General features: G+C 65.2%; 42 protein-coding genes (1 of these 42 running past the window's edge). 26 read left to right on the top strand and 16 right to left on the bottom strand.

Translation table 11 applies throughout. The features are described from left to right. The first annotated feature begins 104 nt into the window (after positions 1-104). Positions 105-815: an SDR family NAD(P)-dependent oxidoreductase gene (locus AAGA11_10585; protein MEM9603300.1), complete on the top strand. Its 711-nt coding sequence runs from the start codon at positions 105-107 to the stop codon at positions 813-815. Positions 816-920: 105 nt separating this feature from the next. Beyond that, complete coding sequence (locus AAGA11_10590) at positions 921-1337, top strand: YidB family protein (protein ID MEM9603301.1); 417 nt, start codon at positions 921-923, stop codon at positions 1335-1337. Positions 1338-1418: 81 nt separating this feature from the next. On the opposite strand, the gene AAGA11_10595 is transcribed toward AAGA11_10590, so the two are convergent. Further along, on the bottom strand, positions 1419-3794 hold the full coding sequence (locus AAGA11_10595) for a hypothetical protein (GenBank protein MEM9603302.1): 2376 nt from the start codon (positions 3792-3794) through the stop codon (positions 1419-1421). A 386-nt stretch (positions 3795-4180) separates the two neighbouring features. Here AAGA11_10595 and AAGA11_10600 point away from each other — a divergent pair, with 386 nt between their 5' ends. Genes AAGA11_10600 through AAGA11_10610 form a run of 3 tightly spaced genes read left to right on the top strand, consistent with a single transcriptional unit; the run spans position 4181 to position 8474 of the window. Then, the gene (locus AAGA11_10600; protein ID MEM9603303.1) at positions 4181-6769 is read left to right on the top strand and encodes an ABC transporter transmembrane domain-containing protein; all 2589 of its coding nucleotides are present in this window, start codon (positions 4181-4183) and stop codon (positions 6767-6769) included. Further along, positions 6766-7215, top strand: a complete 450-nt coding sequence (locus AAGA11_10605; GenBank protein ID MEM9603304.1) for a cyclic nucleotide-binding domain-containing protein — start codon at positions 6766-6768, stop codon at positions 7213-7215. Before AAGA11_10600 ends, AAGA11_10605 begins: the two co-directional genes overlap by 4 nt. Beyond that, positions 7212-8474: an MFS transporter gene (locus tag AAGA11_10610; protein ID MEM9603305.1), complete on the top strand. Its 1263-nt coding sequence runs from the start codon at positions 7212-7214 to the stop codon at positions 8472-8474. Before AAGA11_10605 ends, AAGA11_10610 begins: the two co-directional genes overlap by 4 nt. Here the strand turns inward: AAGA11_10610 and AAGA11_10615 are convergent. Further along, positions 8463-9209 carry a glycerophosphodiester phosphodiesterase gene (locus tag AAGA11_10615; GenBank protein MEM9603306.1) on the bottom strand — a complete coding sequence of 249 codons (747 nt, stop codon included), beginning with the start codon at positions 9207-9209 and terminating at the stop codon, positions 8463-8465. The two genes, AAGA11_10610 and AAGA11_10615, sit on opposite strands and share 12 nt — an antisense overlap. A gap of 113 nt (positions 9210-9322) precedes the next feature. On the opposite strand from AAGA11_10615, the gene AAGA11_10620 reads away from it, so the two are divergent. After that, positions 9323-9604: a hypothetical protein gene (locus tag AAGA11_10620; GenBank protein ID MEM9603307.1), complete on the top strand. Its 282-nt coding sequence runs from the start codon at positions 9323-9325 to the stop codon at positions 9602-9604. A 17-nt stretch (positions 9605-9621) separates the two neighbouring features. On the opposite strand, the gene AAGA11_10625 is transcribed toward AAGA11_10620, so the two are convergent. Continuing rightward, positions 9622-10464, bottom strand: coding sequence for a methylenetetrahydrofolate reductase (locus AAGA11_10625; GenBank protein ID MEM9603308.1), 843 nt, complete (start codon positions 10462-10464; stop codon positions 9622-9624). A gap of 97 nt (positions 10465-10561) precedes the next feature. On the opposite strand from AAGA11_10625, the gene AAGA11_10630 reads away from it, so the two are divergent. The 7 genes from AAGA11_10630 (at position 10562) to AAGA11_10660 (ending at position 19822) form a co-directional block, all read left to right on the top strand. Beyond that, complete coding sequence (locus AAGA11_10630; GenBank protein ID MEM9603309.1) at positions 10562-11500, top strand: LysR substrate-binding domain-containing protein; 939 nt, start codon at positions 10562-10564, stop codon at positions 11498-11500. Between the two features lie 362 nt (positions 11501-11862). Then, the gene (locus tag AAGA11_10635; protein MEM9603310.1) at positions 11863-13530 is read left to right on the top strand and encodes an ABC transporter substrate-binding protein; all 1668 of its coding nucleotides are present in this window, start codon (positions 11863-11865) and stop codon (positions 13528-13530) included. A gap of 157 nt (positions 13531-13687) precedes the next feature. Beyond that, entirely contained in the window at positions 13688-14638 is a 951-nt protein-coding gene (locus AAGA11_10640) for an ABC transporter permease (GenBank protein MEM9603311.1), read from the top strand. A 12-nt stretch (positions 14639-14650) separates the two neighbouring features. After that, complete coding sequence (locus AAGA11_10645) at positions 14651-15802, top strand: ABC transporter permease (GenBank protein ID MEM9603312.1); 1152 nt, start codon at positions 14651-14653, stop codon at positions 15800-15802. A gap of 133 nt (positions 15803-15935) precedes the next feature. Continuing rightward, positions 15936-17594: an ABC transporter ATP-binding protein gene (locus tag AAGA11_10650; protein MEM9603313.1), complete on the top strand. Its 1659-nt coding sequence runs from the start codon at positions 15936-15938 to the stop codon at positions 17592-17594. A 318-nt stretch (positions 17595-17912) separates the two neighbouring features. After that, entirely contained in the window at positions 17913-18839 is a 927-nt protein-coding gene (locus tag AAGA11_10655) for a DMT family transporter (GenBank protein MEM9603314.1), read from the top strand. Between the two features lie 170 nt (positions 18840-19009). Continuing rightward, positions 19010-19822, top strand: coding sequence for a 4'-phosphopantetheinyl transferase superfamily protein (locus AAGA11_10660; GenBank protein MEM9603315.1), 813 nt, complete (start codon positions 19010-19012; stop codon positions 19820-19822). Between the two features lie 112 nt (positions 19823-19934). Here AAGA11_10660 and AAGA11_10665 read toward each other — a convergent pair whose 3' ends face one another. The 6 genes from AAGA11_10665 to AAGA11_10690 all read right to left on the bottom strand — a co-directional run bounded on the left by AAGA11_10665 (position 19935) and on the right by AAGA11_10690 (position 32201). After that, positions 19935-21272, bottom strand: a complete 1338-nt coding sequence (locus AAGA11_10665) for a condensation domain-containing protein (GenBank protein ID MEM9603316.1) — start codon at positions 21270-21272, stop codon at positions 19935-19937. Further along, positions 21269-25948: an amino acid adenylation domain-containing protein gene (locus tag AAGA11_10670; protein MEM9603317.1), complete on the bottom strand. Its 4680-nt coding sequence runs from the start codon at positions 25946-25948 to the stop codon at positions 21269-21271. The genes AAGA11_10665 and AAGA11_10670 overlap by 4 nt, the downstream gene beginning before the upstream one ends. A gap of 123 nt (positions 25949-26071) precedes the next feature. Then, on the bottom strand, positions 26072-27934 hold the full coding sequence (locus tag AAGA11_10675; protein ID MEM9603318.1) for a condensation domain-containing protein: 1863 nt from the start codon (positions 27932-27934) through the stop codon (positions 26072-26074). Next, positions 27927-28724, bottom strand: coding sequence for a class I SAM-dependent methyltransferase (locus AAGA11_10680; protein MEM9603319.1), 798 nt, complete (start codon positions 28722-28724; stop codon positions 27927-27929). Before AAGA11_10680 ends, AAGA11_10675 begins: the two co-directional genes overlap by 8 nt. Before the next feature lie 22 nt (positions 28725-28746). Next, the gene (locus tag AAGA11_10685; protein ID MEM9603320.1) at positions 28747-31053 is read right to left on the bottom strand and encodes an amino acid adenylation domain-containing protein; all 2307 of its coding nucleotides are present in this window, start codon (positions 31051-31053) and stop codon (positions 28747-28749) included. Further along, positions 31053-32201, bottom strand: a complete 1149-nt coding sequence (locus tag AAGA11_10690) for a HupE/UreJ family protein (GenBank protein MEM9603321.1) — start codon at positions 32199-32201, stop codon at positions 31053-31055. The genes AAGA11_10685 and AAGA11_10690 overlap by 1 nt, the downstream gene beginning before the upstream one ends. A 732-nt stretch (positions 32202-32933) precedes the next feature. Here AAGA11_10690 and AAGA11_10695 point away from each other — a divergent pair. From AAGA11_10695 to AAGA11_10725, 7 genes are all read left to right on the top strand, one after another. After that, positions 32934-34079 carry an acyl-CoA dehydrogenase family protein gene (locus AAGA11_10695; protein MEM9603322.1) on the top strand — a complete coding sequence of 382 codons (1146 nt, stop codon included), beginning with the start codon at positions 32934-32936 and terminating at the stop codon, positions 34077-34079. A gap of 22 nt (positions 34080-34101) precedes the next feature. Continuing rightward, complete coding sequence (locus AAGA11_10700; protein ID MEM9603323.1) at positions 34102-35679, top strand: amino acid adenylation domain-containing protein; 1578 nt, start codon at positions 34102-34104, stop codon at positions 35677-35679. Then, the gene (locus AAGA11_10705) at positions 35676-35942 is read left to right on the top strand and encodes an acyl carrier protein (protein MEM9603324.1); all 267 of its coding nucleotides are present in this window, start codon (positions 35676-35678) and stop codon (positions 35940-35942) included. The genes AAGA11_10700 and AAGA11_10705 overlap by 4 nt, the downstream gene beginning before the upstream one ends. A gap of 86 nt (positions 35943-36028) precedes the next feature. Continuing rightward, positions 36029-38497, top strand: a complete 2469-nt coding sequence (locus tag AAGA11_10710; GenBank protein MEM9603325.1) for an alpha/beta fold hydrolase — start codon at positions 36029-36031, stop codon at positions 38495-38497. Positions 38498-38715: 218 nt separating this feature from the next. Next, on the top strand, positions 38716-39756 hold the full coding sequence (gene argC / locus AAGA11_10715) for an N-acetyl-gamma-glutamyl-phosphate reductase (protein ID MEM9603326.1): 1041 nt from the start codon (positions 38716-38718) through the stop codon (positions 39754-39756). Positions 39757-39806: 50 nt separating this feature from the next. Next, a complete protein-coding gene (locus AAGA11_10720; protein MEM9603327.1) occupies positions 39807-40628 on the top strand; it encodes an ion transporter in 822 nt (273 codons plus the stop codon). A 41-nt stretch (positions 40629-40669) separates the two neighbouring features. Continuing rightward, positions 40670-41608: an AEC family transporter gene (locus AAGA11_10725; GenBank protein MEM9603328.1), complete on the top strand. Its 939-nt coding sequence runs from the start codon at positions 40670-40672 to the stop codon at positions 41606-41608. Between the two features lie 40 nt (positions 41609-41648). Here AAGA11_10725 and AAGA11_10730 read toward each other — a convergent pair whose 3' ends face one another. Genes AAGA11_10730 through mnmH form a run of 3 tightly spaced genes read right to left on the bottom strand, consistent with a single transcriptional unit; the run spans position 41649 to position 46143 of the window. Continuing rightward, positions 41649-42890 carry an MFS transporter gene (locus AAGA11_10730; protein ID MEM9603329.1) on the bottom strand — a complete coding sequence of 414 codons (1242 nt, stop codon included), beginning with the start codon at positions 42888-42890 and terminating at the stop codon, positions 41649-41651. A 5-nt stretch (positions 42891-42895) separates the two neighbouring features. Continuing rightward, on the bottom strand, positions 42896-45055 hold the full coding sequence (gene selD, locus AAGA11_10735) for a selenide, water dikinase SelD (protein MEM9603330.1): 2160 nt from the start codon (positions 45053-45055) through the stop codon (positions 42896-42898). After that, positions 45052-46143, bottom strand: coding sequence for a tRNA 2-selenouridine(34) synthase MnmH (gene mnmH, locus AAGA11_10740; GenBank protein ID MEM9603331.1), 1092 nt, complete (start codon positions 46141-46143; stop codon positions 45052-45054). The genes selD and mnmH overlap by 4 nt, the downstream gene beginning before the upstream one ends. Before the next feature lie 82 nt (positions 46144-46225). Between mnmH and AAGA11_10745 the strand changes: the two genes are divergently transcribed. Next, a complete protein-coding gene (locus AAGA11_10745) occupies positions 46226-47416 on the top strand; it encodes a serine hydrolase (GenBank protein MEM9603332.1) in 1191 nt (396 codons plus the stop codon). A 39-nt stretch (positions 47417-47455) separates the two neighbouring features. Here the strand turns inward: AAGA11_10745 and AAGA11_10750 are convergent, their stop codons facing one another. From AAGA11_10750 to AAGA11_10760, 3 genes are read right to left on the bottom strand one after another with little or no spacing between them, the layout of a single operon-like run. Beyond that, complete coding sequence (locus AAGA11_10750) at positions 47456-49702, bottom strand: mechanosensitive ion channel family protein (GenBank protein MEM9603333.1); 2247 nt, start codon at positions 49700-49702, stop codon at positions 47456-47458. Next, positions 49699-50796 carry a 2Fe-2S iron-sulfur cluster-binding protein gene (locus AAGA11_10755; GenBank protein ID MEM9603334.1) on the bottom strand — a complete coding sequence of 366 codons (1098 nt, stop codon included), beginning with the start codon at positions 50794-50796 and terminating at the stop codon, positions 49699-49701. Before AAGA11_10755 ends, AAGA11_10750 begins: the two co-directional genes overlap by 4 nt. A gap of 29 nt (positions 50797-50825) precedes the next feature. After that, entirely contained in the window at positions 50826-52328 is a 1503-nt protein-coding gene (locus AAGA11_10760; GenBank protein MEM9603335.1) for an AMP nucleosidase, read from the bottom strand. An 81-nt stretch (positions 52329-52409) separates the two neighbouring features. Here AAGA11_10760 and AAGA11_10765 point away from each other — a divergent pair, with 81 nt between their 5' ends. The 5 genes from AAGA11_10765 (at position 52410) to AAGA11_10785 (ending at position 56432) form a co-directional block, all read left to right on the top strand. Then, positions 52410-53492 (top strand): nitronate monooxygenase family protein, encoded by a 1083-nt coding sequence (locus AAGA11_10765; protein MEM9603336.1) that lies wholly within the window; start codon positions 52410-52412, stop codon positions 53490-53492. A 16-nt stretch (positions 53493-53508) separates the two neighbouring features. Then, complete coding sequence (locus AAGA11_10770; GenBank protein MEM9603337.1) at positions 53509-54057, top strand: hypothetical protein; 549 nt, start codon at positions 53509-53511, stop codon at positions 54055-54057. 137 nt (positions 54058-54194) lie between these two features. Next, the gene (locus AAGA11_10775; protein MEM9603338.1) at positions 54195-54902 is read left to right on the top strand and encodes an ABC transporter permease; all 708 of its coding nucleotides are present in this window, start codon (positions 54195-54197) and stop codon (positions 54900-54902) included. Further along, positions 54895-55614, top strand: coding sequence for an ABC transporter ATP-binding protein (locus AAGA11_10780; protein ID MEM9603339.1), 720 nt, complete (start codon positions 54895-54897; stop codon positions 55612-55614). Before AAGA11_10775 ends, AAGA11_10780 begins: the two co-directional genes overlap by 8 nt. A gap of 5 nt (positions 55615-55619) precedes the next feature. Further along, positions 55620-56432 carry a substrate-binding domain-containing protein gene (locus AAGA11_10785; GenBank protein ID MEM9603340.1) on the top strand — a complete coding sequence of 271 codons (813 nt, stop codon included), beginning with the start codon at positions 55620-55622 and terminating at the stop codon, positions 56430-56432. A gap of 30 nt (positions 56433-56462) precedes the next feature. Here AAGA11_10785 and AAGA11_10790 read toward each other — a convergent pair whose 3' ends face one another. Beyond that, positions 56463-57671 carry the 3' portion of a CocE/NonD family hydrolase gene (locus tag AAGA11_10790; GenBank protein MEM9603341.1) on the bottom strand. The gene runs 762 nt beyond the window's last position, so 1209 of the gene's 1971 nt are visible here — the last part of the coding sequence; its start codon lies off the right edge, out of view; the stop codon is at positions 56463-56465.

Below are 57671 nucleotides of genomic sequence, written 5' to 3' on the forward strand. Positions count from 1 at the left end.
CGGGCGCGGGCCCCCCCGCCGCACCCCCCCCTTCCTGGCGCTCACCTCTGGCTTACATCCCAATTCGGCGCGGGGTGGGCCCGGGTGCGCCCCGCGGGCGGGCCGTGGGTTGGGCGCGCCCACGCCCCGAGGCGGGGGCCAAGGTTGCCGTGTTTGACCGCGACAGTGAGCGTGGCCAACAGGTCGCCGAGGACATCGGCGGTGCCTTTTTCGAGGTTGATGTCGCCGACGCCGAGAGCGTTGCGGCCGGTCTCGCCGCGGCCCGGGTTGCCCACGGCCAGGAGCGCGTCACCGTCAACTGCGCGGGGATCGCGATCGCGAGCAAGACGGTCGGGCGCGAGGGGCCGCACCCGCCCGACGCCTATGCGCGCGTGATCGGTGTCAACCTGATCGGCAGCTTCACCGTTGCGAGTCAGAGTGCCGCTGGCATGTGCACCGCAGACCCGGTCGGTGAAGACGGCGAACGGGGCGTGATCGTCAACACCGCCTCGGTGGCCGCGTTCGACGGCCAGATCGGCCAGGTTGCCTACGCCGCATCCAAGGGCGGGGTGGCGGCGATGACCCTGCCGATGGCGCGTGACCTCTCGCGCAGCGGCGTGCGGGTGCTTGCCATCGCCCCGGGGCTGTTCGGCACGCCGATGCTCCGCGGTATGCCCGAGGACGTGCAGGCGGCACTCGCGCAACAGGTGCCGTTCCCCCAACGCCTCGGCACCGCGGAGGAGTACGCCGCTCTGATGATGCACATGGTCCACAACGCCATGCTCAACGGCGAAGTGGTCCGCCTCGACGGTGCGATTCGGATGGCGCCACGCTGACCGACGCCGCTCCGGCCAGAGTCGGCTTGACCATTTCGTCACACTCCGGGTGCAGGGCTGCGTGATAGGCTAGCCGGGTCAGAACAGTTGCCTGGGAGGGCACACATGGATCTCTTGAAATTGGGCACGGATCTCCTGATGTCGAAACTCGGCGGCGCCAACGCGAGCGCCGACGGCGTGCAGTCGGTGCTGGCGGGTTTGATCGGCGACGGTGACCAGATGGACATCGCCGGTTTGATCGGCCAGTTGCAGGGCCAGGGCGGCGGTATCACCGACCTGCTCGGCAGTTGGCTGGGTGACGGTGAGAATTCGCCCGTGTCGGCAGACCAGGTGCGCGACATGCTCGGTGGCGACAAGATCGCAGCTGCGGCACAGCAGCTCGGCACCGACGAGGGCTCTCTGCTCTCGGGCTTGCAGGATGCGTTGCCCGAGATGGTCAACCAGGCCAGCAGCGGTGGCAGCCTGCTCGACGCGGTCGGCGGCCTGGGTGGCCTCGGCGACATGGCGAAGAAATTTTTGTAGCCTGAGACACATGGCTGCGCTTCGCGCAGCCATGCTGTCAGTGAACGCCCCGGCATTGGCTCGGGGCGTTTTTGTTGGTGCTCACGCCCAATCGACAAGCCGGAACCCGACCGTGTCGTGCATGCGCTGCCAGACGTATGGGTCGGTGAAGTAGCCTGGATGACCACCGGCAGGCACCATCAGATTGTATTTCGACGTGTGCAGCGGCACTCTGCGTTCCGTTTGGTCAGCGCTGGGGGTGCCCGCGTTGATCTCATCCAGGCACTCGATGTGAGTACCCACGAAATCGTCGGTGCGCCCGATGTTGTACCAGGTGATATCCGGAAACTCGCCTGGCCTCACGCTGAAGTCCCGCGGGAAGTACTGTTGGTAGAGGTGGGTGACAGGTGACCCCATCGTCACCAACGTGATCTTGGCCTCGCCAAAGTACGCGCGTCTGTCCTCGAGCATTCGTTTGATTGTGCGACTCGCAACGACCGTCCCCTGCGAATGTGCGATGACCACGATCTCCTTCGGTTTGATGTGATCCACCAGCACCTCGCACACCTGCTCGAAGCGTTTTTCGATCCGTTCCCGCAAGGGGAAATTGGCGTTGTTTTGTGTGGGGTCCAATCGATCGTTGTTGGCATAGACAACGACATCGCGGAACGCCCCGAGACCCCCTGCGACCAGGTCTCTGAGGGAGTAGACGATCAGGCCCAGGCCAATCAGTACAATGGGGACGTAGCTCAACAGATCTGGAACTTGATCCGACAATTCTTTTAGTTCTTTCCATGCCTTTTCTGGAAGCCGATCCTGAAGCCATGCGAGCGGATCGTCCGCGATGCCGTGGAAAAGAATCACACCCAGAAAGCCAAGTGTGGATAAAGCGAACACGAGCTGGAACAGGTAGTTTAGCAGCACCCTCGCGTACGACGGCGACGTCGCCCCGAGGTACGCCAGCTTGGCCTTGTTCAACCGCCGCTGAACAAACACGTAGATTCCAACTACCAACAGCGCAAACAAGCTCGCCACGGCTACCGCCATGGTGTATGAACTGGCGTCAATAAACGATTGAAACAGGTCTAAGAACACACCATCAGACCCGTGACAGTGCGCGTCTTGCAATGGGGGTATCGTGGCGTTAGAACAGTGCCCGCTCGCGAGCGGTTGTGTTCGATGCTGTTTACCGAGCAGGCCTGTGATCAGCCAGATCGACGACGCGACCAGCATCCACAACATCAGCAGGGCAGAGCAAATGGGTGCGTATATCCGCGTTTGGTCGGTGTCGTCAGACCTGTCTTCTGCCACCCGGTCCAAACCCCACGCAGCGTAGACAAGCAGGCAAACCAGAACGGCGCTTGCCCAGATGTACTGCATCGTCGTGGTCAGAAGATTGCTGAACAGCACGATTTCTTGCTCCTTCGAGGGAACGCGTTCTGGGTCGGTGATAAACGGTATCAGCGCCAATGACAAAAATCCCCACACTGCAGCGCCGCAACTGAAAATGCGCCACAGGCTCAGATGCCAACGGGTACGGCCAATGAACAAGGCAAAGGTGATTGTCAGGAACGCAGTCGCTGCCAGTACCTTCTCCGATCCCGACAACCAGAACACCGTGAGGAAGAACGTGGTGGCCAGTGTTGCCGAGGATGCGAGCACAAACGGCGTCCACGAATGCGTTGAGCCGGCGAACCTGTTCAGCGCAAACGTCAATGCGCCTACCAGCAAGGTGATAGCGGCCGCCACTGCTATGAGCGCTTCCATCCAGTAGGCAGACCGCGTGTTATTGGCGTCGATGGAAAAAAAGGTACCTTCCGAAAGCAGGACAAGGGCACCGAACAAGAGCGAGGCGTTGAGCGCGACAACGCCACCGATCAACAGAAACAGAAACACGCTGACAGCACGGTACGCGCGGACCGACCCGACGTTTGCCGCGTTGTCGAGCGCGAGGTAACCGACGGACATCACCACTTTGATCAGGTCGAAGATTGTCGCAAATGCGCCCTTGGGCTCCTTGGACAGATCCGCCCAGAAGACCTCCGCCATGACGGTTTCAACGCGCGTTTCGCGCTGCCTGCGCAGGGTCTTGATGTGCACGGGAAACTTCGCTTGTGTGCCTTCCCGCTTGGGTTGTTTCCCATCCGAGTGGGTGTGGACTACGGTGTCGAATTCCTCCAGTTCGCCAGCGTCGTCGACGATGCCCGGAACGGTGATGCGTTTGGGCTGCTGCAGGCCTTCGTAGGCTGTGAACGGCTCGTCGAAGAGGAAAGTGCTGGCGTCGTTGGCGATCAACGGTGGGGCACCGGCGTGGCGGTCGTGCTCGGCGAGCGCGCCGCTCATGACATTCTCGATCGTCTCACCCGGTGCCTGATTGCCAATGCCGTGAACGCACAGCACCATTCGCGTGGGGCGCTTCTCCTGTTCCTCAGTGTTCGGGGATGGCGTGTTCGTTGCGGTGTTTGCAGGGTCCTCCATTGCTGCCTCCATTAGACTGCGGTGACGCGGGCGGTCGGCGAAAGCAAGCGGACGCGCGTAATAAAAACAGGCCTGACCACACCAAGAGTGACAGTCAAGGTCGTGGCCCACGAGGTGCGGTGACCGGTGCGAGACAGCTAACGCCATCGCGCCCCCGGTGTAAATGACCCATATGTGTCAGCGTGCATTCCGACGCGGTGTGTTTCGCGCCGATGTGGGTGGGGCCAGACCCACCCCACCGGGCCGTTGTTGTTGTATTACATGAGCGCACTCTCTGCGCCCGAGCCAACGAAGCAAGCTCGCGGCGATCAGTCGTGTCAGGTTCGGTCTTCGGCTACAGTGGATAAACTGGATCATCACATCGCGAACAGTTCAGGACCTACGCCGTGCCGCCGAGTCTTTTCAAGTTCGTCCTCCGCTTCAGCCTGCGTGACCAACTTCTGCTGCTGCTTCTGACCGCTTGCTCGCTGCCGTTCGTCTATTTCGCCCTCGATGTGCCGAAGCTCATCATCAACGACGTGCTCGGGCAGGGGCCGCTGCCCGAACAGCTGTACGGCATCCCGCTCGGCATCGACCACACGGCGCTGCTGATTGTGTTGAGTGCAGCCTTTCTGCTGTTGGTCTGCGTCAACGGTGGTTTCAAGTACGTGTTGAACGTCTACCGTGGCGTGGTCGCCGAACGCATGCTGCGACGCTTGCGGTTCACGTTGTTCAGCAACCTGATGCGGTTTCCGACCGCGAAGGCGGAACAGCTGTCACCGGCGGAGACCGTGCCGCTGATCACCGCGGAGACCGAACCCCTCGGCGGCTACATCGGTGACGCGTTGGCGCTGCCGGCGTTCCAGGGCGGGTTGCTGGCGACCTATGTCTTTTTCATCATGGTGCAGGACCCGGTCCTCGGTTGCATCTCGCTCCTGACCCTGCCGATCCAGGCCTATGTCACGCCGCGCATGCAAAAACGGGTGAACCGCCTGGCACGCCGCCGCGTGCTCGCCACGCGGCGCCTGTCGGCCGACATCGGTGACGCGATGGGCGGTGTGGCAGCGATTCACGCCGAGAGCAACGGCCTCTACCACCGAGCCCGTATCGCCGCACGACTCGGCACCCTGTATGGCTTGCGTTTCGACATCTACCGACGCAAGTTCGCGATCAAGTTCGTCAACAGTTTCCTCAACCATGTCACCCCGTTCTTCTTCTACCTCTTCGGTGGCTGGCTGGTGCTGCAAGGGGAGCTCACCATCGGTGCGCTGGTCGCCGCACTCGCCGCGTTCCGGGAAATGGCGCCGCCCTGGAGGGAACTGTTGAAGTTCTACCAGACTTCCCAGGACGCCCAGGTCAAATACGAGCAGATCATCGAGCAGTTCGAGCCGGCGGACCTCCTGGCCGAGACGGCGTCGGAGGCCGACGCGTCTCCGTCGGTCAGCGAAGGGCAAGCTGTGGTGTTCAGCAGCGTCAGCGCGGTCGAGGAATCGGGCCGCGGGTTGGCCCCACTCGATTTCAGTCTCGATGCCGGTGCGCGGGTAGCGGTCACGGACGAGCCCGAGTGCGGTGCCGACGAACTGTGTCGGGTGCTCGCCCAGCAGCGCCAGCCGGACACCGGCCGCGTGCGCTTCGGCAGCCGCGACTGGCTCGCCCTCGGGCCCGGGTTTCGCGGTCGACACGTCGCCTACGTCGGCAAGGACCCGTGGCTGTTTGACATGAGCCTGCGTGACAACCTGCACTATGGCTGCGTTGAAACGCCCAAACAGGTCGAACCTGACGCGGAGCGCGAGCTCGCCGAGCGCGCGGGCAACACACCGCTCCGGCCCGAGGACAGCTGGGTTGAATCCTCGAGCGCAACCTACGCCCGCCTGCACAGGGCGCTGGGCGCGACCGGTGCGACCGACGAGTTGATCGACATGGGCATGCGCATGCCCTTGGCCGCGTCCGACGACCACGCGTTTCAACAGGCGGTGTTGTCGCAGCGAGCGGCGGTAACCGCTGCGCTCGAGGCCGAGGGACTGGACGTGCACGTGCAGCGCTACGATCCGCAGGCGTTCATCGACGGCTTTTCGATCGGCGAGAACCTGCTGTTTGCCGCGGCAACCGACGCGCGGGAATGGGCCGACGACGACGCGGCGCGGTTGTGGATCACGTCCTTGCGCAGCGCCGGCTTGTTGGACGAATTGCTCGAGATCGGTGTGAAGGTGAACCGCGAACTCGTCGAGATGTTTGTCGATCTGCCGGACAACCACCCGTTCTTTGCCGATCTCGGCTTGGTCGACGCCCGCGAACTTCCGGCCATGCAGCGGGTTGCGCAGCGCGTTGACCGGGCCGGCACCACGCGGTGGTCGCGCGCCGACCGCTGGCTGATCCTGTCGCGTGTGCTGGCGTTGAAGCCGGCTCGGCACCGCATTGTGGACCTCGATGACGCTTTCAAGGCACGGGCCGTACAAGCCCGCAGCGCGCTGAGCCACCTGGTCGGCCAACCCGGATTCGACGCCCTGGAGCCGCTGGACCCGGGTGCCTGTGCCGACGGCTTGAGTGTGTTGCAGAACGCGCTCTTCGGCATGCTCAGCGGTCAGGATCAGCGCGCGCACCGGCAGGTGCGTGAGACGGTGCTGGGGGTGTTGCGCGAGGCCGGTCTCGAAGGCCGTATCGTCGACCACGCGTTGGCCACCCAACCCGGCCCGGGCGGGCGCAGCTTGCGGCCGGCGCTGCGCCAACGTCTGGCGCTGGCCCGAGCGCTGGTCAAGCCCGGTACCTGGTTGATCGTCAACCGTGCGCTCGACGCGCTGGACGCCGATTCGGAGGCCGATGTCATCGACCGTGTGCTCGCGCTCACCGACGACACCAGCGTGCTCTGGTCGCCCGTGCACGCGAAGAACGCCGCGCGCTTCCCGGTGCACCTGCACCTCGGCGCCGGAGGCTCACACTCAGTCAACGTCAAGGGACATGACGTGCCTGAACTTGCCAAGGAGGTAAGCCCCGAATGAGTCTTGATGAGGAAGTGGCCCTGCTGCGCAGCGCCCCGCTGTTTTCCGAGGTTGCCACAGCGCAACTCAAACTGCTGGCCTTTGCGAGCGATCGACAGCAATTCGCTGCCGGCAGCACACTGTGCGTCGCGGGTGAGTCCGGCAACGAATGCTGGTTGCTGCTCGACGGCGAAGTCGCGATCGACATCCCGCAAGGCGAGGGCACCCGTTCACTCGGGACTCGCGGCCGCGGCACGGTGATCGGCGAGACAGCCGTGTTGTGCCGCTTGCCGCGTACGGCGACCGTGCGCGCCGTCAGCGACACCGACACCTTGTGCATCCGGGGTGACACCTTCACCGACCTGCTGCGCGGCTCACCCGAGACCTGCCTGAAAGTGATCGAGCAGCTCGGTCAGTACCTCTACCGCCAGTCGGTGCAGACCGGTGCAGGGCAAGCACCATCGTGACATCCGGGTCACCCAAACGCGCGGTCTGGGCCTGGAGTCTGTACGACTGGGCAAACTCGGCGTTTTCCACCACGGTCATGGCCGGCTTCTTCCCGGTGTTTTTCAAGCAGTACTGGAGCGGGGATGCCTCGGCGACCACCAGCACCTTCTACCTCGGCCTCGGCAACTCGCTGGCGAGCCTGCTCGTGGTGTTGCTCGCCCCGCTGCTCGGCGCACTGGCGGATCGGGGCAGCCTGCGCAAACGCATGCTGTGCTCGTTTGCGAGCCTTGGCGCCTTTGCCACCGCGGGTCTCTTTCTCGTCGGTCAGGGCCAGTGGGTCGCGGCGGTGTGCCTCTACGTGTTGGGTGCGCTGTGTTTTGCCGGGGCCAATGTGTTCTACGACGCGCTGCTCGTGGCGGTCTCCACCGAAGACGACCGCCACCGGGTCTCGGCACTTGGCTACGCGCTTGGCTACCTCGGCGGGGGGCTGCTGTTTGCGGTGAACGTGATGATGACCCTTCAGCCGCAGTGGTTCGGGCTGGCTGACCCCGCCGAGGGCGTGCGCTGGTCTTTTCTCAGTGTCGCAGTCTGGTGGATGGTCTTCACGGTGCCCCTGGTGTTGTTTGTCGATGAGCCTGCGTCGCGCGGGGACAAGGCACCGGGCATCCGCGCAGCCTTTGCCTCGCTGGCGCAGACGGCACGGAACGTTCGCGAGTACCCGCAGGTGTGGTGGTTTCTGATCGCTTTCTGGTTCTACATCGACGGCGTGCACACCGCAATTGCGATGGCTGCCGACTACGGTCTCGCCATCGGCCTGCCGCAGGAAACGCTGATCACGGCGTTGCTGCTGGTGCAGTTCATCGGCTTTCCGGCGGCACTCGCCTGGGGACGACTGGCGGACCGGATCGGCGCGCTCAGGAGCATCCACATCACGATCTGGGTGTACATGGCCGTCACCGTTGCCGCCGTCATGATGGACTCGTCGCTCGAGTTCTACCTGATTGCTGCCGTTGTCGGCCTGGTCCAGGGCGGCGTGCAGTCGGTCAGCCGCTCGGTCTTCAGCCAACTGATCCCGACCGAAAAAGCGGCGGAGTTCTTCGGCTTCTACAACATGACCGGCAAGGCCGCCGCCGTGATCGGACCGCTGTTGGTCGGCGTCACCGCCGCGACCACCGGCAATTCGCGGCTCGGTCTGTTGAGCATTCTCGTGTTGTTCGTGCTCGGTCTGCTGGTGCTCACGCGGGTGCGTAACCCGGCTGCACGCGGCTCAATGCCATAGCCCTCGGTCCTCGAGCACCGCTTTAAGTCGTGCGGGGTGGTCGGTCATGATGCCGTCGACGCCGAGGTCGATCAGGCGGTGCATCTCGGATGCCTCGTTGACGGTCCAGACGTGGGTCTCCCGGCCGTGCCGGTGCTGGCATTCGATGAACGCAGCGTCCACCAGCCGAATGCCCCACTGCGAGCAGGGCACCTGCGCGCAGTGCGCCACGATGCCGGGGGTGGGCAGGCCAAGGCTCTGCAGCCGTGCCCAGGTGGTCTCGAGCGGGCCCATCGAGGTGCAGACCTCGGGCAACGCAGCGCGCACCTGGTCGATGCGCTGACCGGAAAAGGAACCGACGCAGACACGGTGGACGCTGCGTGTGTGGCGGATCAGCTCGATGAGTGGCGCCACGGCGGCATACGACTTCGGCTCGATGTTGAAGTGCACGTCGGGAAACGCCTCGAGCAATTCCGCCATGACCGGGATACGCTCGACCTCGCCGACGTGCGCGCGCCGAATCTGAGCTGCGTCGAGTTCGCTCAAGCGGCCGCGGCTGTCCGTGACCCGATCGAGCTCGTTGTCGTGAAAGGCAAACAGCTCGCCGTCCCGGCTGAGGTGCACGTCGGTTTCGAGGTAGCGGTACCCCATCGCGACGGCGCTGCTGAATGCGGTAAACGTGTTCTCCGGCGCCGCGTCATGGTCGCCTCGGTGGGCAAAGGCCTTGAACCCGGTCGGGGCGAGATAGGGGTGCACGCGGTATCCTGTGAGGCCGAACACGGGTGCCCGCGAGCCGGCAAAATCCGGCCGATGAGGTAAACCTCGGCCGGCCGCTGCCGCTAGCTCGTGTGACACCAGAGGGTCAGACTATGACACGTACGCACTCCACCGCCGCGGTTTTCGCGCTCAGCCTGTTCGCCGCGGGCACCGCCCAGGCCGCCATCATCGCGATGCCCGACGGAAGCTTCCGCGCGCAACAGGTCGACGGTGCGCCGAAGCGGGGCATCACCAAGGCCGATGTGCTCAGCAAACTCGGCGAACCCGAACAGCGTATCGGCGAGGTCGGCGACCCGCCGATTTCCAGTTGGCGGTACAACGGCTTTCAGGTGTACTTCGAACACGACCGCGTGCTGCACACCGTCGGCCTCTAGCCGCTCGGGTCAGGCGCTCAGGCCGCGGCGTGCAGCGCCGTGGCAGGCGCGGGCGCGTGCACGCGCTGCATCAGCGCCGTGGCGACCCCCGGCGTGTTGAGCGCGTAGACGTGGAGCCCGTCCACACCCTCGCGAACCAGCCGCTCGCAGAGCGCCGCGGCGAAGTCCAATCCCAGTTGCCACTGCACGTCGCGACGTCCGTCGGTGCCTTCAAAGGCGCGGTGATAGACCGCAGGCAGCGCCACGCCACACCGTCTCGCGAGGCGATCCGCCGCCTCGAAGTCCACCACCGGCAACACGCCCGCGTGCAGCGGCACCGACACACCGTGTTGCACGGCGCGGTCTCGAAACCGCAAGAAAGCATCAGCGTCAAACACCATCTGCGACACCGCCCGATCGGCGCCGGCGGCGCACTTTGCCTGCAGGCAGTCGAGGTCCGTGCGTGCTGAGCGCGCACGCGGGTGGGAATCCGGGTAGCACGCCACGGCGATGTCGATCGGCAGACGTTGCCTGACCCGATCGACGAAATGCGCCACGGCGTTCGGCGGCAAGGCCGATCCGCCGTCGCCGCGCAGCAGCATGACGCGCCGCAGCCCCGCGCCGTGCAGAGCCTGCACCGCGTCGAGTCCGGCGCCCTCGGGAAAGCCGGTCAGGGTCACGTGGGCACAGGTCGGCAGGCGTGTGCCGGAGTGGACGGCCCGAACCGTGTCGAAGGCCCCGTCACGCGACGCGCCGAGTGCACCGCACGTGATCGACACGAAGGCCGGCGACTGCGTCTCCAGTTGGCCGATGCACCGCCAGAAACGCTCGGCACGCTGGCGGGGCGGGAACAGTTCGACGGACCAGAGGGGCGATGGCATCGGGTGATCTCCGTGTCAGGGGCGTGGGTGGAGTATCGGCAGTGCATCAAGTACAATCAATTTCAATTATCGGCCTATTTGAATGAGAAATATTCAAATGAAAGTGCAGCGTAAGCACCTCGAACTGGTCGCGGCTGTCAACGGCGCGGCGTCGCTCGCCGATGTGGCAACCCAGCTCAACCTCACGCCCTCGGCCCTGTCTCACCAGCTGCGCGACATCGAGGCCCGCCTCGGGGCCGAAGTCGTGCAGCGCAAGCACAAGCCGATCAGCCTCACGGCTGTCGGACAGCGGCTGTTGACTGCAGCCGATGAGGTGTTGCCGCGGCTCGCTGCCCTTGAAGATGCGCTGGCCCGCATGTCGACCGGTGATACCGGTCGCTTGCACCTCGCAATCGAGTGTCACAGCTGCTACCTCTGGCTGATGCCGACCTTCGAGGCCTACCGGGGCGCCTGGCCGGACGTGGAGCTCGACATCATCAGCGGCCTGAGTTTCGAGGGCATGGCGGCGCTCGTCGCCGGCGACCTGGACCTGGTGATTACCGCTGATCCCGAACCGCTGGCGGGCGTCACCTACGTGCCGCTGTTCGAGTACGAGTCCGTGCTCGCGATGAGCCCGAGTCACCCCTTGGCGCACGCAACGCACATCGAACCCGGCGATCTCGCCGGCGAAACCGTGATCACCTACCCGGTGCCACGTCAGAAGCTCGATCTCTTTCGCTTGTTCCTGCAACCCGCAGGCGTGCAGCCCAAACGCGTGCGCACCAGCGAGCTGACCGTGATGATGATGGCCCTCGTGGCGTCGGGCAGGGGGGTGTGCCCGCTGCCGAACTGGGCGGCGACTGAGTACACGGAGCGGGGCTCGGTGGTCACGCGCCGGCTTGGCGCGGGCGTCTTCAATACGCTCTGCGCCGCCGTGCGCGACGACGCGATTGAATTCGCCTACATGCAGGACTTTCTGCTCATGGCGAAAGACACCCCGTTTTCGAACCTCGAGGGCATTGCCCGGCCGGTGGGTGGCGCCGCCGCGATCGCCTGAACCGCGATCAGGCTGCTCTCCGCTTTGTCACGCGGCAGGTTGGGGCGCACGGCAAGCGGGTCGGTGAAGCCGGGACGCCCGTGCTCGGGCGCCGACGGCGCGGCTGTCGAGTGGGTCGCACTTTGACCCCAAACTGTCCCCCATGCGACTACCTTTGGCACTATGGTGCAGTCTACGTACTGCCAGAACGGGCATCTGTTGATAGGATACGGCCCAAACAGGTCACCGCGCTGCAATCGGTACGCGGGCGTGGCAATCTTGTGGACACCGTCGGGCGCCGCACTGCCGTGCCGTCCGTCAACGCCGCGGCAGTCCGTCGACGGCGAAAAACCGAAACCAAAATGATCCAATCGGAGAAGGCGATGACTTTTTTTCGACGTGATGGCAAACCCATGCCCGAGCACGTGGTGCAGATGGCCGCATCTGCCAAGCAGTCCGGCGACGGCGTAAACCGCCGCGAGTTCCTGGCGATCGCGAGCGTCTTCGGCGCGAGCGCGGCAACGGCATACGGCATGCTCGGCCTGACGGCACCCACCGTCGCCGAAGCGGCAGGCCACGAGAAGATGGGCGGCACCCTGCGCATGCAGATGGAAGTCCGTCGCGTGCCGGACCCCCGCGTCTTCGACTGGTCACAAATGGCGACCGTCGCACGTGGTTTCCTCGAGAACCTCGTGCGCTACGAGCGCGACGGCACCTTCACGCCGTACCTGCTCGAGAGCTGGGACGTCAACGCCGACGCCACCGTGTACACCCTGAACGTACGCCCGGGTGTCATGTGGTCCAACGGCGACGCCTTCAACGCTGACGACGTGGTGTTCAACCTGACCCGCTGGTGCGACAAGTCGGCCGAGGGCAACTCCATGGCGGGCCGCATGGCGTCGATGATCGACGAAGCGACCGGCCAGGTGGGCGAGGGTGTGATCACCAAGGTCGACGACATGACGGTCACGATCACCCTGCCGAAGCCCGACATCTCGATCATCCCCGGCATGTGCGACTACCCCGCACTGATCGTCCACCGCGACTACGCAGGTGGCGACCTGACTGACGGCGTGCCCGGTACCGGCCCGTTCGAGATCGAGACGCACGAAGTCGGCGTCAAAACCGTCATGCGCAAGCGTGCGGCAGGTTCCTGGTGGGGCGGCGAGGCCTACCTCGACAAGGTCGAATTCATCGATTACGGCACCGAGAGTTCAGCCTTTGTCGCTGCATACGAAGCCGAAGAAATCGACATGAACTGGGAGTCGAACGGCGAGTTTGTCGAGATCTTCGACTCGATCGGCATGACCAAGTCGGAAGCCGTGACCGCGGCGACGATCGTTATCCGGACCAACCAGGAAGCCGAAGTCAACGGTACGAAGCCGTACGCTGACGCACGCGTGCGTCGTGCGCTGGCGCTGGCTGTGGACAACGCCAGCATCCTCGAACTGGGCGTGGCCGGTCTCGGCACGCCGGCCGAGAACCACCACGTCTGCCCGATCCACCCGGAGTACGCCGAACTGCCCGCGATCGCGCGCGATCCCGACGCCGCCGTGGCTCTCATGAAAGAGGCAGGCATGGAAGACTACGAGCACGAGCTGCTCTCGATCGACGACGACTGGCGCCGTGCCACAACCGACGCGGTTGCGGGCCAGCTGCGTGACGCCGGCATTGCCGTCAAGCGGACCATTCTGCCCGGTTCGACCTTCTGGAACGACTGGGCGAAGTACCCGTTTTCCTCGACCAACTGGAACATGCGCCCGCTCGGCGTTCAGGTGCTGGCCTTGGCGTACCGCACTGGCGAAGCCTGGAACGAGTCGGCCTTCAGCAACATCGAGTTCGACGAGCTGCTGAGCCAGGCGCTGTCAATTGCCGACGCGGACCAGCGCCGTGTGGTGATGAAGCGGATCCAGGAGATCATGCAGGAAGAGGGCGTGATCATTCAGCCGTACTGGCGTTCGATCTACCGCCACCACCGTGACTACGTCATGAACGCAGATATGCACCCGACGTACGAACTGCACTACGAGAAGATCTGGCTCGACGTCTGAGCGGATCACTGAAAAGCCGGGAGGGCGCGAGTTCTCCCGGTTTTTTTTTGGGTAGCGGAGACGGGGCGCGCCCGACCGTTTCACTCACCGCCGCAATGCAACGCCCTCATCGCGTGTTGCAGCACACCCGCCCTCCCGATTCCACCAGGGAAAGTCCATGGCACTGTTCATTCTGAAACGACTCGGCGTGATGATTTTGACGGCAATCTGCCTGACGTTTGTTGTTTTCGCGTTGACCAACCTCGAACCCAACCTCAAAAAGCTCGCCAAGGAGCAGAACAACATGCGCATGACCGATGCGCAGGTGGAAAGCTGGCTCGAGAAGAACGGTTACCGCGAACCCATGGTCGCGCGCTACGTCGGTTGGCTCGGCGGCTTCGTTGTCGGTGACTGGGGTGACTCGACGCGGTTCCGTGAGCCGGTCGAGAACATCATCGGAAAACGCCTGTACTACACCGGCAAGCTGATGTTCTGGGTGATGGCCATCATGGTGCCGATGGCGCTCGTCGTCGGCGTGCTCGCGGGCATGCGGGAGGGGTCGGGCACGGATCGAAGTCTGTCGACCTTTTCCATTGCGACCACGGCCACGCCCGAGTACGTGTCCGGCGTCATCTTCACTGTCATCTTCGCCTCCAGTGCCGTGGGCTTGAAGTGGATGAAAGGCGTCGCGACGTCCGCTACCGACGGCATCACCTTCGAGAATTTCGCGCTGCCGGTCATGACCATGGCCCTCTACGGCATGGGCTACATCGCGCGCATGACGCGCGCGTCGATGGCTGAGGTCATGACCGCGCAGTACATCCGCACGGCCCGTCTCAAGGGTGTGAGCTTTCCGATGATCGTGGTGCGACACGCGCTGCGCAATGCGTTGATCGCCCCGTTCACCGTCATCATGCTGCAGTTCCCGTGGTTGCTGACCGGGGTTGTCATTGTCGAGACCCTGTTCAACTACAAGGGATTCGGATGGGTTCTCGTCGAAGCCGCTGGCAACAACGACATTGAATTGCTGCTCGGCTGTTCGGTGGTCGCCGTCGCCGTGGTACTCGTGACGCAACTGATATCCGATATCGGCTACGTCTTTCTCAACCCACGCATTCGCATCCAGTAAGGGGACGGGACGATGGACAGACTCGGCTGGGGCGAGATTTTCATTCAAGCGGTGGGGCATTTCTGGTCTGTGTGGCTGTGCTTGGCCGTCGTGTTTGCCGTCTCCTGGGTATACCGGGAGCGGCTCGGCCTGTACGGCAAGCTCTACGAAAACTGGGTCGGCGTGACAGGCCTGATGCTGGTGTTGTTCTGGGTGTTTACGGCGGTTTTCGCAGACGTGATCGCGCCCTACGAATCGCTGGATCAGATTGCCAGCATGAAAAACAAAAAACCCGGTTGGCCGCTGAGCGATGGTTCGGGACACTACCTGCTAGGCGGTGACCGATTGGGGCGGGATGTGTTCTCGCGCATGGTGTACGGCAGCCGCACCGTGATGTCGATCGCCCCGGCAGCGACCTTGTTCGCGTTCATGGTGGGCGTCACGCTCGGGCTGCCCGCGGGCTACCTCAGTGGCCGGTTTGACACGGCGCTCAGCTTCGTCGCAAACCTGGTCCTTGCTTTCCCGGTGATCCTGCTGTTCTACCTGTTGGTCACGCCTGAGATTCGCCAGACCATCCTCCCGACAGTGCTCGCCGGGGTGTTGTTCGCCTTTCCGATCATTTTCTTCCTCGTCTTGTTTTACTCACGGTTCGAGCAACAACAGGAAAAACTGTGGGCCTACCTCGCGGTGACACTCATCGTGGGTCTCTGGGCCTATTCCGGGCTTGCCTTCAACGCCGACCCCTTTGGCGTGTTCTACATGGACCCGAACCTGTTGAACATTTTTGTGTCGGTGGTGTTCGTCAACTCACCCACGGTTTTCCGAATCGTGCGCGGCTTGACGATGGACATTCAGACACGCGACTACGTGGCCGCCGCGCAAACGCGAGGGGAGCGCCCGTGGTACATCATGCTGTGGGAAATCCTGCCCAACGCCCGGGGCCCGTTGCTGGTCGATTTCTGCCTGCGCATCGGTTACACCACGATCCTGCTAGGCACCCTTGGCTTTTTCGGCCTCGGCGTGAGCCCCGAGAGCCCCGACTGGGGCATGACGATCAACGAAGGCCGCAAGCTGCTGTCGATCTATCCTCACCCGGCGCTGCCACCCGCGCTTGCGCTGATGTCATTGGTGCTCGGACTGAACCTGCTCGCTGACGGTCTGCGCGAGCAGAGTCTCAAGGACTAGGGAGAGGACGCATGCAAACACACTGCGATTGCACCTGCGCACTCTGTGAGTCACACAGGTACCACACCCCTTTAACCAGCGAAGACACCGACACGCGTCTGGCGCGGTTGGCGACCCGCGTGCGAGGTGCACAATGACAACCCAATCGAACGAAATCCTGCGTGTCGAGAACCTGTCGATCACCTTGCCCAAGGGCGCCGACCGCAAGTACGCCGTCGAGGACGTCAACTTCACGCTCAACCGCGGGGAAATTCTCTGCGTGGTCGGCGAAAGCGGCTCGGGCAAGTCGGTCATGACCAGCGCGATCATGAACGACGTCGCGCCAAGACTGGGCATAGAAACCGGCAGGATTGTCTTTGACGGCACGGACGTGCTGACACTGTCGCAAGCCGAACTCAATGAGCTGCGCGGCGCGCGGATTGCCATGATCTACCAGGAACCCATGGCCGCGCTGAACCCCTCGATAAAGATTGGTGCCCAGGTTGACGAGGTCTTCAAGCTTCACCGACCCGAAATTTCTGCCGTTGAGCGCAAGCATGAAACGCTCAAACTCTTCGAGCAGATGAAACTGCCAACGCCTGAGCGGATCTACGCAAGCTACCCGCACCAGGTCTCTGGCGGGCAGTGCCAACGGATCGTGATTTCAATGGCGCTCGCCTGCAAACCCGACATCCTGATCGCCGATGAGCCGACAACGGCGCTCGACGTGACCACACAAAAGGAAATCCTTAACCTCATCAACGAGCTGAAGGATGTCTATGACAACGCCACGATATTCATCACCCACGACTTCGGCGTTGTCGCCGATGTCGCCGACAGGGTGGCGGTCATGTGTTGGGGCAAGATCATCGAGCAAGGCCCCAAGGAAGACATCCTCATGCGTCCACAGGAGGATTACACCAAGCTTCTGGTCGATGCGATGCCATTGCTGGAGACGGCACGGACACCGGAGATCGGGCGAAACGACGATCCGGTTGTCACGGTTGAACAGCTCAACAAGATTTACAAGACAGGTCCACAGTCCATCCATGCCCTGAACGATGCCAATTTCCAATTACGCTCTGGTGAAACCCTCGGCGTTGTGGGAGAGAGTGGTTCAGGCAAATCGACCCTGGCCAAGGCGCTGATTCGTCTGATCGAGCCGAGTTCGGGTTCAGTGGTGATCAAAAGTGAAGACTTCCTCGCGCTTGACGGCACGGATCTCGTTCAGGCGCGAAAGAACATCCAGATGATCTTCCAGGATCCGTTTGGTTCGCTGAATCCGTCGCAGACGGTGGGCTACATGGTCACGCGCGGGCTGATCCTGCAGGGTATGGACGCAGCAGCGGCCGACGAGCGCGCACTGGAGTTGATCGAGCAGGTCGGCTTGAGCAAGGAAGCGTTGCACCGCTACCCGCGCAACTTCTCTGGCGGGCAACGACAGCGCATCGGCATCGCGCGGGCGCTGGCGATGCAGCCTGACGTGGTGATTGCGGATGAGAGCGTCTCGGCACTGGACCTGTCGATCCAGAAGCAGGTGCTGCGCTTGCTGAACCAGCTGCAGGAACGCTACCAGATGGCGATCGTGTTCATCACCCACGATCTCCGGGTCGCGGCCCAGATCTCGGACTACATCACCGTGATGGAAAAGGGCGTGATGGTTGAATTCGGGACGGCGGACAATGTCTTCAACAACCCGCAGCACGAGTACACCAAAAAGCTGCTCGACGCAGCTCCGGGTCGGGATTGGCACCCGCCGAGGCTAACGGCAGAGGAGGCCGATCGGATCGCCGCCGCAATCGTGCGCGAGTGAACGCGGCGCCACTCGGGTGGCGACGCGCGCTTGTATTCCTCCGTGCTCTGTTCCCGAGTGGCCCGACGATCGACCGTTGGCCGCGCGTGGCCGAATCGCGCACGGCCTGCCGCGCCGTGTGCAGCCTGCGCCGCGTCGTAGCCGAGCCCGATGTGCGTCGCGTCACCGGGCCAGCGTGCACGTAATCATGTCGAGATGCATCGGAATCGGTTGCGGCTGATCTGCCGTCCGTGCTGGTACGGGCTTTCGGTCGACGGTCTGTGTCGCCCTATCACAATGAGAGACTGAGGAGCGACCTCTGTGTCACAGTGCAACACGGTGAACGCAGACGCCGGCAACACGGTAGCTGGAATCGGTCTGCTGATCCTTGGCTTGTTCGTGTTTTCCGTTCAAGACGTGATCATGAAATTTTTCAGCGATCGCATGGCCGTCCAGGAAGTCATCTTTGCACGCGGTGTCGTCAGCCTCTGTTTGGTTGGCATTGCGCTCTACAGCACGCAAGGGGCCAAGGGTTTCTCAACCAAACGACCGGCGCTGAACTGTCTGCGCGGGCTCTGCTCGTTTGTCTGTTTTTCCACGTTTTCGATGGCGCTGGCGGTGTTGCCCTTGGCTGATGCCATGCCGCTGTACTACACGGCCCCGCTTTTCGTCGTCATCTTCGCGGGACCGTTTCTCGGGGAAAGAGTCGGGTTACCCGTGTGGGCGGCTATCGTCGTGTTTCTGGTCGCCAGACCGAATGCCGGTAGGGTCGAGCCGGCAATGCTTCTGGCAATCGTGTCCGCGATCGCCTACAGCGCTCAGATTCTCCTCACGAGCCGCCTTGGTTCCTCCGAGAGCGCCTTGGGCATGACCTTTTACCTGACGCTGATGTTCGTGTTGCTCAGCGGCGTGACTGGCGTGGTTTTCGGATCGGGTTGGATGGACCAATTTGCTCATCCAAGTGCGACCTATCTCTTTCGCGCCTGGAATATGCCCAGCCTGTTTCAAACAGCTCTCTTTCTCGCGCTCGGATTGACAGGCACAGTCGGTTTTTACTGCATCAGCCAGGCTTATCGCCTGGCCAAGGCAAACGAGATGGCACCCTTCGAGTACAGCTCCCTCCCGTTTGCCGTGCTGTGGGGATGGCTGTTTTGGGGCGCACTGCCCGCCGTGACGACGGTGCTCGGCAGTGTGTTGATCGTCGCCGGAGGGCTCTTCATCGTGTACTCGAAACTCGGATTCTCACACCCGCGGCGCCGCCGTTGAACCCGCGCTCGTTCGGCGAGCCGACAGCATCGAATGCTCGCTCGTGCACATGAATCGGTGGACAGGCGTGTGGCGTGACCGGCAACCCGAGGCAGAGACCAGCGGCATGAGCGCAGGCCACTACACTTGGACCACGAGGTCGTGTGTGATGCACGGCGCAGGTCTGAGCCATGACAGAATCACGTTCACCGTTGCCCACAGCCACGCCGAGCACACTGACCACCGACATCATGGCGCGGTCAAGCGGGTTCCTGGTCGACCTGCGGTTTCGAGAATGGACATCGGGTGCATCACTGTTGCTTGAAGGCCGGTACGACGTCTCACGTTTTCACGATGCGCTGTTCGCGTGTTTGGAGATCGACCTGCCAGAGCCCATCGTGGCCAGCGTGACCAGCCGACGCGCGGAGTTCCTGGCGGGCAGGGCTCTGGCCCGGACCGCGATGCGCCTCGCCGGCGTCTGCGCCGGCCCAACTCAGGGACAGGTGCCGATCGCCGCTGACCGCTCACCCGTCTGGCCGCCGGGCGTCAATGGCGCCATCAGCCACTCACACGGTCGGTGTGTGGTTGCCGTGTCGACCAACCCACACACGTATGTCGGTGTCGACACGGAGCGGTTGGCGCACGACGACGCGCTGGACGCCATCGTGAAACACGCCCTGGTGCCTGAGGAGCGCAAACAGATGGACCGCAACGCCGCGTATTCGGCGTCCCAATGGGCCACCCTGGTGTTCTCGGCAAAGGAGACGCTCTACAAACTGCTCTACCCGACGGTCCGGCAGTTCTTCGGCTTCGATGCAGCGTGTGTCACTGGCAGTGTGGACGGAGGTGAACTGTCGCTGCGTCTGCTGTGCGACCTCCCGGGCGGCCATGCGTGCGGCAGCCCGTTTACGGTGTCCTTCGAGCTGGATGCGGAGCACGTGACCACCTGGGCAGCGGCTGGTCTGGCGCCGACACCTCGGCAGGGCGGGCAAGCGGAGCGCTAGGCACGCGAAACTGCAAGCGCCCCAGTCGTTTTCATGTCACTCGACACGTCACACGGCGACCGCCACGGCGCTCGGCCGCGATCGGGGACTTTTCACCGTAACCGCGCGCCGGCTAGGTCGCCGGAATGGCCATCTGCTGCAACGACTGAAGCGTCGCGTCGGGCTCTTCTGCAATGGCCTCGAACAGCTGTTCGAGCTGGTTCAGCAGGTCTGCCAAACGCCCTTGATCGTAGTGTTGCCCGGTCCCCAGCAGGATCAATTCGAGGGTGGCGCCCGGCACCGCGAGGAGGGCCAGTGGGTAGTGGCTCTGCTCGTTGAAACGGGTTTCCGTTTGCTCGAACCCCACCGACACACGCGGTGCCTGGGGGTAGTTCTCGAACACCACGATACTCTCGAAGAGTGGCACACCCCGCGGTACGTCGCTGCACCGTTGAATCGTACTGAGCGGCGTGAGGTGGTGGTCGTTCAACGCGAGAAAGCGCCGCTGAAGGGCCTGAAGCCAGGGCACGAGGGTTTCTTGAGGGGGCACCGTGGTCTGCACGGGCAGGGTGTTGATAAGCGGGCCGACAATGCGTTCGACGCCCGGGATGCCAGCCTGTCGGCCTGACAACACCGAGCCGTGCACCACCCGGTCTTCGCCGCTGTGTGCGCTCAGCAGCATCGCCCAGGCGGCCTGGACGACCGTGTTGACGGTGACCTGGGCGTAGCGTGCCAGTGCCGTGAGCCGTGCCGTGCGGTCCTCCGGCAACGCGTGCGTGACCTGCACACCCTCGGTGCCAACCGTGCCGTCGTGACCCTGAGGTTGCGCCAGAGGCAGCGGTGTCGGCGTTGTGAACCCGGTCAGTTCGGCACGCCAGAACGGCTCTGCAGCCTGCAGGTCCTGGTGTTGCAACCAGGCGATGTAGTCTCGGTAGGGCCGGGCCGGCTCGAGCTCGACCGGCTGCGCAGTTTGCAAGGCGTGGTACTGCCGAAGCACGTCCTCCCAGAGGATCGGCAACGACCACCCGTCGCACACCATGTGGTGCACGCTCAGCACCAGCTGAAACGCCGTGTCGTCGCGTGTGATCAGTGCAACGCGCAGGAGCGGTGCACGGCTGAGATCAAAGCCGCGTTGGCGATCCTCCGACAGGTAATCGGCGAGGAAGGCAGCCTGCTCCTCGTGCGTGAAACCACGCCAGTCCGCGGTGTCCCAGGGGAGTGCAACCGTCGAGCGCACCACCTGCAGCGGCTCGTCCAGGCCTTCCCACAACACCGCCGTGCGCAACACCGGGTGACGCTGAACGGTGTTTTCGATGGCCGTCCGCAGATGGTCTTGGTCCAGCTGCCCGCGCAGTTGGCAGGTGTACTGCACGACGTATACACCGTCGTTCTCTGACGCCAGCGCGTGAAAGAGCAAACCCGACTGAAGCGGTGACAGCGGGTAGATGTCGGCTACGTTGTCCAGCGTCATGTCGACGCGCCGCCTGCCTTGTCCGCGCTGCTCAGGAGCGACCTCAGCTTTTTGAAAGACTGATCGTCGAGTTGCACCAACTCGAAGTCGGTGGCGGTTTTGCCACCGACATCGGCTTCGCTGCAGTGCACGATGAGGTCGCGGAGTGCGTGTGCAAAGGCATCCGCCAGGCGCTGCACGTCGCCGATGAGCTCAGTCGGGCTGCGGAAGCGGATCTCCAGCTGGTTGTCGACCACGATCCCGCTCACGTCAATCGGATGTGCCAGGGTCTGCGACGGGTGCCGTGACAACCCCAACGCCTGGTCAAACCGAAAGCGGGACTCGCCTGGCAGCAGCCGATCCAGGTCGCCGAGGTAGTTGAACAACAGGGGTGCTGCGGTGTCCGGGTTCGGCATCGATTCGGGGTCACGGCGCTGCAGGATGCCGTAGCCGATGCCGTTACGAGGCACGCGTCGCAGCGTGTCCTTGATCTGTCCGATGGTCGCCCCGGGCCCGTCGTCGGTCGGCACGCTGAGTGTCACCGGGAAGAGGCTCGTGAACCAGCCGACAGACCTGAGCAGACTCAAGCCCGGCACCAGGCCCTCTTCCCGCCCGTGACCCTCGAGGTCGACGCGCAGTGTGGTCTGCCCGGTGACGTCACGCCAGGCCTGCGCCAGCGCCGTCAGCAGGATGTCCGGCGTTTTCGTGTGGTACGCCTGCGGCACCGTGTGCAGCAGCGTTTCGGTCTCCGTTGCGGTCAAGGTGACATCCACATGCTCGAGCTGCGCGACGGTGTAGGGGTGTTGCCGGGCGGAGGCGAGAAAGGCCGGCAGGGCCGGTACGACGTCAGCCGACGATTCACGCCAGTACGCACGCTCAGCCGCCGGGATGTCGGCGTGCCGCATGCCTTCCGACCACGCCTTGAACGAGGCCGTCTTCGGTGGCAGCGAAGGCGCACGGCCGGCCCGCGCCGCACGGTACAGTGTGTCGAGGTCCTCGAGCAGGATGAGCCACGAGACGCCGTCCACGACGAGGTGGTGCACGACGAGGGCGAGACGAACGGCATCGGTCTCGTCTCCGGTGAACGCAACCGCCCGCACGAGCTCGCCGGTGGCGAGATCCAGCTCGCTCTGCACTGACGCCGTGGTCGACTCGACGATGCGTTGCCGATCCTCTTCGCGGTGACCTGACACGTCCACCCGCGTGATGGCAACCGGCCGGGGGGCATCGCGGTACGCCTGTCGCCACCCGGCGTCGGTCTGCTCATAGTGCAGTCGGAACGCATCGTGGTGGGCCAGCAGTGTACCCAACGCCGCCTCGAGTGTGTCGATGCAGGTGTCAGCTGGCATCCGCAGCACGCACCACTGGTTGTAGTGATCAGCCTGACCAGGGTGTTGAGTCAGGAACCGGTGTTGTATCGGTGACAGCGGGACGGCCCCTTCCGCGGTGTCCTCGGCCGTGGCGCGGGGAGCCGTTGGCTGCACCACGGCCGCGAGATCGTCCAGCGTGGGCGTCTGGAACACCTGGTTCGGTGTCATCTCGAACCCCTGTTCAGCCAGACGGGCTGCGATCTGGATGGCCATGATCGAGTCGCCACCGAGGTCGAAAAAGTTATCCTGCAGTCCGATGGGCTCGACACGAAGCACCGATTGCCAGATCGACACCAGCGTGCGTTGCAGTGACGTGGTGGGTGCTTCAAAGTCGGGTTCAGCCTCGGGCCGAATTTCATCCGCTTCGGTTTCGGCCAGCGCCTTGCGGTCGATCTTTCCATTCGGTGTCAGCGGCAAGCGATCGAGTTGCACGAAGTGGGTGGGAATCATGTAGTCCGGCAAGTGCCGCCGCAGGTGATTCCGCAGCTCCTTGAAGGCCAGCGGCCGATCGGCGACCACGTAACCCCACAGTGCCGCGCGGTCCGTGTGCGCATGGCGCAGCGTGACAGCCGCGTCGGTGACTGTCTTGGCATAAGCGCTGAACGGGGCACGGTAGCGGAGCAGCTGGAACTCCACCTCCTGAAGCTCGATGCGGTAGCCCCTGAGCTTGACCTGGTGATTTCGTCGTCCAAGAAACACCACGTGCCCGTCGTCGCGGAACTGGGCCATGTCGCCCGTGCGGTATACCGTACGTTCGGATTCAAAGGGGTCGGGTATGAACGCCGCCTCGGTCAGGTCCGGTCGTTGCCAGTAGCCATTGCCCACGCAATCACCGCCCAGACACAATTCGCCCGACACGCCAAGCGGCTGCAGTTGCCGCGCTTCGTTCACGATGTACAGGTGCTGGTCCGGCAAGGGTTTGCCGATTGGCAGGGTGTCGGTGCCGACGAGGTCGGATGCGGCAATGCGGTAGTAGGTGGATGCAACCGTGCACTCGGCGACACCGTAGATGTTGGTGATGTCAGGCGGCGTCGGCAGTGCGTTCAGAAACTGCGTGACAACGTCCCGTGGCAGTACATCGCCCGCGATGATCAGGTGCTTGACCGGAAACCGCTCGGGGTCTTCGGCGACCACGGGCTGCAGCAGTTTCAGGTGGACTGGTGTGCCGTCCGTGACGTCGATGCGGTTTTGCGACAAGAAGCCGAAGAGTGCAGCGCCGTCGAAGCGGGTGTGGTCCGGCGCGGGGTAGAGCGTGTGTCCTTGCAACAGGGCACTGAAAATCTGTTTCACCGAGATGTCGAAAATGACCGGAGCCACCCACGCGATGTTGAGCGGCTCCCGCGTGTCCATGTCGGCGAATATACTGGTGTGCAACCCGCCCATGAGGCTCATCACATTGCCGTGGTTGACCGTGACACCTTTGGGCTGTCCGGTGGAACCGGAGGTGTAGAGCACATAGGCGAGGTCGTTCGGCATCACCCGGTGACGCGGTGCCGTGGTCGCGTGCCGGGCGATGGCGTCGTGTTCGACGTCGAGGTCGATCACGTCGGTCGAGCCGCGTGGCAGTCGATCCGACAGGGCGCCCACGGTGATGATCGCCGGCGCCTGGGCGTCGGCCAGAATGAACGCGGTGCGCTCTTTCGGGTAAGCCGGGTCGAACGGCAGGTAGGCGGCACCGGCCTTGAGGATGCCCAGGATCGCGACGACCTGGTCCACGGAACGCTCAAGGAAGACGCCGACGATCGAGCCGCCCGGAATGCCCCGTGTCATCAGATAGGACGCGATCTGGTTGGATCGCAGGTCGAGGTCTCGGTAGCTGATGGATTGGTCCGCGTAGCACACGGCGAGCCGATTCGGGTGGGCGACAACCTGTGTCTGAAACTGCTCCACGATCGTGGGCTGCCACAGTGCCGAATCGGCGACGGTGTCGGCACGCGCGAACGCCGTCAGAAGCAGCGCTTTCTCGTCTGCGTCGACGATCGGGATCGCGTCGATCGGTTGCTGCGGGTCGTCGAGCACACCCTCGAGCAGGTTGCAGAAGTGTGTCGGAATCCACCGGCGCTGGCGCTCGGAGAACAGATCGCAGTTCAGGTCGAAGTCCAGCGAAAGCCTGCCTGTGTCATCGAGGTCATGCACCTCGAGACGGAGGTGGTGGTTCGCGTCGCCAAAGCCCGAGTGCACCCAGGTCGTCGACGTCGGGTGCCCGTCGAAGGCCGAGAGCTCGGCGTTGATGTAATTCAAAAACACGTTCAGGTCGCGGTGCCGTGCGGCACTGACGAGACCGGGCTCGGCGTGTTTCAGCGCATTGGCCGTTTCCGAACGCACCTTCCGGTACAACGTCGCAAAGGTGTCGTCCGGGTCGATGTGGATGTCGAGCGGCAGGACGTCGATAAACACGCCAAGCGTGTCTCTGAAGTCCGGTGTGGTGCGGTTGTGGGTGGGTGTGCCGATCGAGAGGCCAGTCTGACCGCTGACGCGGTGCAGGTAGGCAAACAGGGCTGTTGCGAGCAGGTTGAACACCGTCGTGTGGGCCGACAGCCCCCGGTACAGCGGTTCACCCGCGCGCTGTTGCAAGCGCGCCATGGTCGTCAGGCTCAGCGTGCGCGACACGCGCTCGGTTCGGGCACCGGGCCGCGCGCTGCCGTCGGCGCCAAACGGCGCGTTGTAGAGGTTGACGCTGTGCGTTGGCTTGGCGTCCCAATACGCGGCACGGGGCGTCGTGTTGCCGCGCTCACGCAGTCGCCGCTCCTGGTCCGCGTACCGTTCGAAGGCGGGCCACGCTGCGGGTTCCATCGGCTGTCCGCGCACCAGCTCGCCGTAGCCCTCCGAGACGCGTCGGTAGGCGAGCGTCATGGACCAGGCGTCGGCGATCAGGTGGTGTTGATTCAGGTACCAGATGTACGTCGAGGGACCCAGGCAGATCAAGGCTGAATCGAACAGCTTGGCGTGCAACTCGAAACGGCACTGGCTGGCGCGCTTCACCCACGCGTGCGCGGCGATCTCCGGCTGCGCTGCATCGCTGAGGTCGACAATCGGCAACGGAGCGCCCGTGCTCGGGCGTTGCCGGCGCTGCGGAATCCCGTCAACTTCGGTGAACACCGTGTTGAACGCATCGCTGCGATCAACGAGTGCGCTGAAAGCGCGCTGAAACGCGTCGTGGTCGAGTGCGGCTTCGATCCGAAAGCACAGCGTCATGTTGTACAGCGGTGTGTCCGCGTGAAGCTTCTGGCCGAGCCACAGCGTCAGTTGGGTGGCCGTCAGGTTCGACTGCTGCAAGACCGCCTGAAACCGGCTATCGGACGATGTGAGGGTGTCGCTGTGTGTCATCGCTGGGGTCTCACACCGTCAGACAAGCGGGTGGCGCCGGGGCACACTGTCTGCCAGCGACTACGCGGGTGACGCCTGCGGTGCTGTTGGTGTGTTGGGCAGTCGGGCGCATCACGTCGGGTATCAGTCGTCGAGGCTGTCGAGGAAATCGTCGAGCTCGTCCTGACTCAGGTCGACGTCCGGGTAGTCCAGCGGCGTCGTGGTGCCCGTGAGCTCAGTGGCCGAACCCGACACGGCCTGTTTGACGCTGTCGAGCAGCGCCTGCACTGTGGCAGTCGACACCCGTGCAGGCGGGAATCGACAGACAATCTCCAGCCCCTCGGCAGACTGACTGGCGTTGAACTCGAGGTCGTGCGCGCGCACGTTCTGTGGGTCGCGCAGGCTCTGCCAGTGTTGGAAGCGGTGTTGCCAGTCCGACGTCTCGGCAGCGCGCGCACCCGTGAAGTTGAACAGGATGCTCGGCTGGTGCGCGTTCGCGTCACCGTTGTGGTGGCCAACCCGGTCGAGCAGATGGTGTTTCAGTGCCGCATTCGCGCTCGGCTTGGCGTCCGCCAGTCGCTGCAGTTGCGCCGCCAAGGGTTCGTGCGCGGGCATGTCGAACACATGGGGGTAGAAACTCGTGAACCAGCCAACGCTGGCTGCGGTATCGACATCGCTGCCGAGCTGATCTCGGCCGTGCGTCTCGACATCGACAACCAACGTGTCGACGTCGAATGTCTGACGCAGCGCGTTGCCCAGACACAACAGCACGAGGTCGTTCACTGTGATGCCGTTGTCAGATCCGGTGTCAGCCCCGAGGTCGTCGAGCATCACCCTGGCGGTGTCGCAGTCGATTTCTCTCGGTCGCTGTTGCGTCGTCGCGGCACCGTTGGCCACAGCGGGTGCCGCCGAACCGCCTGCAGTGCGGTCCTTGCGCAGTTGCGCCAGACGCAGTGCCCAGTCGCGGTAACTGACGCTGGTCTGTACCAGTGGTGCCCCGCTGCCGGCGTAGTGGCGCCGAATCGCCGACATCAGCGGCTCCATCGACACGTGGTCGATGACCAGGTGGTGCGCCACCCAGACGAGCGACGACCCGTCTGCGAGCAGGCCAAAGCGGATCAGCCAACCGGCTTCCAGGTTGAACGTCTGCTGGAGCGCGTTGACCACGGCCTCGGCGTCCGCGCTGTCGTGTTGGCTGAACACCGTCGGCGGCGGCGTGCTCGGTACGAGCGCACGCCACCCGGCGTCGGATGATCTGAAGGCGGTGCCCAACACGGGCAACTCGGTGACGGCGGCGTCCACCGCCCGCGCCAGCCGGTCGGGATCCATGCCATCCGGCAAGTCGACGACACCGGCCAGGTTCCAGTGCTGAGGCGCCGGGTGGGATTGCGCGAAGAACCAGTCCTGAATCGGTGTCAGCGGGCTGAGGCCGGTGGCTTTGTGCACGTGCGTGACACCCTTGGGTGTCTCCGCCCGGGTCGACGCGACGATTTCGGCCACCGTGCCCGCGCCCGTGACGGCCTTGATGCCCACGTTCAGCCCGGCCTCACGGCAGCGGGAGACCAGCTTGATGGCCGTGATCGAATCACCGCCGAGTTCGAAGAAATTGTCGTCCGGGTGGATGAGATCCACACCCAGCAGGTCGGCGAGCAATGCCGCAAACTGCACAAAGGTGGCGTCCTCTGGCGCAGCGGGTGTCTCCCGTTCTCTGAGCAGCAGGGGTGTCGGCAAACGCCGGGTGTCGAGCTTGCCGTTCGGCAGGGCCGGGAGCGCGTCCACTTCCACGAACACGGTGGGCGTCATGTACGGCGGCAGTGCAGCCGCAGCCCGGCGCTTCAGCGCCGCGGGCGACACCGCGGCACGGCCTGTCGTCGTGTAGTAGGCCGTGAGTTGCGGTCGGGGCGGTTCATCGCGCGCTTCGCGCCGAACCGCCTCGCCGAGGCAGTGCAGTTGCTCGACAGTCAGTGCGCTCAACTGCCGCCTGAGGTCGTCGGTCTGGCTAGGCATGCTTGCGGGCCACCACGTGCACGATCTCGCGGGACCACACGGCGTCGCGGGTGTCGTCCGGTATGTCGAGATCGGTCAGGAGGGTGAGGGAAACAGTGTCAAAGTGCGCGAACAGGGCGCGCTGGTGGGCTCGACTCAGTGAATCGATTTCACTGCTGAGGTAGGTGAACGCACCGCCCGGTCGCAAGAGCGCCGCCGCCGTGCTGAAAAAGTGCTCGGCAAAGGTTGCACTGTTGACCACCTGGTCGACAAAGTCTTCTTCGGTGAGCGGGTAGGTGTGGAACAGAATGCCGTCGTAGGTCTGGTAGTGTTCCTGGCAGTCTTGCCACATCGCATGCAGGAAGCGGATGTCGCGGCCGGGGTACTTCGCCACCCAGGTCGGAAATTGCCGGGCGATATCGTCGTTGCATTCGACCAGGGTGTGCGACCGGGGACCGCGTTGCTGCACGAAATCGGCCGCCACACCGCGGCCCATGCCGATTTCAAGGACGTCGGCGTCCGCGTGTGCAACGCTCGCTGCCATCGCCTGCATCACGGGTATCTGCCAATCCTCCATGATGTCCTCCGCGTTCAGCTGCTGCTGCGCGCGGTCCAACTCGATGGTGACGTCACTGCCCGCAATGAAATGCGGTGCCACGCGGTCGAGGTGGTTCAGTTCCTCGCCCGTCTCCCGCATCAGCCGATTCAACAGCCAGTTCCGCTGGCTGTCGCGTGGCGGCCGGATGAACTGCTCGTCGTTGAGGGTGAGGTGCAGCTCGTACGCTGTTGTGCGCTTTACACGTTTGGTCATGATCGGGGGCACTGCGGTACTGTCATGGCGATTCACTGTGGGCTTGTGCCACGGTTGCGCTTGCGGCCTGTTCGAGCAGGCGCGCCTGTTGCGTCGGCGCCAGCGCGGCCAGCGCCGGCAGCAGGGTGTCCACCAGTGCGGCGTGTTGGGCGGGTCGAGCAGCCACGGGTTCGGCGAGTTGCACGACAACCGTCCCGACGCCGTCCTCTTGCTCGAGGCACGATTCAATTTCAGCGGGTTCGATGCGGTAGCCGCGCACTTTGAGCTGGCGGTCGCTGCGGCCCGAGAAGCGGAACGCCCCGTCCTCACCCAGGTAGCCCACGTCGCCGCTGTGGTACGCCGTGGTGATGCCGTCCAGGTCTGCGACCAGGGCTCGCGCCACGGGGTGCAGGGCCTTGAAACGCTGTCCCGTCTGCTCGCCGTGGTTCAGGTAACCCGCGCTGAGGCCCGGGCCGGCAATGGCGAGCTCGCCTTCGATGCCGGGCAGACACGGCCGCCCGGCGGGGTCCATGGCGAACAGTAGCGTGCCGGCGATCGGCTTGCCGATGGGGAGAGGCCCGGCCTGTGTGTCCGTGATGTCCTGCACCGACGCCCACACCGTGGCTTCGGTGGGACCGTACTCGTTGTAGAGCCTGGCGTGCGGCACCGCGGCGCGGTGACGGGCCACAGTGTCGATGCGGCACGCTTCGCCCGCGACGATCACGGCTTGCAGTGACTGCAGCCGGGTTGGGTCTGCGGTCTCGAGCAACGCGCCGTAGAGCGAGGGCAGACACAGGGTGTGGGTCACGCCGTGATGCTGAATCAAGCGGGCGATGGCGTCGGTGTCTTTTTCCTGCTCGGGCAACGGCAGCACCAACGCGCCGCCGCTGCACAGCGTGCCGTAGATGCCGGCCACCGAGCTGTCGAACGCAAACGACGACAACAGGAGAAAGCGCGAGTCTCCAAGGTTGCCGTAGTGGCCGACGCGCGCGTGGGTCGAGTGGATCAGATTGGCGTGGCTGATCACGACGCCCTTGGCGTTACCGGTGGAGCCTGACGTATAGATCAGATAGGCCGCCCTCGGGGTCGCAACGCGGAGTTCGGGCGTGGTGTCCTCAAACCGGTCAGCGGCTGACATGGCAACCGTCCTGACACCCGGTAGCGGATGGTCCGCCGAGCTGAGCACCCACGCGACGCCAGAGTCAGCCACAATGTCCGTGAGGCGTTTGTCCGGGTAGCTCGGGTCGAGCGGCAGGTACGCGTAGCCCGCTTTCAGAATCCCGATCAGGGCGGCAATGAGGTCGGGGCTGCGTTCACAGTGCAGGCCGACGAAGCGTTGATCTGGTGCGCTGTTGTGCTGGACCAATCGGCAGAACCGGTTTGCTCGACGCTGCAGATCGCGGTAACTGATGTGTTTTCCCTCGGAGACGATGGCCACGCGATCGGGGTACCGATTGCACGTGTCATCGATCCACTCGGCTATCGACGAAAACGCCTCGGGCCCACCGGTCGCGACAGCGGGTACCAGACTGGCCTCTTCCGAGCATCCAACGTAGTGGTGCCGGTGTTGCAGCAACGTGCCGACGAGCCACGCGTCCTGCAGGGCCGAGAGCGGCAAGCGCTCAAGGTCGTCGGTGTGGTCGCAGAGTCTGTCCAGCAGGCCGACCAGGTGGTCGAGCATCTGGCCCGACTGTCTTGCCGCCATGCGCGAGACATTGGTGTCCAGCGCGAGCTCAAGGGCATCGCGCTGGCGGACACGCAGCGTGAGCGGTGTGTGTGGGGGCGGCGCGTCGTCGCGCACACCGATACCGGGTGAATCGGAACCCGACGCGGCCGAGTGGTCTTCGACCACCAGCGTGGACTCGACCAAGGCATCGGGCGATGCCTGCCCGGGATGCAGTCTTGTCTGCTGCAGTTGAGCATCCAGTGCGCGAAACCACACCGAGGTCGTCTGATCGGCGCGCACCGCGACGAGCAACACCGGCGCCGTGGCTGGCGGGTCTGTGTCGCTGTCTGACGCTGCCTCGCTGTGCTGTACCCGTGCGGTCCGCGTGCAGAGCGCGACGTGATCGTTGCCGGTGTAGTGTTGCAGCAGCAGCGACCAGGCACCGTGCAGCACGGTGCCGAGACCAACGCCCAGTCGGCTTGAGCAGTGTGCCAGCCGGGCGCGATCGTCGGCGTTCAGCCGGTGAACGGACCGCAACACGGTCGGCAGACGCGATGCGCCCTCGACCGCGTGTTCGGGCGGCGCCAGCTTCAGCGACGTTGCACCGTGGTCCTCAGGTACGCCTAGCTCAATCCGTTCGGTGCCCGCGGCGTCCTGCGTGCGTTGTGAGGCGTCGTTGGCCATCAAGCGACCAGCCCCGTGCGCTCCAGGGTCCAGAACACGGCGATTGCCGCCGCCACCAGCGACACCGGCACGACGATGCCCGGACGGTAGATGACCGTGTTGCGAAGCAGGAAGAGCACCGGCAGCAACACCACGGCGATGAGGATCTGACCAAGTTCCACACCGATGTTGAACAACACCAGAATGCGCTCGATCAGGACCATGCGGAACTGCAGGTCGCCCATCACGGACGCGAAGCCCAGACCGTGGAACAACCCGAAGACGAAGATCAGCAGGAGGCTGTGCATCTGAGGCACCGGAAAGATGTTGGTGATCGCAAGCGCAACGATGGACAGGGCGATAACCACTTCAACGAACGTGATGTTGACGGAGATGAGGTCGAGTGCAGCGAGCGACAAGGTCACGGAGTGGGCCACGGTAAAGGTGGTGACGATCTTCAGGGTGTTCCACAACACGCCCTTGAAATCGGACTGGGCAACCCAGGTGCCGTTCTGGTTTCGGAGCACGGCGGGCAGCAGGATCAACACGATGAACAGAATGTGATCGAGGCCAATGGCGATGTGTAACAGGCCCTGAACCAGGAAGTCGGTCCAGACCAGCACGCTGGGCGGTGCAGACAGGTCCAGTTGCATGGGTTCGGCGTCGGGCCCGAACACCAGCGCGACGTTTTCCGAGCCAAATTCGTTGCCGACCGCGCGGTTGTATTCGACGACCATGACGCTGCGGTGCAAGCGGTCGCCGACCATCATCTCCGGCTGCAAGAAGATGCTGCTCGCCACCGTGACCTGGTTGCCGACTGGGAGCCGTTCGATCTGATACGGGTACTGCACGAAGTCCGTGTTCTCTTCGAACAGCGTCGTCGCCGAGAAGGTGATCGGCATCGGGCCGGTCGCGTCGGTGATCGAGAAGTGCGCCAACAGGTAGTCTCGAACTTGTTGCTGGCTGTTGATCGCACCTTGCAGGCGGTCACCGCCGGCATCGATGTCGATGTCGAGCTTGTCGACCAAATCCTCGTAGTGAATTTCGAAGCGTCCGGAGACCACCGATTCCTCGACGTTGATCCACACATAGTTCTCGGACTTTGAGTGGGCTAGTGCCATCTCCAATGGCAGGAACAAGGCGGCTAGCAGGAGAAGGTGACGCAACATCGGAGGGTTCCTTGACTGTCAAACGTGCTGCTGGGAGACCGGGGCAACAGCAGCGGTAAATCGGTGTGAACCACACTGACGGGTGCGGTCCGCCTGCGCAACGGCGCGAGGCGAGAACTGGTCGGCGGGGCACGGCTTGGTGAGATCAACCTTGGCATTTGTGCGGTGTGTCACACTTTGCCGCTCACCCCTCTTGAACTTCGCTCCCCCTTGACCTTGCAGACCGTGCCGGGTTCAGTGACGTCGTCACTGCCCGGGAACACGCGCCTGCTCGTTGCCTGCAGGACCGACACGAATACCACAGTAAACGGGTGGCGGCTGTGATTTATTCATCACAGGCCGTGCACGCACGTCGTCGTACCAACCGGTCAGGACACGGTTGCAGTTCGCTCTCGTGTCCACCAATGCGCACGCCACGCAGTGCTACGCAGCTGTCACTCGGCGGGGTCAGGGGTGCGGTCGGTGGAACTTGTGCGCTCAGGGGCGTCAGAGGCAATCGATCGGTGCACTGTTGGCCAACGCGCGCCAGTACAGCTCGGCCACGCGTGCGAACGCGCGATCAGCGGCGTACGCCAGCGTGGGTGTTTTGTGCCGTGATCGCCGAAACGATCGCGTCGAAACGGTCACCATGCGTGTCGAGACACGGTGTGTCGTGGCCGCAGGGGCCGGTTGTCCGACCGGCGCGGGCGGACCCCATTCCATTCACCAGGGCGAAGAGGCAGGTGCGGCAACGTGGATTTTTCGTTGACAGCGTCGCAAGTCGAATCCGGCGAGGCCGTGGCCCGGTTTGCCCGCGACACCCTGAACGGCGACGTCGTGCACGCCGACCGACATTGCCTCTTCTCCGATGACCTGTGGACCGCCTGTGCCGACTTCGGCGTGTTTCGCTGGCATGCGCCCGTAGACCAGGGCGGTGACGGGCTGGGCTACTTCGACACCACTCTGCGCCTCGAGGCGCTCGGTTACGGGTGCGAGGACAACGGCTTGGGCTTCGCGGTCGCCGCGCAGATCTGGGCTGTGCAGACCGCGCTGATCCAATTTGGTAGCGCGGCGCAGCACGAACGCTACCTTCCGGGCATGCTCTCGGGTACGACCAAAGCCTGCTTCGCGATCACCGAGAGCGGCAGCGGGTCAGATGCCTTCGCACTGCACACCACCGCGGTGAAGGACGGGTCAGACTACCTGATCACCGGGGAAAAGCGCCTCATCACCATGGCGCCCGAAGCGGATGTCGCGCTGGTGTTTGCCGTCACCAACCCGTCGGCCGGTCAGTGGGGGGTGTCCGCGTTCCTCGTCGACACGGATTCGCCAGGGGTCACCCGGCACTCGAACGACCCGAAAATGGGCTTGCGCACCGTGCCGTTCGGCTCGCTGACACTCGATCGCGTGCGGGTGCCCGCCGACGCGTTGGTGGCCAGGGAAGGGGCAGGCTGCAGCATTTTCAACCACGCGCAGATGCACGAGCGCAGTCTGGTGCTCGCGCCCCAGGTGGGCGCGATGCGACGCCAACTGGAAAGCGCCATCGCCTTTGCCAACACGCGCGAGCGTGCTGGCACACCGATCGGTCAGCACCAGTCGGTGTCCAACCGCATTGCCGACATGGCGATCCGCCTCGACACCTGCCAGCTGCTGCTCTACCGCAACGCGTGCGCACTCGACGCGGGCAAACACAGCCTGCGCGAATCGGCCATCACCAAGACGGTACTCAGCGAGGCCTTCGTCAAAAGCAGCCAGGAGGCCATCGCGATTCACGGGGGCCTTGGCTACACCACGGACGCCGGGGTCGAGCGGGATCTGCGCGACGCGGTGGGCGCAACCCTGTATGGCGGCACCGTCGACATTCAACGCAACATTATTGCCCGGATGCACGGGCTCTAGAACACACAATGGGGTCGTTACCGTGGCCGGATTTCTGATTCACTCGCCCTTGATTGCGCACGCACACGCCACACCGCAGCACCCGGCGCTGAGCTGCAACGGCGAGACGCTCACGTACCACGAACTGGACGAACGCAGCAATCAGCTCGCACACGCGCTGTTGGCCAGCGGAGTCGCCCTCGAAGACCGCATTGGCCTGTTCCTGCACAAGGGTCTCGATCTGGGTGTGGCCATCTACGGTGTCCTCAAGGCGGGTTGTGCGTTCGTCCCGCTCGACCCCACGATGCCGGTCGACCGGCTCGCCCTGATCCTCGACGACTGCGGCATCGACACCCTGATCAGTGCCGATGCACTGGTGGACACGGTGCGGGCTCTGCCGGCCTCGATCGCGCCCCTGCATGTCATCGGCGTGGACGAAGCGTTGCCGTTTCGCCAGTCGAATTGGGACGCCATTCGGACATACCCGGTCACCGCGCCCGACGTGGTGATGATCGATCAGCAACTCGGGTACATCATGTACACCTCCGGTTCGACCGGGGTACCGAAGGGCATGATGCACACCCACGCGGGTAGCATCTGTTACGCCGAGTGGGGGCGCAACCACGTCGGTCTGACAGCAGAGGACAAGGTTGCGAGTCACGCGCCGCTGCATTTCGATCTGAGCATTTTCGATTTCTTTTCCACCCTGCGGGCCGGTGGCACCGTGGTCCTGGTGCCAGAGGCCGTCACCCGGTTTCCGGCGAGTTGGACGCAGTACATCGAGTCCGAGCGGATTTCGGTGGTCTTCACGGTCCCGTACACCTTGATCACCATGGTCGATCACGGCGCCATCGAGCAACGTGACCTGTCTTCGCTACGCTGGTTGATGTTCGGCGGTGAACCCTATGCGCCACGGCAACTGCGCCAACTGATGCAGGCGCTGCCGGGTGTCAGACTGACCAACGTCTACGGTCCGGCCGAGGCGCCGTCCTGCACCTGCTATGACGTGCCTGACCCCCTGCCGCCAGGCGACGAACCCTTGCCCATCGGCACCGTCTCGCGCAATTCCGATGACCTGATCGTCGACGAGCACGGCGACGACTGCGAGCCAGGTGAATCGGGCGAGCTCTGTATTCGCAGTTCCACGCTGACCCGGGGGTACTGGAACCGGCCCGACCTCAACGCACGCGCGTTCCTGCTGCGCCCGTCACACGGGCCGTTTCCAAACGTGTACTACCGCACGGGGGACCGGGTGATTCGCCACGCGGACGGCCTGTTGCGGTTTCTCGGCCGCATGGACCGCATGGTCAAGACCCGCGGACACCGGGTCGAACTCGACGAAGTCGAGTCCGTTTTATTGAGCCTCGATGGCGTGGAGGCGGGTGCGGCCTACGCCGTGGTGGACGCCACCGACAACGTGGTCATCATGGCTGACGTGCTGCTCAAGCCCGACGCCGCACTGACAGAACAGCACCTTTTCAACCACATGCAGAAGAAGCTGCCGCGCTACGCGGTGCCGCAGTCGATGCACATCGCCACGTCGTTGCCGCACACGAGCAGCGGCAAGATCGACCGCAAAACCCTCGCAGACCAGCGCCAGAGAGACATCACGACACCATGACGGCTTTACACAACGCACTCATCGACATGAACGCCGTACGCGCGTTCATCCTGAACGACATCGTACGCAACGGCGAGACCGAGCTGCCCGACGATCACGACCTGCTCATGTCGGGCCTGGTCGACTCACTGGGTGTGATGCGGCTGGTCGGGTTCATCGAGGAAACCAGCGGCATCAGCGTGCCGGCCGAGGACGTGTTGCTGGAGCACTTCGGCAGCCTGACGCAGATCAACGCGTATCTGGTCGGTCGGTCCAAGAGCTGACACCAGCGCATCGGGCTCGACAGGACACCCGGGTCCGGTGCACGCCGACCCGAGCCAACCGACCCGAGCAATCACCCCACGCGCCGATGAGCCAAGCGAACAAAACCACCCCGGAGGCGATCCTCCCGCTGTCCGGCCTGCAGATGCCGTTCTGGGTGTACGACACGGTCAATCGCGCCCGAAACCAACCGGGCGGCACCGTGCAGGTGCAGTTTCGCCTCACGGACGTGTACGACATCGCGGGCTTGCAACGCGCGTGGACGGCCGTACACCGGGCGCACCCGATGATGCGAGCGTCCGTCAACACCACGAAAACCCACGACACGCTGTTGGTGGTGCGCCGGGCGTGCGATGCCCCGTTCAACCACGCGGATTGGACCGGTCTGCCGGCCGACGAGCAGCGGCAACGCATTGACGCGCACCTGCAACGCGATCGGCAGACGCCGTTGGATCTGGCCAAGGCGCCGGCGTCCCGCTTCTTTTGCGCGTCCCTCGATGAGTCCACGGTCTGGTGTCTCTGGACCTGCCACCACGTGTTGCTGGACGGCTGGTCGTCCGCGCTGATCATCGGGGAGCTGATCACGCAGTGCGCGAACGACGCCGCCGACACCCCCGGCGCACCGCCACCGGGCGCGGACTACGTCGCGTACCGCCGGTTCATCGACCGCCAACCGGCGGAGCCTGCACGACGCTACTGGAGCGATCGCCTGCGCGGACTGACGCAGCCCACGCTTGTGGCACAGCCGTCACCGTCCGGTGTCGAGGCGACACCCGGTACGTTCACCGCGCACAGAACGCTCTCGAGTGAACTCACCGAGAAGCTCACCTCGACCTTCAAGTCAAAAGGCATCACGCTCGCCAGTGTGCTCGAGGGCGCCTGGGCACTCACCTGCGCGAGCGCGACCCGGCGCACGGACGTGGTGTTCGGCGTTGTCACGACCGGGCGAAGCAGTGACTTCGAGGGTCTGGAGCGCATCGCGGGCATGTTCACCAACGTGCTGCCGCTGCGGACCCGCACCGACACCGACGCGCCGCTCACGGCCTGGTTGTCTGCGCTGCAAGCGGGTCTCTTTGAAGCCACCCTGCACGAACACCTGCCACTTGCTGACATCATCCGACAGGGCGAACCCGCGCTGCACACAGTCGCATTCGATTCCGTACTCGCCATCGAAACCCTGCCTGCCATTCAACCGGACGGCGTGGCGCAGCCCTGCATCCAGGACTACCGGTCGGGCACCGTCAACGGGTTTCCGCTGGGTGTGACCGTCATCCCGGGCGAGACCCTCTGCGTCACCCTGGCGGGTGATCGCACCCGCATGGACAACGCCACCGTCTCCGCGCTGGCCGATCGCTTTCTCGACTGCCTTCGCGCTTGCCTCGACAACCCGGACGCCCACCTGGGTGACGTGGTCGCGCGGGTGGCCGCACCCGAACAGCCCGCGGCTGCCGGCACCGCTTCGCCGCGTAGCGAGACGATTCTCCGTGGCATCGTCGAGCCCAAATCGGAACGCGACATGGAGGTGCTGAGCCTGTTCGAGGAAGAGTTGAACCGCTATCCCCTGAGCATGGACAGCGACCTCTTTGCCAACGGTGGCACGTCGTTGAACCTGCTGCGGTTGATCGAGACCTGCAAAGCCCGGTTCGGCAAGCAGGTCGGCCTGGCGCGTTTTCTCGAGACTCCGACGGTCGCCGGCCTGTCTGAACAACTGGCAGACGACGCGCACACCGGCGCGATCCCGTCGCTCGTCACCCTGCGGGCCGCGGCGTCCGTCGACCCGGCGGACAGCAACGGCCAGAGCCGACCAAGCCGCAACGTGTTCTGCCTGCACGCAGGGGGTGGTCATGCGCTGTTCTACCGCCCGCTGGCAAAGCGCTTGCACGCCGACTACACCGTCTACGCGCTGCAGCCGAAGGGCATCGACGGCACCGAGCTGCCCTCGGACAACGTCGCTGACATGGTGTCAGACTACCTCGAGGACATTCTTCGGGTGCAGCAGGACGGCCCCTTTCATTTCCTCAGCTACTGTTTCGGCTCGGCGCTGATGATCGAGCTGGTGCACCAGCTGAAGGCGCGCGAGCTCGACGTGGGGCACCTCATCATCGCCGATGCCATCGCCCCGATCATCCACGGCCACCCGGCAGCGCGTTGGGGCTGGAATGCCTACCTCGCGTACGAATTCGTGGCTCAGGGTCAGTTCAGCGGTTTGCGGCACGGTGTCGTATCACAGCTCAAACGGCTGACCCGAAACACTGTTCGCGACCGGTCCGAAGAAGACGTGGGCCACACGGCGCAGGTGCACAACGCGTGCGAAACCGCGTTCAGAAACTACCGTGCGCGACCTTTCGACGGGCACCTCAACATCCTCATGAGCCGCACCTTCGAGACCGCCAACGCGGAGATCACCCCGTTCATGCGTGGCTGGGAGAAGCTCAGTACGACCCAATCCGTTCAGAGCGTGGATGTCACCCACCAGGATTTCATGCGCGAGCCCCATGTCAGCCAGGTGGCCGATGTCGTCAACCGCATACTCGGTGGCACACAACCGGAGGCATGACACAGGACCTCCGAGCCGACCCGCGCAGGTGGCACCGTCACGTCACGCCACCGGCCACTCTGGACCGAGCCGGTCGTCGCACGGGCGCACTGCCAGGGTTCGGTTGACACGTGAAACGACGCTCCGGCCAAGGGAACAGGCGTGCGGCCGTGGAGCCCGTGGCGGTACACCAGTCTTTGCTAGAATGGCCGGCTACCGTCACCGAATCGAGTCCTGTCATGTCGCAGCCCATCCGTGTCGCAGTCATCGGAGCATCCGGCTACACCGGCGCCGACCTGGTGCGACTGGCGCTGCGGCACCCGGCGATCGACATCGCGGCGTTGACGGCCAACGCGCACGCCGGCCAGCCGATCGGCAGCGTCTACCCGCACCTGGCACACCACGGCTTGCCCGACCTGGTGACAAACGCCGACGTCGATTGGCGCGCCGTCGACGCCGCATTCTGTGGGCTGCCCCACGCGACCAGCGCGGCGGTGATCGCCGATTTGCCTGCGTCGGTCAAAGTGATCGACATGTCGGCCGACTTCCGCTTGCGTGACCTCGACACCTATACCGCCTGGTACGGCGAACACAGCGCGCCCGCGTTGCTCGCCGGTGCCACCTACGGCCTCACAGAGCACTACCGCAGCGCCATCGCAAGTTCACGCCTGGTCGCCTGCCCGGGGTGCTATCCGACCGCGGCGCTCATGGCCCTGGTGCCGCTGCTGACCGGTGCACTGGTGCAGCACAACGACCTCATCATCGACGCCAAGTCCGGTCTTACCGGGGCCGGACGTTCGCTCAAGCAGAACACCCTGGGCGCCGAAGCGGGCGAGGGCCTGTCGCCGTACGCGGTCGGCACCCACCGCCACGCACCTGAAATCGAGCAGGAACTCGGAGTCGCCGCCGGCGGGGCGGTGACCGTGAATTTCACGCCGCACCTGATACCGATGTCCCGTGGCGAGCTCGTCACCTGCTACGCCAAGCTCGCCGAGGGTGCCACGGCAGCCGATTGCGAGGCCGCCCTCGCGGCCCGCTACGCCGATGAGCCCTTCGTGTTCATGGCGCCCGAGGGCGCGCTGCCGCAGACCCAGTTCGTGCGTGGCTCGAATCGCGTGATGTTGGCGGTCCGACCCGACCGCATTCCCGGGCGGGTGATTGTCATCGCGGCCCTCGACAACCTCGTCAAGGGCTCGGCAGGGCAGGCGTTGCAGAACTTCAACGTGATGTTCGACCAGGTCGAGACCACCGGTCTGGAGCAGGTCGCGCTGTTTCCGTGACCGGTCGGGCTGCGGGGTCGCGCACGACACTGCGAGCACGCGTCTGGTCGGTGCTGGACAGCGACCACCTCGACGCCCACGACCAGAGTTCGCTTGGCCGTCGGGTGGAGGACGCCATCACCTGGTTGATCCTGCTCAACGTCACCTGCCTGCTGCTCGAAAGCATGCCGGCGCTCGAAACCCGGTACGGCACGCTGTTCGTGGCCGTCGAAGCCGGCACCATCGCCGTGTTCACGGTGGAGTACATCGCCCGCGTGTGGTCCTGCGTGGAACACCCGCAGTACCGCCACCCGCTGTCCGGCCGCATCGCTTACGCACTCAAGCCCGCCATTCTCATCGACCTGTTGTCGATCCTGCCGTTCTACCTCACGATCGCGGGCATCGACGACATGCGGGTGCTGCGCCTGCTGCGGGTGTTTCGCATCATCCGCCTGTTTCGACTCAGCCGGTACAGCCGGCCCATGCGCCTGATACACCGCAGCATCGAGCGTCGGCGGGAGGAGATCGTCATCAGCACCGTGATGCTGTTGATGTTGATGCTGATCGCCGCCTCGGTGATGTACGCCGTCGAGCACGACGCGCAGCCGGAGGTGTTCGCCAGCATCCCCGGCACCCTCTGGTGGGCGGTGGTCACGCTGACGACCGTCGGCTACGGCGACGTCTACCCGATCACGCCACTTGGCCGTGTCGCGGCCGGGGTGATTGCGGTGCTCGGCATCGGTATGGTCGCCCTGCCGACCGGCATCATCAGCTCGGGTTTCGTCGAGGAATTTGCCGCCGACCGGGCGGCCCGCGATGCCGAGCCGGAGGAACCGCTTCGTTGCCCCCACTGCGGTGAACGACTCGACCGTGCACCGCCGTCCGACGACTGACAGGCCAGGCCTGTCCCCCCGCATGACATGGGATACCTGATGTGATCGCTGAACTTCTGACCATCGTTGCGCCCGTCTTCCTGTTGCTCGGCGTTGGCTATTGCGCTGCGCGGTTCGGCGGTTTCGAACGCACGACCATCGATGGCGTGATGCGCTTCGCGCAAGGCTTCGCAGTGCCGTGCCTGCTGTTTCTGTCGGTTTACCGGATGGATCTCGCGGTGCAGTTCTCGGTTGATCTCCTGGTGGTCTTCTACACCGGCGCGCTCGTGTGCTTCACACTTGGCATTGTCGGCGCCCGTGTGCTGTTCAAGCGACGCCCGGGCGAAGCCGTTGCCGTCGGCTTTGCCGCGTTGTTTGCGAACTCGGTTCTGCTGGGCTTGCCGATCACCGAACGCGCCTACGGGGCCGACGCGCTGGTGGCCAACTTCGTGATCGTGTCGCTGCACGCGCCGGTCTGCTACCTCGTCGGCATGGTGACCATGGAGATGGCCCGAGCCGACGGTCGCTCGCTCGGCGAGACGCTGTCCACGGCACTGATCTCGTTGGTCAGGACGCCGATCATGATCGGGTTGGCCCTCGGCTTTGCCGCGAACCTGCTGAACATCACGCTGGTCGAGCCGCTCGAAGCCGCAGTCGACATGATGGCGAAAGCCGCCTTGCCGGTCGCGTTGTTCGGTCTCGGCGCTGTGCTGTCCCGCTACCGCCTCGGCGAACGCCTGGGTGAGGCGGGCATGGTGATCGTGTTGTCGCTGCTCATTCACCCGGCGATCATCGCCGCACTCGACGCCCAGGTGATGTCCTTGACCGACGCGCAGCTCAAGTCGGCGATCGTCACGGCCGCCATGGCCCCGGGCATCAACGCCTACCTGTTTGCCAACCTCTACAAGCGGGCTGAGGACACGGCCGCAACCGCCGTGTTGCTCGGCACGGCAGCCTCGGTGTTCACGGCCAGCGCCTGGCTCTGGTGGTTGGGCTTGTAGGTTGATCGGTGCGGGCAGAGGGCCACGCAGCGCTGTCCGCTCACGCGCTTTCGCGCAGCGTCCAGGACGTCAACAGCCCGATGGCGAGGAGAACCAACAGGCTCGCGAAGGCGAATTGATAGGTCGCGGCACTGAACACCTGCACGCCCCCCACCGTGGTTCCGTCCCACTGGCGCTCGAGCAGCCAGCCAATCAGAGGCTGCATGACCGCGCCAGAGCCGACCACGCAGGTGTTGACGACCCCCATCGCCGCCGCCGCGTGCGCCGGCGGGTTGCCGGTGCGCACCAGGCTGAAAGTCAGCACCATCGTGGCACCGCCGAGCCCGGTCAGCACGAAGAGCACGCCGAGCAGAAGCTGGGAGGCCGCGGGTACAACGAGCAAGGTGGCGAAACAGAGTGCACAGAGGCTACTGCCGGCCAACAGCACAGGCCGTTTCCGGCCAATACGATCACTGATGTAGCCAGAGAGGACCGAGCCGACCGCCCAGCCGAAAAACAACAGGGACGCTGTGGCGGCGGCGACCGCGTGGCTCAGCGCGTGCACCTGCACCATCCACGGCACAGCCCAGAGACCGGCGAAGGCCAGCATGATGGGCGTCAGCGTGAATCCGATGATGGCGCAACGCCAGGTGTGGGGGTTGCGCAACACATCCCACGCCGAGCCATGGGCTGCAGTCGCGCGCACAGCGGTGTCGCTCGACGGCAGGGCCGAGGCAGAGCGACGCGGAACCAGCGTGAACATCGCGATCGCGAGCACACCTGCCGCCACCGCGAGCACCTGAAACCCGCCGCGCCAGCCGACGGCATCGACCAGCGCGCGAAGTGGCGCCTGACCGAGCATGGCGCCCAGCATGCCGATACTCTGCACCAGCCCCGCCAACGTGGCAAAGCGGTTGGCTGGCAGCCACAGGTTGATGATCGTCAGCGTGCCGACAAAGCAGAACGCCACCGCGGCGCCGATCAGTGCGCGGCTCAGCGATGCACTGACCAGGGAATCGCTGCTTGCGAACACCCAGGAGGCCAGCGCACAAACCGCCATCGCGGCGCTCAGGAGTTTGCGTGGCCCGAACCGATCGAGCAGCATGCCCACCGGCAATTGGATCAGGGCGTAGCTGTAAAAATACATCGCCGACAGCGTACCGAGCGCCGCCGCCCCCACGCCGAAGTCGCGCATCAGCTCGCCGGTCATGACGCTCGGTGCGACCCGTTGCACGAACGCGTAGGCAAACCCGAGACACCCCAACGCAAAGGCCAGCAGGGCGCGGCGGCTGACCGGTGTCACCGCGTTCACCCGCCGCGCAGCCGCACACGTGGCCCGTCTGCGGCGTCACAGGTACGCAGCTCGCCGATCCAAGCCCACGTCGGATGCGCCGCGCGCAGCGCGTCAACCCGATCAGGCGGCACGGCCGCGAGCAGACCACCGCTCGTTTGTGGGTCGAGGCACAGCGCACCGAGCGCGTCGTCGCGGTCGCGGTCGGTCTCCGCGAGCAAGGGCAGCAGGGCGGGGTGCAAGGTGCTGCGCCAGCCTGACGCAAAGAGCTCGAGGGCCCCGGCGATCGCCGGCACCGAATCGAGGTCCACTGCCGCGGCGAGGTTCGTGCCGTCGAGCATCTCCAACAGGTGACCGAGCAGCCCGTAGCCAGTCACGTCCGTCAGCGCGTTGGCCTCGGCCAGCGCTACGCTGGCCGCGCGGTTGTCGTTCAGCATGAGTCGCATCGCCGACTCGATGGCCGCTGCCGGTGCGTCGCCAACCTGGTTGGCCGCGAGGATCACCCCGGTGCCGAGCGCCTGCGTCAACACCAGGTGATCGCCGGCGCGCGCAGTGTGCTTGGCCAGCGCGACGCCGGCTGGCACCTCACCGGTCACCGCGATGCCGAGGTGCGTCTCCACGCCCTCACTGCTGTGCCCACCGCCGAGCACACAGCGCTGCTCGTGCAGGGCATCCGCGACACCGGAGAGGATCCGGCGGTGATCCCGGGCCTGCAATCGCGGGTGGTTGTGGGCGAGATTGACCCAGACCAGCGCGCTGAGCGGTTCGGCCCCCATCGCGTAGACGTCGCTCAGAGCGTGGTTGGCTGCGATGCGGCCCAGACGGTAGCCGTCGTCCGTGAACGCGCGAAACCCGTCAAGTGACTGCACCGTGTCGCGCCCCGCGGTCGGCCGCCAGCGCGCTGCGTCCTCGGCCTGTGCCAAAGCCGGCACCACCTGAGGGTTGTCGAACACCGGCAGCGCCGACACGGTGCCACTGACCACCGCGGGTCCGAGCTTGCTGGCACACCCGGCGCAGTGCATGGCGTCCTTCGGGGCCGACGCCGACTGTGCCATCGCGCTGCCGGCGGTGGCCACGCGGGTCATGAAGGCGCGGTCGATCCGGTCCTTCCACTGCCACACCCACGCGCCGCTGACGCTCAGGCCGTGCCGCGTGCCCACGGCCCGTTTGCTGCCGAGTGACAGCAGCGAGAGGAACTGGCGTTGCAGGCGGATCGGTTTCAGCGGCTTCTCGGCGGCAGTGCGCCGCAGGTTTTCCGTCAGGGTCGGTGCCTGGCGTACGGCGTACACGCCGGCCTTGGGCCGCGGGTCAAAGGGCATGTGGGCGATGTCGCCCGCGGCGAAGACGAACGGGTGCGACACACTGCGCAAGGTCGGGTCGACCGTGATGAACCCGCGTTCATCGGTTTCAAGGCCCGATGCAGCGGGCCAACTCGGCGCCGCCGCCGACGTGCACCACAAGATGTGGTCGAGCGCGAGCGCCTCGCCGGCGGTGCTGTGCAAGGCACCGTCGGTGACTTCGCTCACCCGAAAACCGGGGTGGCGTTCGATGGCGTGGGCGGTCAGGGCCGCGTCGACGGTGCGCACCACCGAGGACGGGTAGCCCGAGACGGGGGCGGCGTCCGGGAACACCAGGTGCATGCGCACGGCCCCGACCGCGCGCAGCCGGTGTGCGATCGCGAGCGCGAGTTCGGTGCCGCCCGCACCGGCGCCCACCACGCCGATGTGCAACGACGGCGCGTCGCCCCGCGCAACGTCGTCGAGCACGGCTTGCCAACGCGCGGCGAACCCACTGACCGGCTTCACCCCGACCGCGTGTGCTGCGGCCCCGGGCGTGGACGTGTCCGGGCGCGAGCCGGTGTCGACCGAAAGCCAGTCAAACGCCACCGGTGCGCCGTGCTCCAGCAGCACGTTGCGCGCATCGAGGTCGAGAGCAGTGGCACGCGCGTGCACCCAGCGAATCCCGCACCGTTGGCAGAGCCGGTTCAGGTCGATGTGCGTCTCTTCGAAACTGTAGTGGCCGGCCACGTAACCCGGCAGCATGCCGGAGTAGGGCGTCAGCGTCTGCTCGGAGACGAGCGTGATGCGCGTGTTGGGTGCGGGGCGCATGGCAAGCTCGCGGATCGCGAGCACATGCGCGTGGCCGCCACCGAGCAGCACCAGGTCGCGCGTGCTCACTGCCGTTGCTGCCCGAGCCAGTCGAGGATTTCGTCGTGCTCGCCGGTGAACACCGGCTGGACAGGCCGTGACCGCGCCTTGTGGTCGTAGAGCCGATCGTAGTAGCGCGACAGCAGCGTGGCGATGATCGCATCGAAACCGGCCGTGTCGGCGCCGCTTTGCAACGCGTGCACCGCACCCGGGACCGCCGCGACCAGGTCATCGGTCTGCGCGCCGCCGAGACGGCGCCGGATGCGTTCGAGGTTGGCGACCACGAAACGGCTCAATGCCGCGTAGGGGTCGTCGTGATCCTGGCCGCGGAAATGCGCCAGGGCGTGATCGACGTAGTCGTGGCGGAGGCGCGCCACGCGGGCGTCAAACGGGGCGACCAGGGCCACGCTGTCGGCCGCCTGCATCGCCTCCTGAAGTGGCACCGGGATGAACAGGCGTCCGATCAGTTGCGACTCTGCCTCGATCAGCACCGGTGCCTCGCCGGACGACGCGAGCAGCAGCCAGTCGAGCGTGATGCGGTTTTCGAAATCGATCTGACTGGGCTGGTCTTGGAAGGTCCCGCCGAACGCGCTGCCACGGTGCCGCGCGCGCCCCTCGAGATCGAGCGAGCGGCCCCAGGCGGTGATCAGCTCGGTTTTGCCGCAGCCGGTTTGCCCGGAGACCACGATCAGCGGGCTCGCGGCGCACAACCGGTCCAGCGTGGCGAGGTAATGGGCCCGCAACGCCTTGTAGCCGCCGCGCACCAGCGGGCAGTGCACATGCTGGTCGCTGAGCCAGGCCTGGGCCGTGCGTGACCGCAAGCCGCCGCGAAAACAGTAGAGGTAGCCTGAGGGGTGCGCGTTGGTGTGTGCTGTCCAGGCCGCAAGGCGTTGCGCGCGCACCGCCGGCGTCGCCATCGCCAGACCCCGTTCGATCGCCGCGTCCTGCCCGGCATCGGCGTACACGGTGCCGATCTCGGCACGCTGATCGTCGTCGAGGATTGGCAGGTTCACCGCGCCGGGCACGGCGCCACGGGTGAATTCCACCGGTGCGCGCACGTCGAGGAAAGCCGGCTGTGACAGCAACAGCGCATCCGTGACGTCGACATCCTCTCGCACGGTGGACCCAGGTGGCGTGTGAACGCATAGTATGGCGTACGCCGGAACGCGTGTCCGGTTTCACCTGCCACAGGAGACCACGGTGAGCGCGAACAGCGGCAGCGCCAGGCAACCGAAGGACCCGGTCCACCTCGGCAACTGGCGACAGGCACCCCACTGCCGCTGGGCTTTCAACCACGTGCGGGAGATCGTGCCGGCGGCGCCGATCCTGCGCGACCGACGTGCGAAGCGCCCACTGCGGGACACGTCGACAGCACTCGACGGCATCCGGTTCACCGGGCACAGCAGCGCAACACTCACTGCGGCGCAGTGGTTGGACCAGGGTGCCGTCGACGCGGTCGTTGCGCTGCACGGTGACAGGGTGGTGCACGAGTGGTACGCCGCCGGGCAGGGCCCGGCCCTGCCACACATCCTGATGTCGGTCTCAAAATCCGTGTTGGGGCTGCTCGCGGGGGCGGTGTTGTCGGAGACCGGCACACGTGCAGACACACCGGTCGTCAGCGTGCTGCCGGAACTCGCCGGCAGTGCCTGGGACGGGGCTACCCTGCGGCAGGCGCTCGATATGCAAGTCAGCATCCGGTTCGAGGAGAATTACCTCGCGACCGACGGTGCCATCATCGAATACCGCAAAGCGCAGGGCTGGAATCCACTCGGACCGGGTGAACAACCCAGTGATTTGCGCACGTTCTTCCCGCGTCTCCGCGCGGGCGAGGGCGAGCACGGCGGGCCTTTCCACTACGTGTCGCCAAACACGGACATGATGGCCTGGGCGCTCGAACGCGTCAGCGGTACGCGCTACAACGAGCTGCTCACGTCCGTGCTCTGGCAGCCGATGGCGGCCGAGGAAGACGCCTACATCACGGTCGATCGCCTCGGGGCGCCGCGCGCGGCGGGCGGTGTCTGTGCAACGGCACGGGATCTCGCGCGCCTCGGCCTGGTGGTGTGCCAGGAGGGCACCCTCGCAGGCCGCCAGGTGCTGCCCGCGGACTGGGTGCGTGACACCCTCGGCGGCGGCGACCGGGACGCGTTCGCGCGCGGCGATTTTCGCGATAAGTTGCCCGGCGCCCCGATCAGCTACCGCAACTACTGTTACTGGAATGCCTGTGCCGAACCCTACCTGTTCGGCGTCGGCATCCATGGCCAGGCCTGGGTGATCGACCCGCAGCGCGCGCTCGTGGTGGCAGTGCAGAGCAGCCACGGTGACCCGCAGCCCGACGGCGCGATCGCCAACGCCATCGGCTTCTTCTCGGCGGTGCGCGACCACCTGGGCTGAGCGGATCGGCTGCCGAGCGCCACCGCCGGAGAAGCGGTGTCAGGGCTCGTCGGGGATTGGCGCCGGCGGCAGCCTGTTTTCGGTTGCCTCGTGCACCGCGGCGGCCGCGGCTTCCTGCACCGCGGGATTCTTGGCATCGGCGCCGAGCACCTCGACCTTGACGTTGCGCTCGGCGAAGGTCAGGCCATTTTTGTCGAAGATGTCGCGCACCTTCATGTAGGCGTCACGTCGAATCACCCATTGCTCGCCGGGTCTTGCCATGAACTTCACGCCGATGACCATGTTGAACTCCTCCATCCGCCGCACGCCCTGGGATTTCAACGTCTGGATGATGCTGTCGCCGTAGTCTTCGTTGGCCTTGAGCTCGGCACCCACCTGCTTGATCAGTTTTTTAACCAGTTTCAGGTCGGTTTCAAACGGCACCCGAAACTCGAGTTTCATGATCACCCAGTCGCGTGAGTGGTTGGTCAGCGATTTCAGCTCGCCAAAGGGAATGGTGTGAACCGCACCACGGTGATGGCGTACACGCAGAGAGCGGATCGACATCGATTCAACCGTGCCGCGCAGGTTTTCGATCTCGATGTATTCGCCGATCCGAAAGGCGTCGTCAATCAGAAAGAAGATGCCGGACACGATGTCGCGCACCAGAGCCTGTGCACCAAAGCCCACGGCCACGCCGAGCACACCGGCCCCGGCGATCAGTGGCGCGATATTCACGCCGAGCGAGGACAGCACGGTCAGCCCGACCATGATCAACAGCGTGATCATCAGCACGGAACGCAGCAGCGGCAGCAAGGTGGCCATCCGCGCCTCGGGGCCGGGCGCACGGCCGTCGGTCGGCGGCTCATAGTCCGCCAGTCGCCGGTCGATTGCGGTCTTGGCCCACACCCAGACGAGATCCGCCAGCAGCGCTGCTGCGATCACATCAATCACGATGCCGAACACCATGCCACCGAAACTGCTGTCTCGGCTCATGCTGTAGAAGTCCGAGCCCCAGACCCAGAGCAATAACAACAACGCGCCGGCAACCAGGATGAAACGCAGCAGACGGTGAGCCACAGGTCGGTAGTTGCCGAAGTCACGTTGCCTCAAGGCCGCATCGTGCTCGCGCGCATCGGCGTCGGATTCGCCGTCCGCCGCCGCATTGGCGGCCTCGGCTTGCCTGGCCAGGTGCGTGCGCTCGGCCTGGTTGAAGAGGTCGTTGATCGTGACGCCCGCCAGGCTCAACACCAACGGCACCAGGCCCACAACCACGACCGTGCCGGCAAAGCGCGGTGCACCGATCAACCACAGCACGTAGGTGAACAGCGTCAACACGGTCACGTACACCGGCCAGGCGTAGCTTGTCGGTGTGGTGATCCCTTTCGCTGCCCGGTATCCGGTGTAGGTGTGCCAGGTCGCGCCGATCACGACCGCCGCGCACACCGCGCCCGCGAGGGCGGTGACAGCGAGTGCAGCGGCATCGCTGTCCGGGCTGCCCGAGCGCTGCAAGGCAAGCGCACTGAGGTTGGCGCCAGCGATGCAGGTCAGGCTGCTCGCTACGGCGCCGACGTTCCAGCGGTGATTGACCTTGGCGAAGGCGGTGGTCAGGTTGAGCAGGCGCAGGCGCGGTGAGTTGGGAGCCAGCACGTAGCGCGACAAGGTGGAAAGTACGCGTGTCGTCAACACCACGGCGAGCGTCGTCAGCACCAGTTCCGCCATCGCCTGTTGCCAATCGAACAGCAGGTAGGCGCCGAGTGCACCGACGGCAAAGGCCGCTTGACCACCGATCATGAGTGCCGCGCGTTTGCTGGCCGCGACGACTCGCGCGTTCAGGGTGGGCATCACCGCCAGGGACAATCGTGTGCGCGCCCCGTCGGTGAATTGGCGGTAGAGCCACTCGAAACTCGCCCCGACGAACAGAAAGATCAACAGGTAGATGGCACCACGAAGAATCTCGGTGCGGCTGAGGTTGCCGACCCAGGCATCACGCACCCGGGCCGGCAGGGTCGGTAGCTCCGGCGCGACACGGGCGAGCACGCGGATGCGTTGCCGCAGACTGTCGAAGGTCGAACTCATGGGCATGTCGGCGTGTGCCTCGACGGCGTCGACCGGTCCCTCCTGAGGCTCGGCGCGCTGCCGCAACCACAACTCGACCTCGGGCTCGGACAGCAGCTCGAGAAACTGTTCCACCTTTGCGGGCGTCTCGACGTCGCCGGTACCGTGGTGGTCGGCCACAGCGACTGGCGCAACCCACAACACCAGCGCCAGTGCGCCGAACCCGCGCGCGCACCACCAGCGGGTCACGCCGAAACTTCCGGTGTCGAAGCCACATCGCGCTCGGGCAGATCCCGCTCGCTGAGGTCGGCCAGCAACAGCGTGTGCACCGTGAACCGGCCCGACGGCAGCGCAAGTTGGCACGCCAGCCGTTCGCCGCGTGCAGCGTGCCCCGGGGAGACCTGGTCGAGCGTGTCCGTCTCGATTCTGCTGGCCGGTGGCAGCGGGGCGTTACCGTCGAGTCGCACGCGACAGGTGCCGCAGCGTCCGCGTCCGCGACACTGATTGGGGTGTGGAATGCCGTGTTCGTTGGCGATCTCGAGCAGATTCAAACCGGGTCTGGAGTTGACGGTTTCGCCGGTGTCGAATTGCAGCGTCACGGTGTCGCCCTGCGACACCCGGTACACCCGCAGGGCCCGCGCCGCAAGCGTCAAACCCAGCACAACAAAGTAGCCAGTCACGAGGTTCTGGATCAGCGACACCAGAAACTGCACACCATCGCGGTAGACCGTCAGCGTGAACAGCGAACGTGTCGTGCCACGACTCATGGCAATGACCTGATTGCCTGCCTCGACGAAACCGAGCAGTGCGAGTATCGGAATTGCCACGACAAGCGGGTTGACGAACGGCGCCCAACGCGGCCAGTTATCGCGCAGCCGCAACCACGTCAACAGGCCGATGCAACCGTGGATCCAGACGACAATGACGATGACGACCTGCCAGAACCCGTCCATCGGGATCAGGTTCCAGAAGTAGTCGAGCATGACCGTGAAGGTCGGTTTGACCCCGAACACGCGCTCGAAGTTGGCCATGACCACCACGTGTGGTAACAACAGCGGCACCACGAGGTACGCGGACAGAAACTGCACGCTGTCACCCGTGCGCATGCTGAGGGTGTTTCGGTGGTAGAGCGCCACCATCCCCAACACCAGGTGTATCAGAAAAGCGATACCCAGCGTGATGCTGCCGGTGGCGTTTCGCCATGGCGCCATCAGCGTGTGGTGCGCAGTCTCCATCGCACCAAGCGAGACCAGACCGAAGGACAGGGTCAGCAAATGACAGGTCGTGAACACGAAGAGATACAACCCGGTCAGGATGCGCAAGGTTCGGATGGCGGATTGCATGTCGGCGACCCCGTTTGGTGGCGGTGTGCTTACTTGAACGCGGTCTCGGTGAAACTGCGCAACTTGCGTGAGTGCAGCCTTTCGAGTGGCATGCGACTGAGTTTTTGCAGGGTCAGTATGCCGATGCGCAGATGCTGGTCGACCTGTCTGCGGTAGAAGTCGGACGCCATGCCCGGCAGCTTCAGTTCACCGTGCAAGGGCTTGTCGGACACGCACAGCAGTGTGCCGTACGGCACGCGAAAACGGAATCCGTTGGCCGCGATGGTCGCCGATTCCATGTCGAGTGCGATCGCACGTGACTGCGACAAGCGGCGCACGGGGTCACTCTGGTCACGCAACTCCCAGTTGCGGTCGGCGATGGTGGCGACCGTGCCGGTGCGCATGATGCGCTTGAGCTCGAAACCGGTCAGCCCGGTGATCTCGGCGACGGCCTCCTCGAGTGCCACCTGGGTTTCGGCAAGTGCCGGCACCGGCACCGAGGCGGGCAGGTCGGTGTCGAGCACGTGGTCCTCGCGCACGTAGGCGTGGGCGAGGACGTAGTCGCCCAACCGTTGCGTCTTGCGCAAGCCCGCGCAGTGGCCGAGCATCAGCCAGGCGTCGGGGCGCAACACACCGATGTGGTCCGTGATGGTCTTGGCGTTCGACGGGCCGACGCCGATGTTCACGAGCGTGATGCCCTGGCCGTCCGGTTTGACCAGGTGGTAGGCCGGCATTTGCGGCGGCCGTGGCGGCGGCGTGCCCTCGGCGTCGTCCGGCGTGCCTGCACGCGTGATCACGTTGCCGGGTGCAACGAAGGCCGCGTAGCCGGCATCGGGGTCGGCCATGCAGGCTTCGGCAAAGGCACAGAAGCCGTCGACGTAGAACTGGTAGTTGGTGAACAGCACGAAGTTCTGGAAGTGCTCCGGGCGGGTCGCGGTGTAGTGCGCGAGGCGTGCGAGCGAGTAGTCGACACGCTGTGCCGTGAACGGCGCCAGCGGCAGCGGCACACCGGCCGCCGGCGTGTGGGTGCCGTTGACGATGTGGTCGTCGATGGTGGCGAGTTCGGGCACGTCGAACAGGTCGCGCAGCGGCACCTCGCGCACGGTTTCGTTGTCGGCCCGAATGTGCGCGTCGTCGCCGAACGCAAAGTGCAGGGGAATCGGTGTGGTCGACTGGCCCACGGTCACGTCGACCTTGTAGTTGCGGATCACCAACCCGAGCTGATCAACGAGGTAGGACCGGAACAGATCCGGTCGTGTGATCGTCGAGGCGTAGACCCCGGGCTCGGGCACGTGGCCGTAGGAGAGGCGCGTGTCGACCTGGGCGTAGGAGCTGATCGAGACCCGCACCTCGGGGTACCAGGCGCGAAACCGGCTCGCGCCGACGTCGTCACCGGCAGCAAAGCGACGAAAGGCCTCCGAGATGAAATGCGTGTGCTCGCGGTAGCGTTCGATCAGCGCCTCGACCGCGTCCTCGGCCCGATCGAATCGCTGGTCGTCCCGTCGAGGCGGTGAGAGTGCGGGACCGTGCCCGTTGTGTTCTGGTGAATCCATGGCGCAGTATGGGGGATCTCGGTGGCAAGGGGACGGCCAGCGGGAGCGCGTGATCGCCGTGTAGCAGAGGAGTGTAGTGGAGTGAGTCACCGGGACCGACAGCGGGCACTCTGCACCGCGCTGGGCACACGACATCCGCTGATACAGGCGCCGATGGCCGGTGGGCCGTGCACGCCAGCGCTGGTCGCCGCGGTCGGGCAGGCCGGCGCACTGGGTTCCTTCGGCTTTGCCTACAGCACACCGGAACAGATCGACGCCGACCTCGGCCGCACGCGCGCGCTGGCCGATGTACCGATCAACGCCAACCTGTTCGTCTTCCCAACAGCGCCCGCCGTGTCGGACGCCGGTCCCGCACTCGACGCCCAGGCAGCGTGCGGTCTCTACACCGTGCTTGGGGTCGATCCGCCGTCGGCGGTGCCAACGGGCCCCGGCCACCCCGATATCACAGCGCAAGTCGATGTGCTGTGTGACCACGCCCCGCGCGTCGTCACATTTCACTTCGGCCTGCCTGAGCCCACGATGCTCGACCGCCTCAAGGCCTGCGGTGCGACGGTTGGCGCCAGTGCCACGACGCCGGACGATGCCGACGCGCTGGTGGCGCAGGGTGCAGACTTCGTGATTGCACAGGGCGCCGAGGCCGGTGGCCACCGCGGCACGTTCGACCCGGAGCAACCCGACCACCCGATCGGCACCTTTGCGTTGGTGCGGGCGGTGCGCGAGCGCGTCGAGGTGCCCGTGGTCGCGGCGGGTGGGCTCATGGACGGCCGCGACATCGCCGCGGCCGAGCTGCTCGGCGCCGACGGCGCGCAGCTCGGTACCGCGTTTCTGTGTACGGACGAGTCCGGTGCGGCGCCGTTGTACCGCGACGTGCTCGACACCTGGTCCACCCGGTCCACGGTGCTGACCCGGGGCTTCTCGGGCCGCTGGGCGCGCGGCGTTCAGAACGACTACACCGATCACATGCACGACCAACCCGTGTTGCCCTTTCCGCTGCACAACAGCCTGACCGCGCCACTGCGGGCAGCGGCGAAGCGCGCGAACAGCGCCGAGGCGCAATCCGTCTGGGCCGGGCAGGGCTTCGCCCGCATGCGGGCCATGCCCGCGGCCGACCTCGTGCACCGTCTGATCGAGGAGCGCGACGCAGTCCGGCCCGCGGTCGACTGATACCCGCGTCGGTCTGGTGGGCAGCAACTGCGGCTTGCGCGAGCCGGACGGTCTCGCGCGGCTCAACTGGATCGCCGACGACCTCGACAGCGACACGACCGAGACCGACGCCAGCGATCCGCGTGTGATCGACGTGACAGGCCTCTCGATGACGATGACGGCCCAGGGCGCCGACCACACGGTCGGCAACCTGCCCAGGTGCGATTGCGTTGACAAGATCCTCGACCACCTCGACGAGAAGCGTGTCGACAGGCTGGTGCTGTGCGCCGCTGCAGACTCGCTCGGACGCTGCACCTTCGGACGCTCGGTCACGAGCGAGCCGATTGACTTTCGGGTCAACACGCTCAACGACGCGTTCGGGCCGAGCCTCGTCTCCGTCCCCTTCGTCGACATCGGCAAGCGCACGCTGCACAGGGAGCAAGACGCCGACCGGGCCGCGGGTTTCAGCGTCTCGGACGACGCGTTGCCGACGTTTTTCTCCGCCGACGCGCTTGAGCCCGCCTACCGCACCGCGCGCTTTTACGCGGCCGAGGTCGACGTCAGCCCGACGCGCTGGGCGTCCTGACAGCACGGTGCCGATGTGCTCAAATGGTGGGGCTGAGGCGCTCGTGAGCTGAGGCGCGTGCCTGACACGCGCTGATCCGGTGCGGTCAGCGCCCGAACGTACCTCCGCTCACCGTCAGCGAGACACCGCGCGCGCGCATGCAGACCTTTTCCCAGGCGCTGGCCGAAGCCGCGTCGTTGATCCTGAGTTTCGACCCGGCCCTGTTGGAGATCGTCGGTCTGTCGCTGCGGGTCTCGCTGCTGGCGGTTGCCATCGGGGCGCTGATCGGGTTACCGCTCGGCGCCGCGCTGGCCATCGCCCGGTTTCCTGGCCGCGGCGTGCTGACCGTGCTGGTCAACACGGCCATGGGCCTGCCGCCGGTCGTCGTGGGCCTGGTCGCCTACCTGTTGCTGTCGCGCGCCGGCGCCCTCGGCCCGCTCGAGCTGCTCTACACCCCGACGGCGATGGTCATCGCCCAGACGGTGCTGGTGACCCCGATCATCGCCGGGCTCGCGCGGCAGACGCTGGCGGAAATGCACGCCGAGTACCACGAGCAACTGACCCTGATGGGCGCCACAGCGCGCGCGCGCATCGCGGTGTTGCTCTGGGATGCCCGGTTCGCCCTGATCACCGCCTTGCTGGCCGGCTTCGGGCGCGCGTCGGCCGAGGTCGGCGCCGTGCTGATGGTGGGCGGCAACATCAACCACTACACGCGCGTGATGACGACCACGATCGCGATGGAAACCGCCAAAGGCAACCTCACCGTCGCACTCGGCCTCGGCATCGTGCTGTTGCTGATCGCGTTTTCGGTCAACGCGCTGGTGCACTGGGTACGCAACCACGCCGAGCGCACCGCCTATGCCTGAGGTGTTCCCGCTGGTGGTGCGCGACCTCGGCATCGAGCGCGACGGCAACCGTCTGTTGCACGTGTCGGACCTCACCGTGGCGGCTGCCGAGCGCGTCGGCCTCGTCGGCCCGAACGGGGCCGGCAAGTCGCTGCTGCTGCGCGCCCTGACAGGTGTGGTCGACGGCGTGTCGGCCGGCGCCGTGCGTTGGGGCGGGGCTGCACCCGGGCCGGCGGTGTTGCGCCACTGCGGTGTGGTGATGCAGCAGCCTTTGATGCTGCGCCGCAGCGTGCGGGACAACCTGCGCTGGGCGTTGTCCCGCCAGTTGGACCGCGCAGACGTGCCTGGTGCCGTCACGCACGCACTGGCCCTCAGCGGCCTGGCTGAACACGCCGGGCGCTCGGCGCGCGTGCTCTCGGGCGGCGAGCGCATGCGCCTTGCCATGGCGCGTGCACTGGCACTCTCGCCGGCGGTGCTGCTGCTCGACGAGCCCACCGCGAGCCTCGACCACAGTGCGGCACGCCAGGTCGAGTCGCTGGTGCGGGACAGCGTCGACGCGGGCACCACGCTGGTGTTGATTTCCCACGACCTCGCGCTCGTTCGGCGCCTCTGCGACCGCGTGGTGCTGATGCACCGTGGTCGGGTGATCTGCGACGCGCCAACCGAGGTGTTTTTCACGGCACCACCGTCCCCCGAGGCCGCGGCCTTCGTGCGTGGCGAGTACCTGGAGTGAACCCCATGAGACACGCCCTTGCCGGGCTCGCACTGCTTGCAGCTCTGACCCTTGCGACGGGCGCGCAGAGCGCGCCGCTGCTGTTGCAGTCGACCACGTCGACCCAGAATTCGGGGCTCTACGACGCCATCCTTCCCGTCTACCGGCAGAGTTCCGGCGAGATCGTGCGGGTCGTCGCTGTCGGCACCGGCCAGGCGATTCGCAACGCAGAGCGCTGTGACGCCGACGTCCTGCTGGTGCACGCACGCGAAGCCGAACTCGCCTTTGTCGCCGCCGGCTTCGGCGCTGCGCGCACAGATGTCATGTACAACGATTTCGTGATCGTCGGGCCGGCGGCCAACCCCGCCGGGTTGGCGCCGGACACGAGTGCAACCGAGGCGCTCGAGGCGATCTACGCGAACCGTGCTCCGTTCGCCTCGCGCGGCGACGACTCCGGCACGCACAAGAAAGAGCGCGCGCTCTGGACGCTGGCTGGCATCGACCCGGCCAAACACAGCGGCGCGTGGTACCTCGAGACCGGCACCGGCATGGGGGCAACGCTCAACATCGCCGTGGAATCGAACGCCTACGCGCTCACCGACCGCGCCACCTGGATCCGATTCGGCAACAAGCTGGACCACCGGATCCTGTATGAGAACGACCCGGCGCTGTTCAATCAGTACGGCGTCATATCAATCCATCCGGACCACTGTCCCGACGTCGACCACGTCGGCGCCGCGCGCTTCATCGCGTGGTTGACGGGTGACGCGGGTCAGGCGGCCATCGCCGCGTACCGGGTCGACGGCCAGCAGCTCTTTTTTCCGAACGCACCGCGCTGACCGGGCCCGGCGACGCGGGCTCTGGCCGGTTCAGGCGAATCGCGGCAGCGTGTGGCTGAGCTCGCGGTGCAGCACGCGCTCGTCGCCCTCGAAAGCCTCGATTTCCCCGCTGAGGTGAAAGTGCGTGGCGTCGGAGGTCATGCGCAGCCGGGTTTCGGTTCGAATCGACCAGTCGTCGCGTGCCAGGGTCTGCGTCCAGTGGGTTTCGCCTACGGCACTGAGCGGCTCTGCGGGGTTGATCGACCAGCGCTCGCGCCCCACGCTGCCCTTGACCAGGCCGTGTGAGGCGTCTTGCATTTCACCGAAATCGTCTTCGATCACGAGCGTGACCGTCTGGGTGATCAGGTCGTGCTCGACGCGCCGGGTGTGGTCGGGCTCGCGCAAGACCTCGTGTTGCCACGGCTCCGCCGACTCGGGCGGCTCGAAGACCACATCGCGCGCGTGCGACTCGGGCAGGCCGGGGAGGTCGATGCTGAGTGCCTCGAGGGTCAAGGCGACCGGCTCGGGCATCGGCCACAACAGCGGCCAGTAGTCGGTCGACACCGCCACCCGAAGGCCATTGCCCGCGGCAAACTCGATCGCACAGTGGTTCAGTTCGACGCTCACCTCCACCGTCTCACCCACCGGCATCGGTTGGTGTGTCGCGTGGTCATCGCGTTGGCAGAGGTTGAGCACACCGTAGCTCACCCGGCTGCTCGCGCCATCGGGCTGCACGTCGCACAGGCGCACCGCCACCTGCGCGAGCGGCTGGTCACTTCGCAGCCGCAGGCGCACCCGCGGCCGGCCAACCACCGCCAGCGGGGCGTCGAGCGGGGCAGTGTCGTAACAGCGGGCCAGTGCGTCGTCGGCCCGCTGGTCGTCCGGCATCTCCGGGCCCAGCCAGATCGCGCAGAATTCGCCGCTGTGCAGCCCACCGATGGCCGGTGTCGACACCCGGTGGCCGAGCGCGCCGTCGGTGGTTGCGGCCGATAGCGTGCCGCCCGGCGTGGCGTGCAACACGGTGTGCGGCACGGCGCTGTGCTTGTCGATGCCGACCCACCGACCGGCGCGTTCGGCGTACCAGGCTTGTGGCGGACTCGAGTCGAGCAGGTAGCCACGCCAATCGGGCTCGGCGTCGACGCCGTTCTCGAGGCCTTTGAGGTAGCGGTCCCACCAGCGCAGGGCTTCCTGCAGGAAGCCGATCCGCGGCTCGGGTGCAGCAAAGTGGGGGTACTTGTGCACCCAGGGCCCGGTGATGCC

It is taken from the genome of Pseudomonadota bacterium, assembly GCA_039196715.1.
In the GTDB taxonomy this organism is placed as follows: domain Bacteria; phylum Pseudomonadota; class Gammaproteobacteria; order CALCKW01; family CALCKW01; genus CALCKW01.

What these genes read in the sequence shown, in the direction of transcription:
- AAGA11_10590 (MEM9603301.1), top strand. Translation starts at nt 921, where the DNA reads ATGGATCTCTTGAAATTGGGCACGGATCTCCTGATGTCGAAACTCGGC.
- AAGA11_10595 (MEM9603302.1), bottom strand. Translation starts at nt 3,794, where the DNA reads ATGGAGGACCCTGCAAACACCGCAACGAACACGCCATCCCCGAACACT.
- AAGA11_10605 (MEM9603304.1), top strand. Translation starts at nt 6,766, where the DNA reads ATGAGTCTTGATGAGGAAGTGGCCCTGCTGCGCAGCGCCCCGCTGTTT.
- AAGA11_10620 (MEM9603307.1), top strand. Translation starts at nt 9,323, where the DNA reads ATGACACGTACGCACTCCACCGCCGCGGTTTTCGCGCTCAGCCTGTTC.
- AAGA11_10625 (MEM9603308.1), bottom strand. Translation starts at nt 10,464, where the DNA reads ATGCCATCGCCCCTCTGGTCCGTCGAACTGTTCCCGCCCCGCCAGCGT.
- AAGA11_10630 (MEM9603309.1), top strand. Translation starts at nt 10,562, where the DNA reads ATGAAAGTGCAGCGTAAGCACCTCGAACTGGTCGCGGCTGTCAACGGC.
- AAGA11_10635 (MEM9603310.1), top strand. Translation starts at nt 11,863, where the DNA reads ATGACTTTTTTTCGACGTGATGGCAAACCCATGCCCGAGCACGTGGTG.
- AAGA11_10640 (MEM9603311.1), top strand. Translation starts at nt 13,688, where the DNA reads ATGGCACTGTTCATTCTGAAACGACTCGGCGTGATGATTTTGACGGCA.
- AAGA11_10645 (MEM9603312.1), top strand. Translation starts at nt 14,651, where the DNA reads ATGGACAGACTCGGCTGGGGCGAGATTTTCATTCAAGCGGTGGGGCAT.
- AAGA11_10650 (MEM9603313.1), top strand. Translation starts at nt 15,936, where the DNA reads ATGACAACCCAATCGAACGAAATCCTGCGTGTCGAGAACCTGTCGATC.
- AAGA11_10660 (MEM9603315.1), top strand. Translation starts at nt 19,010, where the DNA reads ATGACAGAATCACGTTCACCGTTGCCCACAGCCACGCCGAGCACACTG.
- AAGA11_10665 (MEM9603316.1), bottom strand. Translation starts at nt 21,272, where the DNA reads ATGACGCTGGACAACGTAGCCGACATCTACCCGCTGTCACCGCTTCAG.
- AAGA11_10670 (MEM9603317.1), bottom strand. Translation starts at nt 25,948, where the DNA reads ATGACACACAGCGACACCCTCACATCGTCCGATAGCCGGTTTCAGGCG.
- AAGA11_10675 (MEM9603318.1), bottom strand. Translation starts at nt 27,934, where the DNA reads ATGCCTAGCCAGACCGACGACCTCAGGCGGCAGTTGAGCGCACTGACT.
- AAGA11_10680 (MEM9603319.1), bottom strand. Translation starts at nt 28,724, where the DNA reads ATGACCAAACGTGTAAAGCGCACAACAGCGTACGAGCTGCACCTCACC.
- AAGA11_10685 (MEM9603320.1), bottom strand. Translation starts at nt 31,053, where the DNA reads ATGGCCAACGACGCCTCACAACGCACGCAGGACGCCGCGGGCACCGAA.
- AAGA11_10690 (MEM9603321.1), bottom strand. Translation starts at nt 32,201, where the DNA reads ATGTTGCGTCACCTTCTCCTGCTAGCCGCCTTGTTCCTGCCATTGGAG.
- AAGA11_10705 (MEM9603324.1), top strand. Translation starts at nt 35,676, where the DNA reads ATGACGGCTTTACACAACGCACTCATCGACATGAACGCCGTACGCGCG.
- AAGA11_10710 (MEM9603325.1), top strand. Translation starts at nt 36,029, where the DNA reads ATGAGCCAAGCGAACAAAACCACCCCGGAGGCGATCCTCCCGCTGTCC.
- argC (MEM9603326.1), top strand. Translation starts at nt 38,716, where the DNA reads ATGTCGCAGCCCATCCGTGTCGCAGTCATCGGAGCATCCGGCTACACC.
- AAGA11_10755 (MEM9603334.1), bottom strand. Translation starts at nt 50,796, where the DNA reads ATGCAATCCGCCATCCGAACCTTGCGCATCCTGACCGGGTTGTATCTC.
- AAGA11_10760 (MEM9603335.1), bottom strand. Translation starts at nt 52,328, where the DNA reads ATGGATTCACCAGAACACAACGGGCACGGTCCCGCACTCTCACCGCCT.
- AAGA11_10775 (MEM9603338.1), top strand. Translation starts at nt 54,195, where the DNA reads ATGCAGACCTTTTCCCAGGCGCTGGCCGAAGCCGCGTCGTTGATCCTG.
- AAGA11_10780 (MEM9603339.1), top strand. Translation starts at nt 54,895, where the DNA reads ATGCCTGAGGTGTTCCCGCTGGTGGTGCGCGACCTCGGCATCGAGCGC.
- AAGA11_10785 (MEM9603340.1), top strand. Translation starts at nt 55,620, where the DNA reads ATGAGACACGCCCTTGCCGGGCTCGCACTGCTTGCAGCTCTGACCCTT.